A 57,671-nucleotide genomic window follows, 5' to 3' on the forward strand; every position below is an offset into this window, starting at 1 on the left:
ATATCAATTAATACAAAATTAAGTTAGATATGCGTGTTGGAAAATATTTTTTTGACACTCAAAAATGGCGTGAGCCATTGATATATCAACATTTATAGAGGGAGAAATAAATATAAAATACAGATTTTAACTTTATTTCTTATAAGAAAAATTAACTCCATTATTTACTAATAGAATAAAAAAACTGAGCTTGGCTAAGACCAAGCTCAGTTTTTCGTCGTTATAAATGTTTTTTCGCTTTATTCACCGCAAGTAAAAACTGCGGGATTTTCAGCATACGCTTTGCGCGTGTGGGCTGTGTAATTAAGCGGTGGAACCATTCAAGGTTTAGCTTGATAAAAATGTCTGGGGCGCGGTCGACAGTGCCTGATAGCACGTCAAAGCTGCCTCCAACGCCCATCATAACGGTATGCGGAAATTTCTTTTTATGAAGGGCAATCCATTCCTCTTGTTTTGGGGCGCCGGTTGCGACAAAGATAAAATCGGGCTCTGATACCGCAGCTTTTGCGGCAACCTCATCACCGTCTCCATCATTGCCATAGCCGTCGCATACACCGACAACGTCGATTTGTGGATACAGTTCTTTTGCTTTCATTGCGGCTTCCTGTGCGACGCCTGGTTTTGCACCATAAAAGAAGAAGCGATTATGGCCAGGTGCAGCTGTGTTCATAAATTCATGTACAAGCTCATAACCAGGAATGCGTTCAGCGATTGGTGTGCCGAGCATTTTTGCGCCGATTACAACACCAATACCATCTGCCACCACATAGCTTGATGCCTTTAGTAAACGTTCGTAGTTATGATTTTCTTTCGCTAGCATAATAATTTCTGGATTTGCGGTTACGATTGTAATCGCATGCTCCGTATGAAGCAGTTCATTCAGCACATGCGGCACAAATTCGCTTTTCGTCGTTTGCGCCACGGGTATGCCGAGAATTGGTACAGTGTTCATTACATAACCTCACTTATCTCATGTTTCTTCTATTATACATGAGAAATGTGTCAGTTATTTTACGATTACTTTATCGCCCATTATCTCTTGTACCCAGTGAAGATTTGTATAAGGTGCTGGTGTTTTGCCCTCTACTTTCGCAAGAGGGAATACTTTATACATGCCACCATCTTGAAGTACAGCGGATGCTTTAAAGATTGGTTTATCAACCGTTACATCATCGCCTTGCTTCGTAATACGGAAGCTCGCAGCACCGCCGACCATTGTCTCTACGCCACTTGTGATCGTTGCGTAGAAGTTACCAATTGAATAAAAGACGCTTGTTTTATGACCGTCTTTACCGACAATTTCATCATAAGGTTGGATAACATGTGGGTGTCCACCGAAAATAATATCCCCACCGGCTTTATTGATCACCTTCGCTAAACGGCGTTGCTCGTCATTTTCCTGTGTCACATATTCACTACCCCAGTGCATATTGACAACGACGACATCTGATAATTTTTTGATGTCACGAATTTCGCGTTTAATCTTCGCCTCATCAATATAATTTACTAAGTATTCTTTGTCCTGTGGCACATTGTAGCCAGGATTTGTGCCGTATGTGTAGCCAAGTACACCGACTTTAATGCCATCGATATCAACGACGCGTGGCTTGTTGGCATCCTTTTCAGATTGGTAAGCACCGACATAAGGAAGGTCGTATTTTTCGATATTTTTAAACTGTGTACGCATACCAGGTTCGCCATAATCCATGACATGGTTGTTTGCAAGATTGACCATATCTGTACCGGCTTCTTTAATATCGCGTAAAATAAATTCGGGACTTGAGAACTTAGGATAGCCAGATAGCGCGAAATCATTGCCAATTGCGAGTGATTCTTGGTTTGCAATTAAATAGTCATAGTTTTGTAATGTTTTTTCCATAGGTTGTAGTGCCGGGCTGTAATCTTTGTAGTATAGAATTTGAGTATGGAGTAATACATCTCCGATCATTGCTAAGCGTACCGTTGTTTTCTTTTCTTCCTTTGGCTCTGTTTTTTTGTCCTCAGCAGGAGCAGTTACTTTCTTTTCTTCCGTTACTGTTTTTGCAGATTCATCTGCCCCGTTTGAACATGCGGCAAGAAGGGAAGAAGCCAATAGAATCGATAAAAATTTTTTCAAAAAATCTCAACCTTTCGTCAAATATTGTTAATAAAATATGCTATGATAGTACGTGTAAATTTCCAGTAAATAAAAGATTTTTTCCGCATAATTTAGGAAATTTTACTCATTAACTATTATTCATGAAACTTGCGCATTAATCAATGCGTCATTAGAACTTAGTATGAATTTTAGAAGTAAATAGGGAGCGTGGATGTCGTGACAAATAATAAACGGTATAAACCCAAAAAAGCATCCATTAAGCGAATTGTCATTTCTCTTATTTTGATTTTCGCAGTATTCGTCGGCATTTATGCATTAGTTACAAACGATAAAACAGCCAACGATGATAATCAAAGTATTCACGATGTACAAAAAGCGGACAAGGATAACACCAGTGACAAAGATAAAACAAAAGACGAAAACAAGGACCAGACAGAGCAATCAACATCTGGGACAGTATCTGCTGATGACATTACGGATAAAGGGAATAGTGAAGAGGGCGCTAGCAGTACAGTAACGACTGATAGTGATGAAATCGGACCTACGACAACCGAATCTTCTCCGGAGACAACAAATGAAGCGGAAACAAATGTTGTTATGCCGAAAGAAGATAAAGAAACAATTGTAGCAAACGCAATCACAAAAACGTATACAATTTATGCGACAGGGGAGCAAGGCTCTGGATTCTTAATTAATACGAAAGGTGATATCGTCACAAATGCGCATGTTACAGAATTAACAGGTACCGGCAACACAGCGGATGTCGTTGTAGAAAATTCACAAGGACAAGAGTTTAATGGTCGTGTAATCGGTATTGATGACACAACGGATGTTTCGGTAATTCGTGTACCAGATTTAGCGGGTAAAAACCCAATGGTTATCGATACAGCACAAGCGGTTGTAGGAACTGAAGTTGTTGCAATTGGTAGTCCCAATATGCATAGCAACACAACAACAACAGGTAAAATTACAAGTGTAGGCGCCAACTTTACAGATGGCTATGCTTATCGCAATTTGTATGAAATCACAGCTAAATTAGAAGCGGGTTCAAGTGGTGGCCCATTAATTAATAAAGCAACAGGGAATGTAATTGGCATCAACTCTATCATTTTAACAGACCATCCAGAAATTGGCTATTCAATTCCGATGGCGAATGTGATGGATTTAGTGAATAAATGGACAGCATATAGCGATGAAATCGTCTTTGGTCAACATGATCCTGAAGATGAAATCACACCAGAAGGCTCGATTGCATTAGATGAAGAAAATGGCTTTAGCGTACTTGAAAGCTATGTCGATTCACTGTACTTGTACATTAATCAAGAGATCGCTTATCCAGGACAACGCACCTATTTAAGCATCATGCAAATCGATAGCGCTGGCGACCAAAAAGCCATCGATACGTTTGGTGAATATTCAACAGAGGATAAATCAAACCAAAAATTAACGTATAAAATGATTGGTAAACCGAAATCAGATGGCGACAAAGTATATGTAACCGTCGAATCTGTCCTCAACTATACAAAAGACGGTAAAGAACAAACCTTAACACAAAATATTACGTACGAATGGGTATTTGAATATGACCAGTACTACGTATCAGATATTATCGTTAATAGCTCTACAGATACAGCGGATAAAGTCATTGAGCCGAGCGGTGAATCAACAGAGGATCCAAATACGGCTGAACCAGAAGAGGACCAAACGCAAACACCTTCAACAGATGAACCAACTGAAGAAGAAGAGCCGATTACACCAAGTGGCGTAGAGGATGAATCAACAGACACTGAAGAAGGCGATTCTGAAGCTTCTAATGGTGAGCAAGATACAGAACAACAACCAGCAACAGATGATGCAGAAACAGACGCAGAAACATCTGATACGGCACAATAACAACGAAGGGGCTCATTGTAGCCTCTTTTTTGTATAAGAAAAGCGCTTGTCCTTCAAAAAATTGAGGGATAAGCGCTTTTCTCTTCTATACATTGTTAGTGTTTTTTTAGAAATTTATAGATAAAAATTAACGGAAAGTACCGAAGCCTACGATACGTTTATTCCAGTAACCATCGTAAAGGTTAGAGTATTTCACTTGTTTGCCAGCTGCGTGTAATAGACGGTTGTTACCAGCGTAGATTGCTACGTGTGTAATTGAACGGCCATTACCTGAGAAGAATACTAAATCGCCAGGTTGTGCAGCGTCTTTAGAAATCTTTTTAGAAGCTGAATACTGAGCACCAGAAGTACGAGGTAAAGATTTACCTAAAGTATTTTCGTAAACGTAGCCAGTGAAACCTGAGCAGTCAAAGCCGCCTGGTCGTGTACCGCCCCATACGTATGGCGTGCCTAAGAAGCGTTCGCCGTATGAGATAACGTTAGATGTATCAGCAGATACTTTTTTCGTTTTTGTTAAGTAAGAAGCATTCATCCAGCCGCTTTTACCATTTGCCGTACCGTATACCCAAGTCGTGTTGCCGATTACTTTTTTGGCTGTAAGGCGAACTTTTTTACCGTTTTTTAATGTTTGAACTTTTGCTGATTTTACGTTTGCTGCTTTACGTACGTTCAGTGAACCGTCATAAGAATAAACGAATTTTGTAGCAGAATAGGCTTCTTGTTGTTCAGAAGCTTGTGCCTCGATTGGTTCATTTACTGGGTTTACTGATGTGAATGCTAGTGATAAAGCAAGTGCGCTTGCAGTGAATGCTGTCGTTAGTCCTTTAAAATTCATGTAATAATTCCTCCAAATAGTTAACAATGTTTTTTTATGTATATAATGCGTTGCGTTTACGTTCTGTAATTAAAATTCCTGACACTAACTTTATAGAATTTGAGAATCACTCGCAACCGCATTTTAGTTACAGTTGTATTACAATTATGTAACAAAAGTTAGCTTATTGAAAAAATAACATTAAAATAGTATTTATTTTTCATTACAAATAAATAACAGCATAAATATATCATTTCGTTTTTTGTAAAAAGAAAGGGATAAATGACAGAAAACATCATTTATCCCGATTTTTTTTATAAACGGCCGTAACGAACGAATGAATCCTGCCAATAGTTCAGGTCTGAAATACCGATTCCCTTACTTAAAGCAGAAATAAATTTACCATTTCCTAAATAAATTCCGACGTGACTAATGCGGCCTTGCATACCGGAGTAGGTTCCTTGGAAGAATACAAGATCGCCTATTTGAGGAGAAGATACAGAAGATGCCATACTCGCATAACCAGCTGCTGTTTTACGTCCGCCTAAATTCAGCCCAGCTTCTTTATAGACATAATAGATATAACCCGAGCAGTCAAATCCATTCGGTGTAGAACCACCAAAAACATATGGCACGCCTGTATATTTTTTAGCAATATTTAAAATGCGTTGTGTAGAATACGAAACTTTTTCAACGGATTGGTTTGTTGTCGTTATTTTTCCGGGTGTTTTTGAAGCAGTTGTCGTTGTTGTGGAGCCTTTAACTTTTAACTTTTGCCCAACGAAAATTAAATCTGATTTTAAATTATTTAACTCCTTTAATGAAGAAACAGACATATTATACTTTGATGCGATGACACCGAGCGAGTCACCGCTTGCGACACTATACGTTTTTGTTTTAGTAGAAGAAACAGGTTTTTTAGAAGCTGGTTCCTTCTTAGGTGTTGTAGGTTTTTTTGAAGTTGTTGGTTTTTTATCTTGTGTGACATCTTTACCTGTTACTTTTAATTTTTGGCTAACATATATAAAGTCAGAGGACAGCTTGTTTAGCTTTTTCAACTTCGCAACGCTCATATTATATTTCACTGCAATAAGACCAAGCGAATCGCCGCTTTTTACGGTATAAGTTGACGTGGTTGTCGTTTTTTTAGTCGTCGTCATTTTACTAGCGGCTTTTTTAGTTGCAGGTACTTTTAATTTTTGGCTTACATAGATGCGATCGCTCGTTAAATTATTAAGCTTCTGTAGTTTTGTGATAGATGTATCATACTTTAGTGCAATAAGACCAAGCGAATCTCCTTGCTGCACCGTATAAGTTGTTGTTGCTGCTTGGGCAGTTTGTCCGAACGTCATCGTTGCGGCACCAATTGCGAAAGCTGAATATAAGCCTCTTTTCATAGGGACTGTCCTCCTTGATAAATGTAAATTAATGGTTTTAAATATATCGTATTGCTTAATTAAATTTATTCTAGTGAAAAAAACATTTTTCGACAAGAGGTTTAAGTTAAAAGAGGAGGAATGAACGTACTTTGATTTTAGTCCTATAAGTAACGAGGGCATTAACAGTCTTTTTACCTATATGGTAAATAAGTAAAAAAGAACAAAATAATGATATATTTATTTAAACGTTATTTATTTTTAGAATAGGTATAAAATCTCTATTTTTTAATTTAAATGACTATATTTTTATCATTTTTTAATATAAATAAACGTTTAACCTTAAAAAATGCCTAAAAAAATAAAAGAATCTTGAAGTGTGATTCAAAAAATAAATGATTTAATATACCTTATTTTAATAATGATTAAGCTGCCATTTTAAGTTAACATTAGCTATATAGTAAATACGACATGTATTTGTAACAATGCACATTTTTCTATAGTATTTTTTTGATATAACGTTTATACATGCTAAAAATTAAATATGTCAGAAAATATAGATTATTATGAATAATAATGGCTAAATGATGCAAAAGCCGTTTACTTTTAAGTGCAGTAGTAATAGAATGAAAAACTAAGCTGAGAATGCTTATGGAAGCTGAATTTTTGGAGGGACAACATATGGTGGGACAGAATATTATGCGTAATCTAATCGTTCATACGCCGTCAAAGCCGGGGAATCTCGGGAAAGTGACAACGGTAATTGGGGCGCATGGTGGCGATATTGGTGATATTAAAACATTAAAGGTAGGGACGCTGACGACGATTCGTGATATTACGTGTACGGTCGAGGATGCGACGGTACTTGATACGATTGTCAAAAGCATTAATGCGCTTGGCAATGGCATCGAAGTACGTGCCATTTCAGATGATGTATTAAAAGCGCATGAAGGCGGTAAAATTCATATGACAAGTCGTATGGATTTACATTCGATTGAAGATTTACGCCGCGTTTATACACCGGGGGTAGCGAGTGTATGTGAGGAAATCCAGCGTTCACCTGAGAAGGCATCTTATTATACAAGTATCGGGAATACGGTAGCTATCGTGACAGATGGTACGGCGATTTTAGGCTTAGGTAATATCGGGCCGGTTGCCGGGATGCCTGTAATGGAAGGGAAGGCTGTGTTATTTGATCAGCTTGCTGGTATTAGCGGCGTACCGATTTTATTAGATACGAGTGACCCAGATGAAGTCGTTGAAACGGTGAAGCATATTTCACAGGGCTACGGCGGTATTTTATTAGAAGATATTGGCTCACCACACTGCTTTGAAATTGAGGAGCGCTTAAAAGAAGATTTATCGATTCCGGTGATGCATGATGACCAGCATGGGACAGCGGTTGTGACACTTGCGGCGACACTATCTGCTTGTCGCTATGCGGGCGTTGATATTAAGGATGCGGTTGTCGGTCAAATTGGCTTAGGTGCAGCGGGACTAGCGATTTGTCGAATGCTGATGGCGTATGGGGTGAGTGAAGTATACGGTACGGATCCACAGGAGAGTGCGGTCATGCGTCTTCGCCAATACGGCGGGAATGTGCTAAATTCTATAGAAGAAGTAATGGCGCATTGTGATATCGTCATTGCTACGACAGGTGTGAAGGGCTTAATTGACCCATCACTTGTACGCGAGGGACAAATCATTTTAGCGCTATCAAATCCTTATCCTGAAATTTCTCCAGAGGATGCAATTGCGGCAGGGGCAGCCTATGCGGCAGATGGTCGTTTAGTGAATAATATTTTAGGGTTCCCAGGTATTTTTAGAGGGGCACTAAATGCGAATGCAAAAGATATTACGTATCCGATGCTCGTTGCGGCAGCGGAGGCGCTAGTGGAGTGTACACGTCATGGGGATCTTGTACCACCACCACTTGATCATAACGTGCATAAAATCGTTGCGAAGGCGGTAGAGCGTATTGCATTAAAAGAAATAGTACATGAAGGATAACATAAAAAAGAGGCTTTGATAGACGTGTAAAAACAACCGCTCTTATGAATATAAGAAAAACCGGAATCGCGCTGTGGCGCGGTTCCGGTTTTTTGTTGCGAACGCTAAAAAAGGAACAGGACATATTTGTCTTCGTCTCTTTTAGTAGGCATTATTTTGCTTTTAAGTTTTCAACAGAATATACGCGACCTTCGCCGTCTTTAAAGACGATATGGTCATCTGTAAATTTCGTTGGCGAGTCAATACCAGCAGCCGCAGCTACACGGAATAACCCTTCACGTAAGTTGATAATATAGTTTGTAACACGGAATTTTTTCTCTTCGATGACAAGCCCATTTTGAAGTTTTGGATCTGTCGTTGCGACACCTGCAGGACATTCATTTGAACTACATTTTTGTGCCATAATACAGCCTACAGAAATCATAAAGCCACGTGCGATATTAATTAAGTCAGCACCAAGCGCAAGCACAACGGCTGCTTTATCGGCCGTAATTAATTTACCAGAGGCGATGATTTTCACACGGTCACGCACACCGTATTTATTGAGTGCATCATGTAATAAAACGATTGCTGAGTGAAGTGGTAGACCAACAGAGTCTGCAAGGTCTTGGAAGGTCGCACCTGTACCACCTTCACCACCATCGATTGTAATAAAGTCTGGACCCTTACCAGTTTCTTTCATATAGCGTGCTAAATCGTCTGCATCCTCAGGAGCCCCTAAAACGATTTTGATGCCGACTGGTAGGCCAGCTTCAGCGCGCATTTTTTCAATGAAGTTAAATAAAGATTCAAGGTCATGGAACTGGTGGAAGCGGTTTGGTGAGTTGATCGTTTTACCAACTTCTACACCACGGATTTCAGCGATTTCAGGTGTTACTTTATCACCTTCAACGTGACCGCCACGTGTTTTCGCACCTTGTGCTAGTTTTAATTCAAATGCTTTTACTTGTGGGATTGCTGCTTTTTCTTTTAATTTTTCAAAGCTAAATTCGCCCTGTGCATCACGATAGCCGAATAAGCCAGAACCGATTTGTGCGATTAAGTCTGTGCCACCTGCTAAATGGTGAGGAGACACGCCACCTTCACCTGTGTTCATCCAAGAGCCTTCTGCCATACGAATCCCTTTAGATAGAGCTGTAATCGCGTTTTTACCAAGCGCACCATAACTCATGGCAGATTGACCGACCATTGAGCGTACGCGGAATGGCTCGCGGCAGTTAGGGCCTAATACGACCGCATCTTCTTCAGGTAATAGCCATGGTTTCACTTTGACTGTTTCTGCATGTTCTTTACGACCAAATAATGTATCTTGGTCCATAATGTATTTTTGAGATTCAATAACTTTACTATTGTCTACGCGCATTTCATGGACTTGCTTTGTAAACATCGCATTGCGAATGTAGAAGCCCTTGTCTTCGAAATCGCGTTTTGAGCCGAATGAAATAACGCTGCCTAAATACTTACCTGGTAATACGATGTGAAGGAAATCCTCACGAGAAAATGGCTTCCCTTTATTATCATCGTCGAATAAGTACTGACGAAGCTCAGGGCCAATTTTTTCAGTTAAATAACGAATGCGTCCTAAAACGGGGAAGTTACGTAAGATTGCATGTTGGTTTTGTTTGCGGTCAGTAAGGAAGAAGATTCCAAGTAAAATGACCGGCACTAAGATGACCAATGCGATAATAACAAGCAGTACGATTGCTAAAATCGATGTCCAACTCATATATGTCACGTCCTTTAATTTATTGTCGAAAATGTGAATTCATATCATAACGGAATCAAATATATCACAATAAGAGATTAATTCAAGCATTTTAGAATAGACAGAATGTTCGGACGGCGCTTCTTTTGAAAGCGTTTGCAAGAGAATCTAATTAAAGCTGTAATTTTCTAAGCTAACCCAGCTTTTGCTCAATAAAAAAAGACGAGGAATTTTCCTCGTCTTAAAAAAGTTTTAAGCGTGTTTTTTTTCGTTTACGAATAGTGAAATGACATAGCCGATAATTGCGCCGATGATACCTGGGATTAACCAACCAAGACCCATTTCAAATAATGGCATGCCACTAACGATATTTTCATACCATGCTGGAGCAATTCCTGCAGCAGCTAAGCCATCGTATAATGACCAGATTGCTGTAAATAGCATACCGAATAAGTAAACGTACTTGCTATCACCGAACCATTTAGATGCTAATGTTAGAAGCATTAGGATGATTGCTGGTGGATAGATGAAGAATAATACTGGTAATGAGAACGTAATTAATTGAGCTAAACCGATGTTTGCGATAAATGTAGTGAAGATCGCGAAAATCCAAACCCATTTTTTATATGATAGTGCAGGGATGATTTTGTTGAAATACTCAGATGCCGCTGTTAATAAACCGATTGATGTTGTTAAACATGCTAGAACGATTACTGCTGTTAATAGGATATTCCCGAATTGACCGTATAATGCATTTGCAGAGTTTGTAATGATGTCTGAGCCTTGCTCAAATGCACCGATTGTTTGGAAACTTGAAGAACCAATGTAGCCAAGTGATAAGTACACAAGTGCTAAGCCAATTGCTGCGACGAACGCTGCAAATACCGTTGTTTTGATGACTGTTGCTTTTTCGGTTACGTTTTTCCCTTTTAATGCTTGGATAATCACGATACCGAAAATTAATGCGGCAAGGAAGTCCATTGTTAAGTAACCTTGTTTGAAGCCTTCACCGAATGCATTGTCGATATAAGAACCTGTCGCTGTGCCAGGACCATCCATTGGTGTCACGATTGCTTTGATTGCAAGCGCTGCAATGACTAATAGAAGAATTGGCGTTAAAATTTTACCAACGCGGTCAATTAGCTTGCTTGGATTCAATGCAAAGAATGTAGTTAATAAGAAGAAAATTACCGTAAAGATAGCAAGTGGCCAAGAAGCGGCTGCTGCTGTCTCTGAAAGGAATGGCTTCACACCTAATTCGTACGATACCGTACCTGTACGAGGTAGGGCGAATAGCGGCCCGATTGTTAAGTAAACAACGGCTGTGAAAAAAATACCGAATGCCGGGCTAATTTTACCCGCCATATCTTCAAGTTCGCCGCCTGATTTTGCGACGGTAATAACGCCTAGTAATGGAAGCCCTACACCTGTAATTAAAAAGGCAAAGATTGCTACCCAGAAATGTTCACCTGCTTGTTGGCCAAGTTGTGGTGGGAAAATAATATTACCTGCACCAAGGAACAAGGCGAACAACATGAACCCTACGGAGATTTTTTCTCCAAATGAAAGTTTTGTCATATGTACAACTCCTCTTATGATGCAATCTTCGAAATGTTCTGATAAATAAGTCCGAAATTCAAGAAGATTGAAAAACTTAAAAAATTTGTTTTGTCTGAAAATTTAGATTAAATTGTAAATAAAATCACTTCAATATACTAACATGAATAAATGAATAATGAAACGTTAAATTGTGTGATAAATCGAAAAAAGGTGTTAATGACTAAGTTTTATTTCTTTATATAGCATATTTAGACATAATTGAGTAAGGCGATTTTACTGTCTTGTGATTTTTACTATCTTAAAAGCCACCTATATATTGCATTTTTAATTTTAAATTGTTGAAAAGGGGCTTTCCATAAGTCATTCGTTCCAAAAAAAAACGGGTGATTCGTACAAGCTGTAAAAAAAATAAGGACTATTGATAAGTAGACGGAAAATAACCTGTAGACAGCAACCAAAAGACGTCAAAAACGTTCTCACCTATGTTGACAACATTTTGAGAAGTGTTCTACGGACGTGAATCGTGCTATAATACAAGATGATTTATGAAAAAATTTGCATAACCTACTATTTAACATAGATAACAATATAAATTTATATAGAAGGAAAGGAGATAAGGCATGTTTTACCTGTCATTGGCGGCGGCTTTCATCGCATCCATCATTTTCACACCTCTTGTGAAAAAACTGGCCTTCCGAATAGGTGCAGTTGACAAGCCTAATCATCGAAAAGTGCATGCGAAAATAATGCCGCGTATAGGTGGTTTAGCTATCTTCTTAGCCTTCCTCGTAGCTGTACTTATTTTAAAACCGACAAATCCAGCGATGATTCCCATTTTAATCGGTGCGTTTATCATTATTATTACGGGTGTTGTCGATGATATGCTGGAGCTATCTGCAAAGGCGAAATTTTTAGGACAAACAGTAGCGGCAGCAATCGTTATTTACTTTGGCGGCATTCAGATTGATTTTATTAACTTACCATTCGGCGGTATTTTAGACTTTGGTTACCTGAGTGTGCCACTGACATTGATTTGGATCGTCGGTATTACAAACGCTATTAATTTAATTGATGGCTTAGACGGTTTAGCAGCAGGGGTATCAACGATTGCACTTGTGACACTGGCAGCAATGGCCTTCGTTATGGGCAACACGTTCGTACTCGTTATGGCACTTGTACTGGCGGTAAGCTGTATTGGCTTTTTATTTTACAATTTCAATCCTGCAAAGATTTTCATGGGGGATACAGGCGCATTGTTCCTTGGCTTCATGATTTCGGTGCTCGCATTACTGGGCTTTAAAAACGTGACATTTGTGTCGCTTGTTATTCCCATTGTGATGCTAGGAGTACCGATTTCGGATACGTTTTTCGCCATCGTACGTCGCTTACTGAATAAACAGCCACCCTTCCAACCAGACAAATCGCATTTGCATCACCGTTTACTAAGTATCGGCTTTACGCATCGTCAAACCGTTATTATTATTTATGGGATTGCGGCGATGTTTGGTTTAGCAGCGGTCATCTTCTCGATGGCAAAGCTGTGGGGCGCTATTTTACTTATCCTCGTGCTACTCATTGCACTGGAGATTTTTGTTGAGGTCATTGGCTTAGCTGGCAATCGCTACAAGCCATTATTAAAACTTGTAAGAAAAAAGTAGAGAAGAAGGATGACGAAGAATAAATTCGTCATCCTTCTTTTTTTCGTTCATTTGAAATCGCCCATAACCTCAAGGAGCGTCTTTTGGCTACAACATATTTTAAAATATGTGCCAAAGCAGGCGTATTTATATAGGATAAAATCATTGTTTATCACGCATCTTGCATAAAGCTGTCAACGAAAATTTTTATTTACGATTTTTTAGCAGATTCCTAGCATGATTCAGAAAGAAAGGGGGCCTGTTTTTGCCCGAAAACGACAAAAACAGGTCTATTTTGACGCACTGCGGGGTAATTTTAGCAGTGAATGATTAGTGGAATGAGAAAAAGCTGTCATTTATTTTCATCATTAGAAAATGCGCCATTTCACAGATCTATTGCAAGCTGCAGCCTTCGAATAAAGCCTGAAATTATCTAAAACGGACCCCGAAAACAACTGAAACAGGGCGAAAATCGAGCGCTACGGGGTGATTTTTGCCGATATTTTCAAAAAGATTGTGCAAAGTTATCATAACTATCGCCACTCGATGCGTAATTATTTGATTGAATGCAAGCTTTGCGCAAATAGTTAGCCTTTTTCTAGCCCTATTCACTTACAGATGACGCTTATTGAAAAATATGTCGTATGTAAAAGACGCTTTCTGAGGAAATCACGAAATTGCGAAGCCGTGTTGAAAAAAACGTATTCATACGAAATAAAAATGAAAGTCATTTGAGATGAAGTTAGCTAGTGTACTAGTGAATCAAATGATGAAGACATGTGGGGTTAAAAATAATACGCAAATTTATCCATGGATGAAATGGTATCAAGACTGAGAGAGGAAGCGTTCTACGCCAGTCTAAAGTGCGAACCGTTCAAGCATACATCAACTACGATAATCATACGTGGATTTTGGCAAAATTAAACCACCTTTCTCCAGGTGAATATCGGAAAAAGGTGGTTTAATAAGAATTTGACGGTGATTCCTAGGAAAGCGTCCGTCCAATTCAGATGAAAGATAGTATCTTTTTGTTTAGCGTTAATTACCAGAGCCAGAGCTATTATAGTTGCTTTGGAATCCAGTATTTTGTTTAGTTGTAGGCTCTTCTATTACTTCTTCATCTTCTGAAAGATTAAGCTTTGTATCTATCGTTAAGCCTAAATGCTTTTGTAATGTTTGACGTGTTTCGAGCAAGCTATCATCTTGTAGTAGATAGTAATAAATGCCGCTCGACATATCATCACTGCCTTTGAGTGATAGGGAATCGATGTCTGGCATGCCGTTTTGTAGGTATGCGAATAATGATTTCATTTCATCAAATGTCATATCTGTTTGCATATTATTGCCGACAGCTGCTAATACTTTATCGTATTTTGTAAATGATGTGACAGATGTTGCTTTTGACGCAATAGCTTCTAAAATCATTTGCTGACGCTTGCCGCGCTCGACATCGCTATCTTGGTGACGGGTACGTGCAAGTGCTAAAGCTTCGCGGCCATTCACTTCTTGTGTACCTGGCATTAAGTGAACTGTGCGCTTATCGTTTTCGTCGAGCTCATTAATTTCATAAGGGACATCGACTGTCACGCCACCAAGTGCATCAACGATTTCAATGAAGGCATCAAAGTTTACACGGAAATAGTAGTCAATCGGCACATTCAGTAGGCCTTCAACGGTTTCACGTGTTGCATCAATGCCACCGTATGCATGGGCATGTGTGATTTTATCTTTGTAACCAACAGTTGGAATGTACACGTAAGAATCACGCGGAATACTTACTAGTTTGATAGATTTATCTTTATTATTCAGTGTTGCGACAAGGAGAGCATCTGAGCGTGAGTTGCCTTCGCCTTGGCTGCGTTTTTCACTATCGTCAATGCCGACGATCATGATGGAAATATTGTCTGTTAGTGGCTGAACGCTTTCATCACGTAACTCCGATTTTGTACGAGAATTCTCGACGTACGCATTCTCAGCAGCTTTTTTACCTGAATGAAATAAGTAGTAAATATAGCCGCCGCCAAATGCCAACAGTAAAATTAAGACAACAAGCAAGATTTTCCAAAGACAGCCACCTGATTCTTTCTCTTTCTTCTTTTTTTTACGCTCTTGGCTTTTCGTTGTGCGAGATTTCGCATGCGATTTTGCCTTTGGTGTAGAAGTAGATGAGCTGCTTGGGGCTTGTTGTCTAGTACCTTTCTTCTTCTCTGGCATATAGTCAAGCTCCTTTGTAAGGGGAAATGGTTGAAAATTCTAAAAATATTCGTATTATACAACGCATATTATTATACTATGCAATAAGAAATCCGTAAAACGAATTTTAAGTCCGGTCAAACTCTAAAAATATGGACTTTACATAATCGATTTGCGTTTGTCCATTCGAAAGGTCGGTCATCCAAGACTGGAAAAGCTCGTCCTGTTCTTTAGGAACAAGTACCGTCAGTTCGACGTTTTCAGCATAATCAATGTGGTCTAGTATATAGGTAGAATTGCGAAGTTCATTTTCTAACTTTCCGAGCAATGTGTAATCAGCAATTACTTTTAGCTCATGGTGTAATTTACGTTCTACAACACCGGAGGCATCAATACCTACAGTTGTTGCTTTTCCGTATGCGCGCACTAATCCACCTGCGCCAAGTTTAATACCCCCAAAGTAACGGGTAACAACTACTACAATATCTTTTAAGTGCTGTTTCTTTAAAACTTCAAGCATTGGGACACCAGCTGTACCACTTGGCTCACCGTCGTCGCTTGCTTTTTGGATTTGGTCATGCTCGCCGATTAGGTAGGCAGAGCAGTTGTGATTGGCGCTACGATGCTCTTTTTTAATACGCTCAATAAATGCTTGCGCTTGTTCTTCTGTTTCCACACGAGCACAGTGGGCAATGAAACGTGATTTTGAAATGATGATTTCGTCGCTTGCAGAGGATTTTAATGTTAGGTAATTTTCTCTCATTTGATTCTCCTAGTAGAAATTTAATGTAAATGATACAATTGTCATCTTTTTAACGCAGGATTTTTATGTGCTTATATCACAATAATGGTATAATTATTGTAAAGAATTTTAGATTTTTGATGTCAGTACTACAAAATACATGCTATTCTATAAAGTATGCATTGTGAGGAGTATTTAGTATGGTTAAAGGAAATAAGATTGACATTCAAGTATTAGATAAGATTTTCAATAGTATGGTCGAAACGATTGATTCGTCAAAGAACGATATTTTTACGATCAGCGAGCAATCACGTCAATCTTTTGAAGAAATGAAATTAGAGCTCGGTATTGTACGTACCAAATTGCAGGACATTATACAAGAAAATGATATGCTAGAAGTTCAGGTAAAGCAAGCTAGAGCTAGACTTGCGGAAGTTTCTCAAAACTTCCGTATTTATTCTGAGAAACAGGTGCACCAAGCGTATAATGCAGCAAATACATTTCAAATTCGTCAGTCTGTTATTCAATCAGAAGAAAAATTGTTACGCGGACGCCGGGATGACTTAGAAAGAAATATGCGAGGCTTACTTGATACAATTGAAAAAGCCGACCAGCTTGTAAACCAAGTCAATGTAGTACTGAACTACTTAAGCGAGGATTTAAAAGATGTTGGTCCTGCTCTTAAGAATGCAAAAATGAAAGAGGATTTTGCGATTCGAGTAATCGAGGCGCAAGAGGAAGAGCGCAAGCGTATTTCGCGTGAGGTACATGATGGACCGGCGCAAATGCTTGCGAATGTGTTACTTCGCACAGATTTAATCACACGTTCATATGATGAAAAAGGCGTAGAACGTGCGATTCAAGAACTACGTGATTTAAAAGGGATGGTGCGCGATACGCTACATGAGGTTCGTCGCATTATTTATGACTTACGCCCAATGGCACTAGACGATTTAGGAATTGTGCCGACGCTGAAGAAATATTTAAATTCCGTGCAAGATTATAATAAAGGAACGTATATTGAATTTAGCTCACGTGGTGAAGATCGCCGTATGCCAATGAATTATGAAACAGCCATTTTTAGACTTGTACAAGAAAGCGTGAATAACGCCATTAAACATGGCTCTGCAAAAGAAATTCGTGTGAACTTTGAATGGCTTAAAGAAAATGTTAATATTTCTATAAAGGATAATGGTACAGGGTTTGATATGGCGCTAACGAAACAAAATTCATTCGGTATCGTTGGAATGAAAGAGCGCATAGATTTATTAGATGGTACTATAGATATACAGTCCGAAATCGGACAAGGTACGAGAATTATGTTTATAATCCCCATAAAAAAGGAAACATAACCTTTTGTAGAGGTACTTGAGGAGGAAATTTATTATGACAAAAATTATTATTATTGACGATCACCAATTATTCCGTGAAGGCGTAAAACGTATTTTAGATTTTGAAGATACATTTGAAGTAGTAGCAGAAGGTGATGATGGTATCGATACATTACCTCTATATGAAGAATTCCAACCAGACGTTGTGTTAATGGACATTAACATGCCGCAAAAAAATGGTGTGGAAGCAACTTCAGAGTTAATCGAAAAATATCCTGATGCGAAAGTAATCATTCTTTCAATTCATGATGATGAATCATACGTATCTCACGCATTAAAATCTGGTGCACTAGGTTATATGCTAAAAGAAATGGATGCGGATGAAATCGTAGACGCAATTAAAATTGTTGCAGCTGGCGGCTCATACTTACATCCTAAAATCACAAAAAATCTTGTAGCTGAATATCGTCGCTTAAGCGAACGTGAAAATAAAGGCTCATTCCACCAAACGGAAATCCGTCGTCCATTCCACTTATTAACAAAACGTGAATGTGAAGTCCTGCAATTATTAACAGACGGCCAATCAAACCGTGCAATTGGTGAAACATTATACATCTCAGAAAAAACAGTTAAAAACCATGTTTCAAGCATTCTTCAAAAAATGAATGTAAATGACCGTACACAAGCTGTTGTAACAGCGATTAAAAACGGTTGGGTAGAAGTACGCTAATACCACTTCAAACAGTGGGTAATAGGCGTTAACCTACTTTGAAAAGGAATCGTGCTTAGCGCGATTCCTTTTTATATGCCAATCAGTACATAGTTAAAAAGATTTGAAAAGTTATAAATGTCATATGTTATTTGCCTTTTCATATATATTTTTATAAAATGAACAGTATATGTAGAGGAGTGAAAGAATGGCAACTGCAATCGTAACAGACAGCACGGCCTATATTCCAAAGGACGAGCTTGAAAAATATAATATTCATATGGTGCCACTAAGCGTTGTTATTAACGGCGAAACCTATGAAGAAGAAGTAAATTTATCAGCAGACGAGTTTTATGAGAAAATTCGTGGCGGAAAAGAATTACCAACATCTACACAGCCACCAATCGGCAAATTTGTCGCTTTATTTGAAGAGCTTGCAAAAGACTATGATGAAATCGTTACAATCCATCTTTCAAGCGGTATTAGTGGCACATACCAGGGTGCACTTGCAGCCGCGGATATGGTCGATCATGTAAAAGTGTATGGTTTCGATACAGAGGTCGCTTGTTATATGCAAGGTATGTATGCGATTCATGCAGCGCGTTTAGCGAAAACAGGTGCCTCAGCGAAAGAAATTTTAGAGCACTTAGAAGAAATGAAGAAAACCGAAAAAGAATTCATTTTAGTAGATGACTTATCTCATTTACAACGTGGTGGACGTCTATCAGCAGCTTCAGCTTTAATCGGTAGCTTACTACAAGTGAAGCCAATTCTTCATTTCAGCGATAAAGTCATCGTACCATTTGAAAAAATTCGTACGAAGAAAAAAGCATTAAAACGTATTGAAGACCTGTTAGCTGAAGATGTAGCAAAATATGGTGCCATTGAAGCAACCGTTATTCACGCAAATTGCGAGCAAGAGCGTGATGAATGGCTAAATCATTTACGCGCTGAATTCCCAACAGTCGATTTTTATCCATCTTATTTTGGCGCAGTTGTCGGAACGCATCTTGGTGAAGGTGCGCTAGCGATGGGCTGGTTTGCCAAAAAATAGTCGAAAATTAATTTTTGATAAATTTTTTAGCGAAATTCGTAAAAAATGAGTGACAATATAAGCATAAACGGCTAAACTATTTATAATACTAAACAATATCTCAAAGGGGCGTTTCTAGTTTTAACTAGAGATGCTTTTTTTTTGCGCAAAAATCGCTAAAATGGACAAAAATGACAAATGAGGGATGTCCAATGCATGACGAGTTAGCGCGGCTACAGCAGTTTTTAAGCGGGCGTATTTGGCCAGCAGGAAAGCTACCATTTGATGAATCCGTAATCACAAAAGCAAAAGAGCAACAATTAATTGACGATGTTCAAGCCATTGAGTTCTTAAAAGGAAGGCCGAGCTGCCGTCGCTGTCGTTGTACATCTTTTGACACCTATATTCGCTATTATTGCGCAAAATGTGATAAAATCTGCGTCTACTGCCGGAATTGCATTCAAATGGGCAGGCTCGCGTCTTGTGATACACTTGTGCGCTGGATTGGCGCTACAGCTACGACGGATGTAAAGCCAAAGCTACAGTGGCAGGGACAGTTTACGGCGGCGCAGGCACGCGTGTCACAAGAGCTTATCGACAGTGTGAGGGCAAAGCGCTCGCATCTAGTACATGCCGTATGCGGTGCCGGCAAAACCGAGATTTTATTTGCGGCAATTGAAGTAGCACTATCGATGAACTGGCGCGTCTGTGTCGCAACGCCGCGTACAGATGTCGTGCTCGAGCTTGCGCCGCGCTTTCAGCAAGTTTTCCCAGATGTTACTGTACAGGCACTCTATGGCGGTGCCCCGTTAGCTACGAGCTATTCACCATTTATTGTGGCGACGACGCATCAGCTTTTTCGCTTTGAAGGTGCCTTTGACATTATTTTTGTCGACGAGGCAGATGCCTTTCCGTATACATTTGACGTCGCGCTGCAGCAGGCAGTTGTGAAGGCAAGAAAACAGGACGGTGTCACGATGCTTGTGACAGCGACCCCATCTATAAATATGCAGGCGCAGTTTCAAAAGACTGGAGCCTATTCGTTTATTCCAAGACGCTTTCACGGGGCTGACTTGCCAGTGCCTCGCTTTGCGTCCCTATGGTTTTATGACAAGCAGCTACAGATGAATCGTTTACCAAAAAAAATCGCACGTTGGATTAAGAACTGTGAAGACAAGGGCCAACCTTATTTGCTATTCTTCCCAACGATTGCGCTCATGAAACAGGCAGCGCATTTATTTTCAGTGCCGGCTGTCTATGCTGAAGATGCGGAGCGCAAGGAGAAGGTTCTAGCACTGCGAAATGGCGAGGTCGCCGGTCTCCTAACGACGACCATTTTAGAGCGCGGCATTACGATTCCGAGAGTACAGGTCGCAGTTATCGGTGCAGAGTCGGCGATTTTTACAGCGAGTGCCCTTATTCAAATTAGTGGGCGCGTTGGTCGAGCGCAGCATGAGCCGACGGGGGATATTGTATTTTTCCATCACGGGGTGACGCGCGAGATGGACGCGGCAAGACGTGAAATTTTACGCCTCAATGCGGAGGTGAACTAAATGCGCTGCTTACTATGTGATCGTGTGGTTGAAAAGATCGAGACGTGGACAGGGTTATTTAGTCGCCGGCAAAAGTGGACGACCTGCGCTAGCTGTATGGCGAAGTTTGAACGTGTAAGTGAGCAAAGCTATGAGGGCATTCGCACAATTTATGTCTATAATGAGGCGATGAGGGACTGGTTACATCGTCTCAAATTTTCACAGGACGCTATTATTGCGCATGTTTTTGCCGATGAAATAAAAAAGCTATGTAGTCACTATAAAAAGGCCGTGATGGTGCCAATTCCGATGCACCCTGCAAAAAAGCGGGCGCGTACATTTGCACATGTGGATGTGCTATTAGAAGCGGCAGGTGTGCGCTATACGCATTTATTAGAAAAAACGACGACGGACACACAAAGTCAGAAGTCACAGCTAGAACGTGAAAATAGTGCTACTTTGTTCACAAGAAATACTATACAATTAAGGAAAGACACGCATCTTGTTCTTGTAGATGATATTGTGACGACAGGAACGACGATACGCCATGCGCTGGAAGTTTTAAAGCGAGATGGTTTTACGCATATAGAGGTGCTCGTGTTCATTTCAGCGAGAATGTGAAAGGGGGCCTATGACAACATGGGCGAAATTAAGAGCTGTCCAACATGTGGACAACTATTTAACTACAACGGAATTCGTGAAGTATGTGCAAACTGCGCGGCGGAAGAGGAAAAGAAATACGAAGAAGTGTATCGCTTTTTACGTCGTCGTGAAAATCGTGCGGCAACGGTTGAGCGAATTGTGGAAGCAACGGGCTGCACAGAGGAATTATTATATGGATGGGTACGTCGCGGACGCTTGCAGACAGCGCTATTCCCGAACTTAGGCTATCCATGTGATAATTGTGGTCATTTAACGACGACAGGGAAATTATGCGATAATTGCACCAATAAATTGCAACGAGATTTGAATCAATTTGAGGCGAGTAAGGAATTCCGCGAGTCAATTGAAAAAAAAGAGCGCGGTACGTACCTATCAGAAAAACGGACACGCTAGACTTAGCACTATTTTAATAGTTTTTGAATTTGTAACAGAAAATAGTACTACGTAATCATGCATTGTATAGTAACATCAACTCTTTTATCGGAAAATCACTTAACATACCCTCCCCACATCCGAAATAATGGGTAAAGATAGTGAAGAATGATAAAGGAGGTTCTAGTTATGAAAGTTCAAGGATACGGTGTTAATGCAGTGAACCCATATAAAAATCAACAAGTAAAAACGAATGAAGTGAAAAAATCGAGTCTATCTTTTCAGGATCAACTTGAAATTTCGTCGCAAGCGAAAGATTTACAAGGCGTAAAATCGTATGAAAGTGAGCGCGCGGACCGTTTATCAGAGTTGAAATCACAAATTCAAAACGGCACGTACAAAGTTGATTCAGAGAAGCTTGCAAGAGATTTATTAAATCACTTCCGTAGATAGCGAGGAAATCAAATGTCTATCGAACAAATCAATACGATTATGGCAAAACTAAATGTCATGCATAAAAGTTTAGTGAAGCTCGCAGACCATAAAACCGAGCTGATTACGAACGGGGACATGGAAGGCATTAAGAAAATGATCAATGACGAGCAATCGCATATTTCTGCTATCTCTCAGCTAGAGGGACAACGCCAGCAAGCGGTGCTACGTTATTTTAATGGGCAACAACTAGCGCCCGGGACGCAGCCGACCATTGAACAGCTGATTGCACTTGTGCCGACGACACAGGAGAAGACGCAGTTACAACAAACACGTGACGAGCTATTGCAGACGGTTGAGCATTTACAAAAAACGAATGAATTGAATCAAAAATTATTATTCAATTCACTGCAGGTTATTAATATGACCGTCGATATGATGCGCCCACAGCAGGATAACTTTAACTACGGTGAATCACAAGGTCGCCGCAGCAATGCATCGACAATTGGTCGCTTTAATTCACAAGCATAGAAAATGTTGCCTCACCGAGAAGCGGAGAGGCCTTTTTTTATGCCCCAAAAATAATTTTACACTTGAAATCTCGCATCCGATGCCGATGAAAAATACAGAACATAAACGTAGCGAAACACTTTTTTAGGAGGATGAAACATGGCAATTTCAACATTTATGGGCCTTGAAACAAATAAACGTGGCCTAACCGCACAGCAAACAGCCCTTTACACAGTCGGGCATAATATCTCAAACGCCAATACCGTCGGCTACACACGCCAGCGCGTAAACCTAGAAGCAACACATGGCTTCCCGGGTGTAGGGATGAATGCACCAATGCTTGCAGGACACTTAGGCACAGGGGTGACAAGCCAGTCCATTACACGTGTACGTAATGAGTTTGTCGATAAGCAGTACCGCCAGGAGACGAATAATTTAGGCTACTGGTCACAGCGTACAGATGCGATTAGTCAACTAGAGGATATCGTATCAGAGCCATCTGAATATGGCTTGAATGCATCGTATAATGATTTTTATTCGGCATGGCAGGAGTTGGCGAATAACCCTAGTTCTGCGGCAGCGCGTCAGGTTGTGTATACCAAAGCAGCGCACTTGGCGTCTTCATTTAATTATATGAACAAACAGATGACACAAGTACAAGCCAATCTAAAATCAGAAGCGATTAATACAGTAGATAAAATCAACTCGATTTTAGAGCAGATTACAGCACTGAATAATCAGATTAAGCAGGTTGAGCCGAATGGCTATATTCCAAATGATATTTATGATGCACGTGATGTGTTGATTGATGAATTATCAAATTATATTCCAGTGACAACGGAGCGTACGTATTCAGGTGGTCTAGCGACAGATGATTCGGAAGGTGCTTTACAGATCTATATGGTGCTAGAAGATGGTAGCAAACAGGCGTTAGTATCAGCTGAAAAAAGTGGGACCGTTCAAAATTACAATGGTCAGCAAAGAGAGCTTTACGGTAATTTTGTAGCGACAAAATTAACCTTAACAACTGTGCAGCAAAATGCAGATGGAACAGTGGCGACAGATGCGAATGGCAATCCTGTTACGAAAGCATTGACATCATCTGAGCAATTTGAAGCAATCTATGGGATTACATTTGAAAAATCAGCGGCAACGGAAAGCCTAACAGCTACTGAAACAACGGATGCCAATGGGGTTGTTACTGTAACCTATAAAAAAGGTGAAAATGAAATTGCCTCTGTCACAGGTGGTGTTCTAACCGTTAAGTTAGCGGATGCGAATGGTACACCTTATCCAGGAACACTAGACCCAGTTACGAACAAAATTACCCTTGCACTTGATGCAGGTACGAAAATGGAAATTACACCTACGTATGATACGAGCACACCTCCTAAATTAATTGGAGCGACTGCACAGACATTAACTGCCCCAAAAAATATTGAAGCATCTAAACTTCAAGATAATAAAGGGAAACTAGAATCATATTTTGATTTATACGGTACAACAAATGGCACAACAACTTTAGAAGTACCACTGAAATATGATGTAGATGCGAATGGTAACTATATTTATGTAAATGTTGAGCGTCAAACGGTCGCTGATACTGCAAATCAAAAGAATGTTTTACATGTTTCAGGATATTTTTCAGATAAGCTTTCAGATTTAGATAAGCTAGCGAATGAATTTGCGAATGCCTTCAATGCCATTCACTCACAAAGCTATGGCTTATCAACAGATGGTATTTCTAATTCACCGACAAATTTAGATTTCTTTAATTATGCATCGAATACCGATGCGAGTGGCGCAGTTTTAGGAAAGAATTTTATCACCGCTGCTAATATTAGTGTGAATGATAAAATGAAAGATTTTAATAATATTGCAGCCTCGGATCAAAATAACGAAGAAGGTAACGGTAATGTTGCATTAAAATTATCGAATTTAAAAACGACAGCTATTTCAGGTTTAAATAGCGCATCTGCTGGTAAATTCTATGAATCAATGCTTGCAGATATTGGTACAGAGGGCGAAAAAGCTGTGAAGAATGCCTATAATTCAGGCACCCTTCAATTAGCAATAGAAAATCGCCGTGCATCAGAAAATTCAGTGTCATTAGATGAAGAAATGACGAATATGATTATGTTCCAGCAAGCATATAATGCATCAGCACGTATGATGACAGCCATCGACGAAATTTTAGATAAAGTAATTAATGGAATGGGCCGAGTAGGGCTGTAGGAGGTAAAAATTAAATGCGCGTAACACAATCAATGCTTTCGAATAATATGCTTCGAAATTTAAACACAAGCTATAGCAAAATGGGCGTTTGGCAACAACAGCTTTCGACAGGCTCTAAATTACTGCGCCCATCAGATGATCCAGTAGGTGTGACAAAGGCGATGAGCTATCGTACACAACTAGCTCAAAATGCACAGTATGATGAAAATTTAGATACAGCAACGAAATGGTTGGATACAACAGATACAGCATTAGGCTCAGTAGGAAGCGCCATGCAGCGTGTACAGGAGTTAATTACTCAAGCGGCAAATGATACGAATCAAACGGTTGACCGTCAGCAAATGCTAAAGGAAATTGAACAAATTTATGAGCAAATAAAAGATATTGGCAATACAAAAATTGGTGATACGTATATCTTTAGTGGAACAAGAACAAATCAGCCACTGTATGGTAATAGTGTAAAAATTGATCAAGTGTTGTATCGAGATGCTAATAGTAATATCGTTGCTGATGTACAAACGACGACACAAACAGACGGCACATCTCTATCGATTGTTCGTGATGCAGCTGGTAATGTCGCATCAAAAATTACTAATGCTAAGGATGCTAACGGTAATATGATAACGACGATTACAGATGGTAATAATAATGTGATTCAGCCACCAGCTACGGGGAAATACATCGATGGCTCAGGTAATATTATTGAAACAGCACAGGATGGTACAGTAGACGTAACACATGCAAAAGATGGTAGTAACACAAGCTCTGTTGATTACAAAACAACACGTACGACGACAACGACAACATACGGTGCTGTCGCAACGGAAAAACGAGTTGAAAATGCAGATGGTACCTCTGTTACCTCTATTTTAGATAAGGATAATAAGGTAGTCGCTAAAATTTCAATTACTAAAGACGGAGCGGGAAATCCTGTAACGACCGTAACAGATGGAGCGGGGGACCCAATTACCAATCGTCTATTGGCAATAGATGATGTTGGCGGTGTAATTGAAGTTTATGCAGATGGTACGAAAAAGGTTGGCACACTAGAGCCAACAACAATTTCTACAAATTCAACGACATCTGGGAATGTCACAACTTCAGTGGACGCGTATAGTATTCAACCAACAGGGGCAATAATAGCAACTGTTTCAAAGGAAACTCCTATATTAGCAGACGGTACATTTACGACATCTGTTCGTGATAGTACAGGTAGTCTTGTCGCCACAATTACTGGTCAAAAGGATAGCTTTGGAGCGATTGTTGTCACAGTGAAGGATGCGAATAATCAACCAATTCAAGAGCCTGCAAATGTTTTACGTGCTTCGGATGGACATGGGAATATTATTGAGGTGGATGCACTTGGTAATGTTGGGGTGAAAGCTTTAAAACCGGAAACATCTCCTGTTTCTGTACCAGCGCCACCTGCAAATGTTAATGTCAATGAATTTACGTTCAAAAATGCTTCTGGTGATACGGTCGCAACATCTGAAACAGTAATTGATAATCCTGCTGGAACATATACAACGACTGTACGAGATAGTATCGGGAATTTAGTATCTACAACTACTGGTCCCTCACCAATTTCCATTACAGATTATCGTAATCTCCCTGCTACAAATGGTGTTGCGATAGAAAGCAATGGTTCTATTATTAAAACAGATCCGACAACAGGTGTAACAACTGTTACAAGCTCGAAGGATAATTTAAGTACGACACATACAACAACGATGAGTGGGGCACAGATGACTGGTACAACTGAATACAAAAATTCAGTTGGGGATTTAATTGCAACTGCCGTTAAAACGACGAATACAACAACTGGTGAATCAGTGACGGTATTTACAGATAAGGACGGCAATACGGTTTCAACAACAGAGGTTACGAAAGACCAAGCAGGACGCAACGTCATTACTGTAACTGATGCAGCAGGAAATACGGTTATTGCACCTGACAAATTATCTGTTCAAGATGCTGATGGAAACTATATTATTACAAATCCTTTAACAGGTGAGACATCTGTTTCGACAACTATCTCGGCGATTGAAGGTCCGGTTACATCATTAAATACCGTGAATGACAAACGAATTCAAACATTATCAGGTATGAATGCTGCAGTAAATATTGAAATTTATAATGATATTAAGCTGCAAGTGAATACAACGGATGCACAGAAAATGTTTGAAAAAATGGATACGGTGTTTGCTAAGGTTTTTGCAGCATTAAAGGGAACAGCTGGTACAACATCAGGTAAAGAGATTGGTGATTTACTAGGTGGAACAAACTCTGCAGCAGACCGTGATTTTACAACAATTCAAGGCGTACAGGATTTATTTTCGATGCAGCGCTCGACAGTCGGTGCGAAGCAAAACCGCGTCGATATGATGTCTGACAGACTAGCATTACAAAAAGAAACCTTAACAAAACAAAAATCGAATGTAGAAGATGTGGAATACGAGGAAGCGATTACGAACTTAATTACGCAAGAATCAATTCACCGTGCTTCTTTATCGGTTGGTGGACGTATCATCCAGCAAACGTTAGTCGATTTCATTCGTTAATTTAAACGCTCGCTGTGTGCGGGCGTTTTTTGGAAGGTGAAGGATTATGAAACTAGATCGTGTGGATATTCGAACGACAGACCAAAAAGTAGAAATTCACTCAACACAGCCAAAGCTTCAAATGCGTACGACAAATGCGAAAGTGAATATTGAGCAGCCAGCAGCCATTCTTGAAATGAGCTCTAAAGCGGCGAAGTTATTAATTGACCAATCACAAGCATGGCGCGATATGGGCTTACTGACACCAATGGAGGCAGGGGACCAGGCTGCACAAAAGGGACTGCAAGACGCTGCGGCGGGCACAGCAAGACGAGCGCGTGAGGGAGATCAGATGATGAATATTGCCGGGGGACAAAACCAATTGCAGGCGATTGCTGAACGGGTAGCCCAACCACCGCAGCCAGGCATCGGCATTAAATGGATTCCGTCGGTGAATGCAGTTAAAACGACTTATGTCCCTGGGAAATTAGACATAAATATTACACCACAAAAGCCACGTTTTGATGTTAAAATAGGAGATGTAAGCGGCCAGTACACGCCAGGGGATGTGACGGGTACGGCCGTACAGCGAGCATCCGTTGAAACGACGGTTATTAAGGGAGGGTAAAAGATGATTATTCAAACGAAATTTTTAGGTGCAGTAGAAATAAAAGAGGACGCAATCATTACGTTTCCAGAAGGTATTCCAGGATTCCACGACGAAACACAATTTGCGCTCATTCCGTTAAATGAAACATCACCATTTTTAGTGCTACAATCTGTAAAAAACGAGCAAGTTGGCTTTATGGTTGCGACACCATATGCGTTTAAAGCGGACTATGCGTTTGATTTAGTGCCGGAAGATGTGGCGCAGCTCGCAATTGAAAAACCAGAAGATGTGTTTGTATACGGCATCTTAACGTTAAAAGATACATTAGAGCAATCGACAATTAACTTATTAGCACCGATTGTCATCAATGAACAAACAAAACTTGCAAAGCAAATCGTCTTGCCAGGCGAGGACGAGGCGCTCCTTAGATATCCATTAAAGAAAGTAGCAGAAGGAAGTGCGAAGTAAATGTTAGTATTGACGCGAAAGCCCGGTGAAACATTGATGCTTGGTGAGGACATTCAAGTGAAAATCGTGTCAGTCGATGGCGATCAAGTCAAAATTGGCATCGAAGCACCACGCGCAATGAAAATTTATCGCCGTGAAGTGTATGAGGCAATTCAGCAAGAAAACGAAGCGGCCCTTGAAGCATGTGACTTACGTGTGCTTGATAACTGGAAATAACCTATACAAAAAGAGACTGGGACAAAACATTTCATTTTCCTTCTTATGCTCATCTGAGAGGGTGTTTTTACACGTATGTCCCAGCCTCTTTTTTTATAAATTTTCAAAAAAAGGTTAAACATTTCAAATTGCTTACGATATATATAGTGTAAGGCAGAACATCTGCTAAACAACTCCACAGGGACGTGGAAAATAAACATATTCAGGGAGGAATCTCACAATGAGAATTCAACACAACATCGCTGCATTAAACACACACCGTAACTTAGGTGCAAACAACGCTGCAGCTTCTAAAAACTTAGAAAAATTAGCTTCAGGTTACAAAATCAACCGCGCTGGCGATGACGCAGCAGGTTTAGCAATCTCAGAAAAAATGCGCGGACAAATCAACGGTTTAAACATGGCATCTAAAAATGCGAATGATGGTATCTCTTTAATCCAAACAGCTGAGGGTGCACTTAATGAAACACACGCAATTTTACAACGTATGCGTGAACTAGCAGTACAATCTGCCAACGATACAAACGTTACATCGGACCGTAAAGATTTACAAAAAGAAGTCAATGCTTTATCAGAAGAAATTACACGTATTGCTAATGATACAGAGTTTAATACTCAAAAATTATTAAATGGTTCGTTTAAATCTAAAGTATTCCATATCGGTGCAAATAAAGGTCAAAAAATCGATTTAACTATTGCATCGATGTCAGCTGGAAAACTTAGTGTATCTAAAATCTCTATTTCTTCACAAGCTAATGCTAATAACGCAATCGAGACTATTAATAACGCTATTGCAACAGTATCTGGTCAGCGTTCAGATTTAGGTGCTGTTCAAAACCGTTTAGAGCACACAATCAACAACCTTGGTGCTACTTCTGAAAACTTAACAGCTGCAGAATCTCGTATCCGTGATACAGATATGGCTGCTGAAATGATGGCGTTTACTAAAAATAACATCTTAACGCAAGCTGCACAATCTATGTTAGCGCAAGCTAACCAACAACCACAGGGAGTTTTATCTTTACTTCAATAAAGATAAGATTAACTTTGATTAAACGATAATCGAAAAAGGCTTATACTTTTAAAAGTATAGGTCTTTTTATATTCTTGATAAGAATTAATAAATATTTTCAATATTTTTTAAAAAGATTTTACACTTAATTTGACAATTAAAGAATGAATAGTCGGGAAAATTAAATGAGACTATTATTAATAGTATTTAAAATCTTTTAATTTTTTCTAATTATATTTAAAGTACATCGTCTAATTGTATTTATTTTAAGTGAAATAAACCGATAAATATATTAGAGGTGTTTATTTTGAGCAAATATAAAAATATACAGTATTTAGAAACTAAAGAAGAAAATAAAACCGTGGAAGTAAATGGATATTTATTGCATAGTAAATATAAGCCTGTAAAAGAAGCTACCGACCATTTTAAAAGATCTTTTAAAGCAGGACAAGTATATGTGTTATTTGGAATTGGATTAGGTTATATAGTGGAGGTTTTAGAAAGTAACCAAGTTAAAAAAGAAAATATTATTATAATCGATCCTCTATTTCAAGAGTTGCGCAGTATGATGCAAATAGATATTTCAAATATAGATGTTTTAAGTGAAGTTAGTTCATTAAAGATAGAAAATGTTTTATCAAGTAAAATTAAAAACTATGAAAGAAATATTCAAGTGATTTGTTCACCGAATTATGACAAGTTGTTTCCTCATGAGTATAAAAGTGTTTTAGAGAATGTTAGGAATTTTCAAAAAAATAATCAAGTTTTAGAAAATACCACATATAATTTTTCTGAAATATGGCAAAAGAACTATATGTATAATTTGATGGAATTAGATAAAAGTACAAGTTTTGAAAATTTGAAAGGAAAATATACAGTCCCTATAATTGTAGCGTCTGGAGGCCCTTCTCTTAGTAAAAATTTACCTATAGTAAGAGAGTATAGAAATAAAATGATACTAGTAGCTTCTGGCTCTACTATAAATACATTGTTAACAGCAGGTATACCACCAGATTATGTAGTTAGTGTAGATGGAGGAGAAGCAAACTATGTACATTTCAAGAATATAAATCAAAAAGAAATCAAATTAATTTATAATCTTAGTAGTAACTATAAAATACAAGAAGACTGGAAAAATGAAAAATATGCTATTTTAGATTCTGGAGATTTGGAAGTACAAAAGTATATAAAAAAAGTATTTGATATAACAATTCCTTGTATTCCGGGGGGAGCTTCTGTTGCTAATTTTGCTTTCTCTTGTGCTTTAAATATGACAACAGGTCCTGTAGCTTTGATTGGTCAAGATTTAGCCTATACAAATTATGAAACTCATGCTCATAATAATAAACATTATAAAAAAATAGATGAAGAATATATGCAAGAGAGAGGCATGTTTGAAGTTGAGGGGTTTTATGGAGATAAAGTACTTACTGATAGAGCCCTTTTTTTAATGAAACAAGACTTTGAAAGATTATATACATATTTTAATGATGGGAGAGTAATTTATAATTGTACTGAAGGTGGAGCAAGAATCAAAAATATGCCACAACAATCATTTAAAAATTTTTGTGAAAAATATATGTTAGAAGAAAAAAGTATATATTTAACCGAAGAAAAAAATATAATTGATAGAAAAAAAGTCTGTAAATCTTTAGAAAAAGAATTAGAATTATTTGATAATGTTGAGAAAAATTTAAAAAAAATAGAAAAATTAATTAAAGAAAATATGACAACTTTTCTTAATAAACCAGCTATTGTTGCTAAACTAAATAGTGTGGACCAAGATATAATTAAATTAAAGCAGTCATCTATGATAAATTACATATTGGATCCTATTATTTTAAATATAATGACTAAATTTAAAGAAAAAGACAATGAAACCTGGGAAGAGAAAAACAATAGAATATATAAACAAAATAAATTTTTATATGCCAATTTATTGATAGTAATAGTAGAAACTAAAGGGTACTTACAGAAAATATTGGAGGAATTTGAGAATGAATGAATTAATTACATCATATAATAATTATATACTTAAATTATCTAAAGGATGTTTAGTTATTAGTGAATTATTAAGAGAAGAGAAATATGTTCAAGCTTTAGAAAATATTGCTAATTTTTCAGAGGGCATAAATTGGATCATCCAAGTTCGTAAGGAGTTAAAAAATGAAATAGGTATTTTTCAACTCAATTTAAAAGAAATAGAGGGTTTTCTAAACGAGATAAATGAAGGTTTAGAGATTCAAGATTATGTATTAGTAGCAGATTTGTTTGAATATGAACTTGCAGAGTATTTTAAAAACCCTGCATTAATTGAAGGGTGAGTTTAATGTTAGAAGAAAAAGTAGTACTCGTAACCGGAGGAACAGGCTCTTTCGGTAAAAAATTTGTGCGTAAAGCATTAACATTAGGTGTTAAAAAAATTATCGTCTTTAGTCGTGATGAATTAAAGCAATATGAAATGAAACAGGAATTTACCGATGAGCGCATCCGTTTCTTTATTGGTGATGTACGCGATAAAGAACGTTTATATCGCGCTTTCGATGGTGTCGATATTGTTATTCATGCTGCAGCTATGAAGCATGTGGATGCATGTGAATACAACCCATTTGAAGCGGTGAAAACGAATATTCACGGGGCACAAAATATTATTGATGCGGCGATTGATAAAGGTGTCGAAAAGGTTATTGCGCTTTCTACAGATAAAGCGTGTAGCCCAATCAATTTATATGGTGCAACGAAATTAGCATCTGATAAATTATTTATCGCAGCAAACGCTTATGTCGGTGAAAAACATACGAAGTTTGCTGTTGTACGTTACGGCAATGTAGTCGGTAGCCGCGGCAGCGTCGTACCATTCTTCAAAAAAGTACGTGAAACGGGCGTCCTTCCTGTAACGGATGACCGCATGACACGCTTCTGGATTACGTTAGATAAAGGCGTACAGTTTGTTATTGATAACTTAGACCGTATGCATGGCGGCGAATTGTTCGTACCGAAAATTCCAAGTATGAATATTTTAGATTTAGCAAAAGCAATTGGACCGGAATGCGACATTAAAATTGTTGGGATTCGCCCAGGAGAAAAATTGCATGAGGCGATGATTACGGAAGATGATGCGCGTCATACAATCGAATTTGATGATTATTATGTCATTCAACCAGAATTCAGCTGGTGGTCTGAAGAATTTAAACAAGGTTCAAAACCATTACCAGATGATTTCCATTATGTAAGTAATGAAAATACTCAGTGGCTTACAATTGAAGAACTACGAGAATTAGTTGAAGAACTATAGGAGATGGAATTGTGGATTTTAATTACTTAGAAAAATATATTTTAACAAATGAATCTTATAACCAAGATGATTTAATAGAAATTATAAATAAAAAAGATAAAATTTATTTATACGGTGCTGGTTCAGGTGGAGCAACAACCTTGAAATGGTTAGAACAAAACAGCAAATGTGAAATTATGGGGTTTATTGATTCTGATATAAAAAAACAAGGGGAATTTCTTTCTAATAAAAGAATATTTTCTCCACAAGAAATATTAAAAGATAGTGATATTTTAATTGCTAGCACTTATCATACTGAAATTAGCAAATATTTGGAAGAAAACGGATTTTTAAATTACATTTCATTACCAATAGATTTAATTATTTGGGATAAATTTAAAACTATAAAATATTTGAATGATATAAAAGAAATCAATAAACTAAGGGAAGTATATGAAATTTTAGAAGATAGTACATCGAAAGAATTTTTTATTAGAACATTGTTATATCGTTGGTCATGGGATTCTAGTTTTATAAAACAATCAAAGTATTCTCAGTATTGTATAGAAAATATTCAAAAAAGTAATATTCATACAATAGTTGATGCTGGAGCTTTTGATGGAGATACAATCAAAGTTTTTTCTGGATTTTTCCCTTCTCTAAAAAATATATTTGCATTTGAACCTACAAAAAAGAATATATTAAAAATAATTGAATATTCATTAAATAAAAAGGATAATCTGAAAATTTTTCCTGTTGAAAAAGGTCTTTGGGATAGTGAAGAACAGTTAAGCTTTTTTGAAACAGATTCTATAGGTGGCAATAATAAAATTATTGAAGATAGTTCAAAAGAAAATGGATTAAATAAAATAAATGTCATCGATTTAGATAGTTTTTTAAAAAATAATTCTAGTTTAAAAATAGATTTAATTAAAATGGATATTGAAGGGGCAGAATATAAAGCTTTATTAGGCTCAAAAAAAACTATTTTTAAAAATAATCCTATTTTGGAAATTTGTATATACCATGATATTGACCATTACTATGATATTATATCTTTCTTAGAAAATAATTATCAGGGTGTTTATGTTTATCAAATTGGGCATCATAGTGATTGGATGATGGAGACAGTTCTATATGCAATTCCTAAAGAAAAGATTGAAAGATAATTTGAAAACTATCCTCATAACTGGGTCCACAAAAGGCATTGGAAGAGCAACGGCCATCGCTGCTGCAAAACAAGGATGGACTGTTATTCTTCATGGTCGCAATGAAGAGTGTTTGCAACAATTACAGCAGGAATTACAAATTGATTATTCCGCATCGACTTATTATGTTATGTATGACGTAAGAGATACAGCTGAGATAAAAAAGGCTTTCCTATGGATTAAAAAAAATGTAGGTCCCTTAGATGCACTTGTTAATAATGCAGGGATAATGGATGATGCGTTGTTAGGTATGCTTAAACCAGAGCAAGTAACGCAAACTTTTGATGTGAATACATATGCAGCTATCTATCATATGCAGTACGCAAGTCGTCTTATGACGAAGAATAAAAAAGGTGCCATTATTAATGTTAGTTCAATTATGGGGCGTTTTGGAAATGCCGGGCAGGTTGCATACAGTGCGAGTAAGGCTGCGTTAATCGGAGCAACTCAATCAGCCGCAAAAGAATTGGCACCATTGAATATTCGTGTCAATGCAGTAGCTCCTGGTTTTATAGAAACGGACTTAACGAATAATTTGCCTGAAGAGATTATCGAAGAAAAACTAGCAACAATTAAAATGAAACGTGCTGGAAAAGCGGAAGAAGTTGCTAATGTTATTTTATTTTTAGCATCAGATGCAGCTTCTTACGTGACAGGACAAATCATTGGAGTAGATGGCGGTATGGTTATTTAATTATATTTTCTATGATTACATCAATCATCTATAATAAGAGTTATTGAAAGTTTTAGAAAGAGGTTAAATACATGAATAATGAACAAAAGCTACGCCAAGTGTTTGCGGAAGCGTTAGAAATTAATGAGTCTCAAGTAACAAATGATTTAACATACAATACAATTCCTGAATGGGATTCGATTGCACACATGGCATTGATTGCAGAAATTGATGATCAATTTGATACGATGTTAGACACAGATGATGTATTAGATATGAGTAGTTTTGCGAAGGCAAAAGAAATTTTAGCAAAATACGATGTAATATTTTAAGTGGAGGGGTGTGGCATTGTGCTGCACTTCTTTTTTTAGGAAGGGGACTATAAATGAGCTTTTTTAATGTGACAAGTGGGGAAGTGGCTGTAATTACAGCTGAACGCACATATTCGTATAAAGAATTATTGTGTGCACCTTTTGACAATCAGCAAAAACAATTAATTTTAATTTTATGTGATGGTACATTTGAGTCCTTGTCTGCTTATGTAACAGCGATGAATAGTCAGCATGCAGTAATGTTACTAGCTTCGGACATTAATGAAGAGTTATTATCCTCTATTATTACGCAATATAAACCTGAGTGGATTGTAGGACTTCAGGGGTGGGTAGGTTATAGCAAAGAAGGGCAACGTCTAATTCGCATAGAAAAAATAAATGCAGTGATTCATGAAGATTTGGCGCTACTTTTAAGTACATCTGGCACGACAGGAAGCCAGAAGTTTGTACGTTTGTCCTATGCCAATTTACGAGCTAATGCGCAATCAATTCAGCAATATTTAGATATTGATGCACAAGAGAGAGCGATTTTAAATTTACCATTGTCCTACTCATACGGGATGTCGATTGTGAATAGCCATTTATTAGCCGGTGCTACACTTGTACTAACTAATGACAGTGTGTTACAAAAATCTTTCTGGTCGTTTATTAAGGAAGTAAAAGCTACATCACTTGCGGGTGTACCATTTACGTATCAAATGTTGCAGCGTGTCGGTTTTATCAAAATGGATTTACCTGATTTACGCGTATTGACGCAGGCTGGTGGACGCTTAAATGAAAAGTTCGTGCGCTATTTTGCAAGCTATGCTCATGAAATGAATAAACGTTTTTATGTTATGTATGGGCAAACAGAAGCCTCGCCGCGTATGTCTTATATTCCATATAATCGTGTATTAGATAAAGCAGGCTCGATTGGGATTGCAGTGCCAGATGGAAAACTTGAAGTAATAGATGATGAACTTGTTTATACAGGTGAGAATGTCATGCTTGGATATGCGGAAACGTTAGAAGATTTGGCAAAAGGTGATGAACTGCACGGTGTGCTTCATACAGGAGATACAGCTACCGTAGATGATGAGGGATACTTTACGATTACCGGACGTTTAAAACGTTTTATTAAGTTATTTGGTTTGCGTATCAATTTAGATGATGTCGAGAAAAAGCTAGAGCAGCGATTCCAGACGCCACTAGCTTGTACAGGAACAGATGATAAACTTATCATAGTAATTGAACAAGAGCAATTTAGCGATGATATTAAAAAAACAATTGAGGAATTGTATCACCTTCATAAATCAGCATATAAAGTGAAAGTATTAGATATTCCACATTTTTCAAATGGTAAAACAGATTATATGAAACTGAAGGAGTTGTGTATATGATAGAACCTTATCATCTCAAGCAGCAGGAAAAAGAACAGCAATTACTTCAGAAGTTGAATGAACTAACTTTTTGGCATACGGAACATTGCCAAGCTTATGCGCAAATGATGCATAAAAGTGAGCAGCAGTTAAAAGCAGCAACACTTGAGGATGTACCTTATTTGCCAGTTCAATTATTTAAATTGTTAGAGTTGAAATCAATTGCTGATGAAGAAGTAGTAAAAGTGTTGACATCAAGCGGTACAACAGGTCAGCAAGTATCGAAAATTTATTTAGATAAAGCAACAGCAATGGCCCAAACTAAAACGTTGGTTCAAGTGATGAAACCAATTTTAGGTGCCAAACGATTACCAATGATTATTTTAGATACAAAATCGGTGTTGAAAGATCGTCAATCATTTAGTGCGCGCGGAGCAGGTATTTTAGGTTTTGCTAATTTTGGACGTAAGCATTTTTATGCGCTAAATGACGATATGTCGCTTGATATCGAAGGTTTACAAGCTTATTTAAAAGAATATGCTGGGCAACGCATTTTATTGTTTGGTTTTACATTTATGATTTGGCAGTATGTTTTTAAAGAAGCACGTGATAAAGGTTTAGCATTAGACTTTGGTAATAGCGTTCTTATTCATGGTGGTGGCTGGAAAAAGTTAAAGGATGAAGCAGTAGATGCTCAAACATTTAACCAACTATTAAAACAGCAATTGGGCATTCAAGAAGTTCATAATTATTATGGAATGGTTGAGCAAGTGGGTTCGATTTTTGTAGAATGCAGTGAAGGACATTTACACGCACCAAGTTATGCGGATGTTATTATTCGTAATCCGATAACGTTTGAACCAGTATCAATCGGTGAACAAGGTCTTATTCAAGTAGTTAGTGAGTTACCAAAAAGTTATCCGGGGCATTCTTTATTAACCGAAGATCTAGGGACGATTCATGGTATAGATGATTGTACATGTGGTTGGAGTGGAAAATATTTCAGTGTTGCTGGCCGTATTCCTAAAGCAGAAATTCGTGGCTGCAGTGACACATTTCAAGGAGGGGTTAAAGCGTGAAGCTTTTTTGGCCTAAGCAATTAGCATTTGATCAAGCATTGCAGCAAGTAACTGCACAGCCTGTTAATCAGCCTTTTTCAAAGGATATTATCATTTTTACTCAAGCTTTGTCTAAACGTTTTTTAAAGCTACGCCATATGCCAGAAGTTGTAGCGCTTGGATATTGGTTACGACGAGCAAATGTGATGGCTATGCAAGAAGTCTTTGCTAAAGAACATGAAAAAATGATCGTGAAAGCGCGTGGTACAGTATTCCATATTGCGCCATCTAATGTTGATACAATTTTCGTCTATTCTTGGATGTTATCAATGATGGCAGGAAATCGTAATATTTTACGTATTTCCACAAAAGCAGAAGTAAACGACATGTTAAAGATTATTTTAGAGGAATTAGAAAAGCATGCTCAAATTGCAAAACAAACGTTAATTTGTACGTATGAGCATACAGAAAATGCAACAGCAGAAATTAGTGCGCAGTGCCATACACGCGTTATTTGGGGCGGAGATCAAACGATTCAAACGATTCGTCAAATACCACTATCCCCAATTGCTAATGAGCTGGCATTTGCAGATAGATTTTCATTGGCCGTACTTAATAGTGAGAGTATAGGGCAGTTAGATGAGGCATCCTTTGATCAATTACTAGAGCAGTTTTATAATGATTCTTTTTGGTTTAATCAAATGGCTTGTTCATCACCAAGATTAATTGTTTGGATAGGCAAAAAATCCGAACGTTTTTGGAAAGGCTTTGAACAAAAAATTAAGCAAAAGCAATATGAACTTATAGCTGCAACACAAGTAACTAAATATACAACAGCACTGCAACTCGCGACAGAGGACTATGTAGGAAAAGTTGTAACAGAGCCATATTTCGCGCGTGTTGCATTAGAGGAGCTACCAAATGGGGCGAGAGAACAACATTGTGGTAGTGGCTTATTTTATGAATGTGAAAGAACGACTTTAATGGATGTTGCACGGCTTGTGACGGATAAAGACCAAACATTAGCTTATTATGGATTTACATCACAACAGCTAGAACAATTAGTGCTACAAATTGATTCAAGAGGAATTGATCGGATTGTTCCTATTGGTCAGGCGCTCGATTTTGATGGTGTGTGGGATGGACAAAATTTTTTAACGTCGTTTACGAGGAAAGTAGTGGTTAAATGAAGTGGCTACAAATCAAAAAAGAACATTTACAGCAAATTTTAACGTGGCGTACTAGTGAATTTGTGACGCAATTTATGTATACAGATATTGATGATAATATGGAGAATCAATATCTGTGGTGGCAAAATATTTCAAACGATCCGAATGGACGATACTGGATTATGGAGCAAAAAGGTCAACTACTTGGTTTTGTATCCCTGACAAATATTGATTGGCATAATAAACGCGGGGAATGGAATTATTATATTGGAGAAGCTAAATATGGCATGTTAGGCGGATTCATCGGAGCGTATGTTTATAATTATGCCTTTGAGGTGTTAGGGCTTGAAAAAGTTCAAGGTGCAGTTATGGCTGAAAATGTAGGTGTTCGAAAAATTCATCAAAAATTAGGAGACCGAGAAGTAGGTTTTTATGAACAGCATGTGTTGAAAAATGATAATTGGCATGATGTTTATTTATATGAAATGACACATGAACGCTGGAATGAAGTAGGTATGAAATTCAAAAAATATAAGGCGGAGGTGGAAGAAAAGTAATGAAAACAATAGTAATTATCCAAGCTAGAATGGGTTCATCTCGTCTACCAGGGAAAATTTTAATGCCGCTAGGAAGTACAGATAATTTAACGTATGTGATAGAACGTTGTAAAAAAATTGATGGAGTTAGTAAAGTACTTGTTGCAACTTCCTCATTGTCCCAAGATGATGCAGTAGAAAAATGGTGCGAGGAGCATCAATTGTCATGCTATCGAGGCTCTGAAGAAGATGTATTAGATCGATTTATTCAGGCAGCAAAGCCATACGATCCAGACTATGTAATTCGTGTGACAGCGGATTGTCCATTTGTTGACTATGAAATGGCGAGTGATATGGTGGCATTAATGAAAAAAGAGCAAGTAGATATTATCGATTTAGAGGGCCAGCTTCCGCGAGGATTGGCAGTCGAAGTAATTTCATATAAAGCTTTGCAATATATTGATGAAAAAGGACATGAAAATCGTCACCGTGAGCATGTGACATACTATGCATATGAATTTAAAGAACAATTTACACGCGTGAGTTATGTTGCTGATGAAATGCGGAACGAACCACCATTACGTATTACATTGGATACAGTTGCAGATTATGAATTGTTATCAAAAGTTGCCAGTCATTTTGACGATGTTTTTGTATCAAGTATAGATGTGATTAAATATTTAATTGAACATCCTGAAGTAGCAAAAATTAATGCACATATTGAGCAAAAACCGGTGGTGTAGCAATGAAATTTATTATTCGAGCAGATGCTTCTAGAGAAATTGGTAGCGGTCATATTATGCGTTGTTTAACGATTGCAGACCAATTGAAAAAAAGCGGACATGATGTACAATTTTTTATGTTGCCATTACAAGGGAATCTCATAAATTATGTTCAGCAATGTGGTTATAACACAATTACGATGTGGCAAATGGCAGATGTTATTATTGTAGATCATTATCAAATTGATGCGTCAGTGGAACAAAAGTTATATGCGTATGCTAATAAAATTGTTGTAATTGATGATTTAGCGAATCGTCCACATATTTGTGATGTTTTGATTGACCAAAATATTATTGAAGATTATGCATATCGCTATGATACTCTTGTGCCAAAAACTTGTGTGAAATTACTTGGACCACAATATTTAATTATGCGTGATGAATTTGTCGAAGCTCGCCAACATCGTCGGAAACGTAATAATAACGTAAAACAATTATTAGTTTTTATGGGGGGAACAGACCCAACACACGAAACGATGAAAGTACTCGAAGCGCTTGAAAAATTTACGTTTGAAAAAGTACATGTTGTATGTGGCAATGGGAATGAACAAAAAGCGGCAATTCAATTAATTTGTGAACAACAAGGATACTGCTATCATCAACAAATTGACTATATGGCAAAATTAATGAACGAAGTCGACTTTTCAATTGGAGCAGGTGGGAGTACAACGTGGGAACGCTGTTATGTAGGTCTCCCTTCATCTAGTACAATTGTTGCCGATAATCAAACTGAGACAACTTATTTTACTGAAAAATTAGGTGCTGTTATTAATTTAGGATGGCATGAGCAAGTAACGAGCGAAACATATAAAGGTTTATTAGCATTTATTCAACAGCATCCTGAAAAATTAAGTATGCTTAGCAAGCAAGGACTACAGCTAACAGAAAGTAATGGTATATCAAATCCTTGGATAAAAGAATTATTGGAGATGAACACATGATTAAAATTGGAGACCGTTTAATCGGCAAAAACTACAGACCATTTATTATTGCGGAAATGTCAGGAAATCATAACCACTCATTAGAACGTGCCTTACATTTAGTAGAGCTTGCAGCACAAGCTGGTGCCGACGCTGTAAAATTACAAACGTATACACCAGATACGATTACATTAGATGTACATACGAATGAATTTTTTATTTCGAATGAAAAAGATTTATGGAAAGGGCAATCACTCTACAATTTGTACCAAAAAGCGTATACACCATGGGAATGGCATCAAGCCATTTTTGATAAATGTGAGGAGCTAGGATTGTTAGCATTTAGCTCTCCATTTGATGAGACAGCGGTAGATTTTTTAGAAACATTAAATGTACCAGCGTATAAAATTGCATCGTTTGAAAATGTTGATATTCCATTAATTAAAAAGGTCGCACGTACAGGAAAACCAATCATTATTTCAACAGGAATGGCAACAGCAGCAGAACTAGATGAAGCTGTACGAGCTGTTCGTGAAGAGGGTAATAATCAACTTGTGCTTTTAAAATGTACGAGCACGTACCCTGCGACACCGGAAAATTCAAACCTCGCAACGATTCCACATATGCGTGAATTGTTTGATGTAGAAATTGGTTTATCTGATCATACGATGGGAACGGGCGTATCAGTAGCAGCAGTAGCACTTGGCGCAACCGTCATTGAAAAGCATTTTACAACAGCGCGTGCTGACGGAGGCGTTGATTCAACCTTTTCAATGGAGCCACATGAGCTAAAGCAGCTTGTTGAAGATACAGAACGTGCGTGGCAAAGTATTGGACATATTCAATATGGGCCAACAGAAGCAGAGAAGCCATCGCTAAATGCTCGACGTTCATTATATGTAGGGGAAGATATGAAAGCAGGCGATGTTTTCACGAAAGAAAACTTACGCGATGTTCGCCCGGGTCTAGGATTACCTACAAAATACTATGATATTTTACTAGGGAAAACGATTAAAACAGATGCTATAAAAGGAACACCTGTTAGCTGGGAGTTAGTTTTATAATGGAAAAACGCAAAGAATTTCTACCTTACAGCACGCAATGGATTTCAGACGAGGACATCGAAGCGGTAATTGAAACGTTAAAATCACCATTTTTAACGACAGGGCCGAAAGTAAAAGAATTTGAAGAAGTAGTGGCACAGTATGTAGGAGCAAAATATGCAGTGTCATTTGCGAATGGTACAGCAGCACTTCATGGGGCCTGCTACGCAGCTGGTGTTAGCGAAGGTGATGAGGTTATTACAACGCCGATTACGTTTGCGGCAAGTGCAAACTGTGCGCGTTATATGGGAGCGAAGGTTGTCTTTGCAGATATTGACGAGCACACGTACAATATTGACCCACAGGAAATCGCACGCCATATTACACCGCAAACAAAGGCAATTATTCCGGTAGATTTCACCGGCCAGCCAGTTGATATTGATGCGATTATGGATATTGCACATGCCAATAATTTAGTCGTTATTGAGGACGGAGCGCATTCATTAGGGGCAGATTATAAGGACCGTAAAGTAGGCGCGACTGCTGATATGACAATGTTTAGCTTTCACCCAGTTAAGCCTGTAACAACAGGTGAGGGTGGTATTATTGTGACAAATAATAAGGAATTCTACGAGAAATTATTATTATTCCGTGGTCATGGGATTACACATACGCCTTATGCTGAAGAGCAAGGTGGCTGGTATTATGAGATGGTTGATTTAGGCTTTAATTATCGCATGACAGATATTCAAGCAGCCCTTGGCGTTTCGCAAATGAAAAAATTAGACAGCTTTATTAACAAACGTCAAGAACTAGCTGCATTATATACAGAGAAATTAACAATGATTGATGGTGTCACAGCACCACAACAATTAGCTAATACAAATTCTGGTTGGCATTTATATTCAGTACAGTTAAATCCTGAAACACTAGGAAAATCGCGTAAGCAAATTTTTGAAGAATTACGTGCCGCAAATATCGGCGTCCATGTCCATTATATTCCGGTGTATTGGCACCCTTATTATCAAGAGCTAGGTTATGCACGTGGCCTATGTCCGAAGGCAGAAAAATGGTATGACAATGCGTTGTCATTGCCTCTGCATCCGCAGATGAGTGAGGAAGATGTTGATATGGTGTTAAGCTATTTTAGCTAATTAAAAGAAAAGTTATAGCTTCTTCAAGCTATAGCTTTTTTTATAGAAGTGAGGAAAATGATGAATTGGCACATAGAAAAAGCTAAAAATGAGCAGAAAACAGTCAAATTAAATGACATATATCTTTACAGTAAATACAATCCACAAAGAGATGTTGAAAAGTTTATGACTACAGAAGTCGATACAACTAATAAAAAATTTATTTTAGTAGGGTTAGGACTTGGTTATCATTTAGATTATTTAGTGGAGCATTTAGAAAATATTGAAGTACAGTATATTTTATTGGATGAACAAGAAAAAGAAGTTTACTTAGAACATAATACAAAGAAATATTTACAATTGCCAAATGTTCATGCTTTTAAATCAGTTGAAGCATTTAATGAACAAGCTCAAATTATTATTCCACAATCTTTTTTACGTGCAATTGGTCATAATCACCCGTTGTTTGAATTTATTGAAGATATTAAGATTCGACAAGTATCTTATAGGCGTTTTAAAGAACAAATGATAGAAAATTTTAGTGAAAATATCAAATTATTTACGCCGCTTTTAAAAATAACTACATCTAAAAAAGCAGCACTCGTAGCGTCAGGACCTTCTTTAAATAACACAATTTCTTGGTTGCAAAAACATCAACAAGAATTCGATATTTATTGTGTTGGGTCAGCCTTAAAGGTGTTATTAGCGCATCAAATTATGCCAACTGCTGTTTTTATGACAGATGCACAACCTACGATGTTGGAACAAATCGATATGAGATATAACGGCATCCTCTATTTTTTAAGCACAGCAAATTACCAAGCTGTTAGTGAACACCCAGGAGAAAAACAAATACTATTTCAAAAAGGGTTTACTCGTGCCGAAAAATTTGCCAAACAGTACGAACAGCCTCTATTTGAAACAGGTGGCTCTGTTGCAACAACAACTTTTTCGTATATCGAATGGCTTGGCTATAAAGAATTATATTTATTTGGACAAGATTTAGGGTTTAGCGAAATGCAAACACATGCGATGGGTTCTACATCGGGAAAAGAAATTAAAAAATACAATCAATTGTTAGATGTAGTGGCAAATGATCATACCATTATTCGTACGACGCCTAATTTATTAAGTTATAAACGTTGGTTTGATCAGGCATTTAGCAAAACAACGATGAAAATATTCAATACTTCAGAAAAGGGTGCAAAATTAAAAAACACAACTTTTTTTGATACAACATTAAAATCGTAAAGAATTCTACATATTCATTTAATAAATCCGATATAAAAAGAAAGCTTTCAAAATAGAGGAGGTGCACAGATGAAAGTATCAACAACACCTAGTGAAGTCGTAAAACCTATAGAAAAAATGCGGGCTACATTAAATTTTACAACTTCTAAGCAAGATAACATCAGACAATCAGAAAAGAACATCTCTGAAATGACCGATGAAAATGGCAATCCAACAGAACAAGCGTATCAAACAGCGGTAAATAAAATGAATGAATTTATGGAGCATACGCAACGAAATTCTAAATTTATTTTTCACAGTGATTTAGAACGCTATTATGTTGAGTTAGTAGATGCAGAATCCCAAGAAGTTGTAAAAGAAATTCCACCAAAGGAATTATTAGATGCGTATTATGAAATGCAAAAACTAGCAGGAAAGATTTTTGATACACAAGCATAGTGAGGAGGAACAATAATGTCACCAGTAAATAATGCAACAAGTTCACAATTAGCGTATTCTTATTTACAATCAAAGAATAAAATTAGTGGTTTAGTATCTGGAATGGATATCGAATCTATTATGGAAAAATTAATGAAAGCTGAAAGTTCTCAAATGGAGAAGCTTCAGCAACAAAAACAAAAATATGAATGGCGTCGAGATGCATATAGAGAAGTAAATACAACTTTAGAAACTTTCAGAAGTAATACTTTTGACAATTTTGGCCTTTCAAAGAATTGGAATATAAGAAATGTTTCAAATAGTAGCCCTTCTAGTGTAAATATATCTGCTGGAAATGATGCTACGGGGAATTTAACAATTAGCAAAGCAGAAAAAGCGCAGGCTGCACAGAGTGTATCTAAAGAAAATACTAATATTTCAGGCTCTACTAAAATTAGCGATTTATTAGGTGTGGCTGAAGGTAGCTTTAATATGTCGTCAGTAGGAGAAAAAGGTACTTTATCTAATGTGGCAGAAGTAAAATATACATCCGAAGATACTGTAGATAGTTTGGTTGCCAAAATCAATTCTTCTAAAGCTGGAGTCACAGCCATTTTTGCAAATGGCAAATTTTCAATAACTGCAAATAACACCGGAAGAGCAACAGATTCAGCAGCAGATATAGCAGTAGTCGGAGATAACAATCAATTATTTGAAAAACTAGGATTTACAACAAATGGAGCAACAGATTTTGGTCTAGCACAGGGTAAAAACGCAACTGCAACTATTAATGGAGTTGATATATCTAGTAACACTAATAAATTTAATGTAGCAGGGTACAATTTAGAACTAACTGCTAATATTTCATCAGATGTCACAATTTCTTCAACAGCAGATACTGATGGAGCTGTTAAGAAAGTAAAGGATTTTATCACGACATATAATGATTTAATTAAAACATTAAATGAGAAAACTACAGAGAAAAAAAACATAGGGTATGAGCCTTTGACAGATGCACAAAAAGCTGAAATGTCAGAAAAAGAGATTGAAAAATGGGAAGAAACTGCAAAAAAAGGTCTTTTAAAAGGTGATTCAAATTTAAGGAATGTATTGTCTGACCTAAGATCCACTCTATATTCTACTGATAAAGATAAACTTACGCTTGCATCAATTGGAGTTTCTACTACTTCGACATATACGGATGGTGGACAATTACAATTAGATGAGGAAAAATTAAAAGCTGCATTAGAAAAAGATCCAGATATTTTATCTAAAGTATTTACAGGAGATACTGGTGTAATTTCTACTATGCGTGATTCATCTAAACAAGCTATTGATAATATTAAAAATGTAGCAGGGTCTACTTTATCTACCTCTGAAAAAACGTATTCAATTGGTAGGGATATTTCTAATTTGACAGACAAAATAGAAAATTGGAAAGATCGTCTTAAAGGTATCGAGGATCGTTACTGGAAACAGTTCTCTGCAATGGAAACTGCGATTCAAAAAGCCAATAGTCAATCGTCTATCTTTATGCAAGGCTAATAATTAAGTGTTATTTAAAAGGAGTTGTTTAGTTTGTCAGTACAAAATGCATACAATGCATATAAACAAAATAGTGTTACGACCGCGTCCCCAGGTGAACTGACACTAATGCTTTATAATGGATGTATTAAATTTATCCATCAAGCAAAGAAGGCGATTGAAGTAAAAGATATTGAAGCGCGCAATAAATATGTTCAAAAGGCACAAGCAATTTTGAATGAATTGATGTCTACATTAAATATGGATATTCCGATTTCAAAAGAAATGTTCAATTTATATGACTATATGTATCATCAATTAACACAGGCAAATATTAATAATGATGTCGCAATTTTAGACGAAGTAGAAGGTTTGGTAGTCGAGTTCCGCGATACATGGAAGCAAGTGATTCAAATGAATCGCCAAAAACAATATACAGGAAATCAAGTGTAATGGATTTGATGAAGCAGCTTCTTTTATTATCTGAAAAACTTTATTCGTTTTTAGGGAAAGAGCCAGAGGATAAAGAGGATAAGCGCGATGAATACATTGAATTCGTCGATAAACTGCTAGATGCGCGAGGTCAAACAATTGATCAGCTGAAGGCGATGCCAAATAATCCGATTATCGGGCATGAATATGAGGCGCAGCTACGAGCACTTGATAAAGGGATTATCGAGCGATTGGAAACCTTTAAGAAGCAAATTGCGACCGATATGCAAAATCTGCAGAAGTCTAAAAAATCAGAAGTGCAGTACCATAATCCATATGGTGCGGTAAGTACGATGGATGGTACGTATTACGATAAAAAGAAATAATACAAAAAATGAGAGATGGCCTTAAAGACCATCCCTCATTTTTAGTTTAAATACGAATCATCATCGTTATTTGTGATAGTATTGACGCGTGATTTTGTTGGAGAATATTTGAAATTATGGATTTATATGATGAGTTATGAGAAAGAGATTTATTATATTTTTGAATAATGTATATCGCATCTTCTAAGAGTGATTCGGAGTTTGATAGATAACCGCTAATAAATATACGCAGCATAGCAAAATCTACACAAATACTTGTAAAACCATCAATTATGTGTTGAGGGTTCGCTTGCTTTATTTTTTCAAAAACAGCATTGACTAGATAATTTTCTAAAATAAAAGCGTATTTAGATATGAACGGGATATAATTTTTACTTAATGCTAACTTGAATTCTTCAATAGATTCATTTAAAAAATTATTATCATTTAATTTTAAATTATTTTTGATAACCGTTGTCAAATCATTAAATTCTTTTGAGGATTTATAGTTTAAAATTGAAAGTGAAAATTGTAATTGTTTGTCATATTGTATATGAATGTTCTTGAAAAGCGATTGTAAATCATCCATTTTTAAATAAGTATTATATTTTTGAACTAATGGCTCGATAGTTTGAGCATTTAACGATTTTAATTCAATATATTTTTGTAAAAACATCGCTATAATTAATAATCTTGTTTCAAGTGAATGCTTTCGATTTTGCAATGTATCAATCATAAAGATACGAACTTTCCAAAATAACTCATTTTCTTCAATAGATTGAGTGAAATTTGTTAAAGAAGGAATGTGTTCGATACCTTCTTCTTCTATAAAATCCAATCCTTCGGGACGATTTAAAATAATACGAGCAGCTTCTGGGCAAGATAATGTTAACGTTTTTTCAAAAATATTGTTAATTGTTGCGATTTCACGCGGATAGACAGTACAAGTATGACAAAGCGCTTCTGCACCTAATATATTTTGAATGCTACATAATCCATCTTTGGTTAACATAGTGCAAGCGTTGTTATCATCCATTTTAAATTGGCCGTAATTAAATTCATTGACGTCTGCAGAACGGTTACGTTTAATATTTTTTTGTAGTTCTTTTTTTATGTTTAGATTACTTTCTTTTTTATATTTTTTAAATGTTTTTTGATCAATATCAATCCGCCAGCCAGCACAGCATGTATCTTCACAGGCACCGCCAATGCACTGGAATTCATTAAAGTAAGTAGGAATTAACCGTCTTTGTAATTGTTCTTTCATAGAGAAGCTCCTTATAAAATATATTTCTGTTTATATCGACATAGATGTAAGAGGCTTTAGCTTGTGAGCTAGGGTCTCTTTTTCCTTCTCTCCCTTTATTTCTCGCAAATCTTACCGATACAAACCATATACCAAGAAAACGAATACTCAAAGAATAGAACAAGCGAGAGAACGAAAGGGAGGATTTCCGAGTGCATAAGAAAATTTTAACGGCGAGTCTTGCGGTTGCGCTGACAGTGCCAGTTTGGCTAACATCGGCTTTTCCAAACGGAAGTCAGGTCGCACAGGCGGCAACGAAGAAACCAACAAAAAAAGCGAAAGCGGTCATTGATAAGATTAAGGCGATTGATTCGAAAAAGACAAATTATATCGCAAAAACGCGTGCGGCGAACAATGCGTATAAAAAATTATCGACAGCAGATAAAAAGTTAGTCAGTAATTATAGTACGCTGAAAAAACATGTGGCTAAAATTGCGCCACTTGAGAAAAAAATCAAGGCTTTAACAGCACAAGTCAATTCGATTACGACGAAAAACTATTTGACGCAAGCGCCGAAAGCACAAAAAACGTATGATGCGATGACGAGCATTACAAAGGCAGCAGTTCCTACAACAACATTGAAGAGATTGCAAAAGTATTCAAATCCAGCGCAAGCGAAAGCATCGTATAAAAATGTTGTTAACTTATTATCGACAATTACAACGGATCCAGATGGCGAATCGATTGTCGTAGATATTAGCAAAGACGGCATGATTTTAGATGCGAATGGTGAGTTGGATAAAACCTATACATCGAATAAAACATTGGCAGCAAAGCAGTTGCAGTCATTTTTAGCGGACTATAAAAAAATGGATGATTTCCAAAAGAGTTTATTTGATGCGGACGAAATTGCGAAAATCAACGAGTATTTAAAAGATGAAGACAAAATCAATCAATCAGTGGAATTGGCGAAATTATATGAGGCGTTAAATCCGACGAATAAAAATTTTGATAGTAAATCATTTGAATTAATGATGGCCTATCATGATTTTAGTGTGCTTTATCCGAAAGAAACGATTGACGGAAAACTGACACAACGCTATATCGATCCGTATTATGTCGAGGCAATGGATATCATTTACGAAAAGTATCGCGATACGCATGCGAAGCTCACGGCCTATAATCAAGCGCTTGAAGTATTAGAAGATACACCAAATGTGAGACTTGCGACGATTAAAGCGGCAGAGGACGCGTATAAAGCATCGACTAAGTTAAGCCAAGGAATTCAACTCTCGAAATACCTTGAGAAGGATTTTGTGAAGCTTTACGAAGCCTACGCGGAAATACCTGAACTACTGCGCACATTAAATCGTGCGGAAGCCTATGATTCAATTAATTGGGATCCGAATGAAAAGGTAGCTGCGAACCAAAAAAATATTCAGCTTGAAAAGCATCGCGAGACAATCGCTGAAGCACAAAAGCAATATAAAAAATTAGGTGAGGATCAACAAAAATTTGTCGATGCCCTAACCGCTGGAACAATCGAACAGTCATCGGTATTGCCAAGCCCGGTAACATTAGTGAACCCGTACGGCTTTACAAAAGCAGAGTCGGAAAAAATCGCGTTAAACCGTAGCTTTTTCCCAGAAGAAACCCAAATTAAAGATGCCGAAAAGCTTGATAAAACATATGTCAAAGCAGTTGATAAAAATGACTTACAAGCATTAATTGATTCATCGGTCGATTTCGGGAAAGCACTTCCTGAAGTGAAGAAATATACGATTTTCGGCAAAGAGATGGCCTCTGTACAAGAAACGTATAAAGACCAAATTGCCGATATTAATAAGTTTAAAGAGCAAGTGGCGTTACTGAATCAGGGGAAAACTGCGACAATTACAGTGCCTGATGCGAATAAACCGAATGAATTAAAAATTGATAATAAAAAAGATATTATAACGGCGGCGGATGTTGATGCAGCGCTTGAAGCACTGCGAAGCGCATATAAGGCACTTGAGGCGAAAAAGGCCGCGAATCCTGGTAAGCCAGCAGCTATGGATATGCTGCCAAAAGAGCTTGTGAAGGATTATGAGCTGTATATGACGATGCCACAGCTGATTCGTGAGGGTCAAACGTTATCGGATGAATTAGTGAAGAAGCCATATCAACCAGGTACAGCAGAGTTGAAGGTAGAAGAGAAGGATTTCAAATACAATACAGGTGATGAGGAGCGTATTGTGGCGTTTGGTAAGGCATACAATGCGTTAACTGAGCCACAGCGTCTACTTGTCGATAAAGCAGTTATCATGGATCAAGCGAATCGAAATGATAATGAAAAGACGCCAATCGCCCGTATATGGGGAACGGAATATACGCTTGTAGCGAATGCAATTAAAATTGATGCGGCGATTTTGAAGTTGGATACGGGAAGTAAGTCGTTCGCTGCAGATGTGAAAAAGGTGTACAACCAATACAAATCTGCCTCACCAAAAGTGAAAAAGTATGTTATTAACCAGGAGCGCTTGCATTGGTTTAATGGGCTTGTGTCCAAAACATCGGGCAATTATCCACAGGCAATCGCGAATAAATTTACAGAGTTAGTTGGTAAGTTAAATACGAAGAGTGCGGTTGATACAGCGACAAATGGAGCGACACCGGTCATTACGGCGGTGGATTATTATCATACGATGATTGAGCATGATACGAGCACCCAAAGTATTATCGAAAAATCGGTCATGAAGAAATACGAATCCTATGTAGAGGCGTATGAGGTTGTAAATTTACTAGCGGCAACTGATATTGAGCATCCGACAACACAGGATATTAAAAATATTCAGGACGCCATTAAAATTTACGATAAGATGTCGGTTGGACCGAAAAATGCAGTGATGAATTCATTCAAACCAGTAGGAGGCGCTGAAACACCACAGGCGAAAGTGCTTGGGAAAGTGGATGAAATCAAAACAGCTACAGAAATCGATAAGGCCTATCAAAAATTAAAGCCATCTTCCGCTACGTACCAAGTGGATATGATTAAACTGTATACGACGTTTATCAATGCATCGCCAACCGTGCGTAAATATGTGGCGGCGGCAGAAGATTTAAAAGCGATTGAAACGACGTATAAAAAAGAATACGAGGCAGCACTCGCATTTATTGCAGAAATCGATAAAATCACAGGCGCAAGCAATATTGGCGAAGTGAATGATTTAAAAGATTATTATGAGAAAAATGTTCAAAAATCAGAGATCATTCAAGCGTTTGTGCCAAAGGGAAAAATGACAGAGTACAATAAATTAATGGTGCTAATTCAAATCCAGGATGTCGCGCGCTATCAGCATTTCTATAAATACTGGTGTAGCACAGACGATATTTTATCGTATGACTACTTATATGTGGATTTATCCCATGAGGATTTATTGAAGGTGTTAAAAGCATATAACACACTCGATACGGAACAAAAAGGAATCCTTACTTCAAGTAAGCATCGTGCAGACAGTGAAACAACAACGTCTTGCTATCTGCCAAACAAGCAAGAAGAGCGAGAAGTAATACGTGATGTATCCTTCTTAGCGAGTGCAGCATTTTTAGATGAAGCATCAAAAATTGATAAGATGTATGAGGCATTAAAGCCGAGCAGCAAGGATTATTTAGAAAAAGTAATGGAATTGATTAAGACGTATGATGAAGCGGAGCCGGCAACGAAAGCATTCGTGAAGCATGCAGATGACATCGAAGCCTTAAAGGAGAAATATAAAACGGAGATTCAAGATTTAGCGAACTTTGAAAAAGCCGTTAAAGACTTATCCGTTGATAGCACAATTATGAACACAGGCGGCGCAACAGTGTATGCGGAGCAAACGGTACAAAGCGTCTATAATCGCTATAATCGTTTATCGGATTACGTTCAAAGTGTGGTCGCAGATGACATTATGAAGAAATATGAGCAGTTTGTATTGTTGCTTGATTTTTCTGTGCCAACACTGCGTGATGCAAATGATGTCGCAGTGATTGAACGTACGGTAACGACTTCTGCGGTGACGACGAAAAAGGTTACGTATACGTTGAAGGCAGAACGATTAAATCAACAAACTGTGCCACAGGATAAAGTGTTTGCTTTAGGTGTGGCAAATGATGTTTTAACGGTTGTGGCGCCTGCTAAGCCGACTGGTGCGATTATCGGTACACCGTACACATTAGCTGAAATGGAAGATTTGAAAAATGCAGTGACCGCGTACGGCAAGCTTGGGAATGTTCAAAAAACGATGGTGAAAAATTTAGAAACAACAGCAACAACTGATTTTGAAAAATCACTGAAAATCTTACCGTTTTATGTGGATCAAAAGAAATATATCGATGAAGCACAGAAGATGGAAGATTTATATGCGAAGTTTGTGACGCAATATACGGACATTCCTTACGGCGATGATCCGTCAGACCCGCGTCCACCACTTGTAGATAAAGAAGCGAAGAAATATGCAGAGGCATTAAAGGCATTAGTATTCGCCTATGATGGCTTATCGAACAATGCGCGCTGGTATTTACGCAGTGCAGATAAGATGATGGAGCAAAAACGTTATTTTGAGAAGCTGTATAGTGGGACGAAGCTAAGCGGCGACGCACTAACGCCAGCCACTGCTGCCAATGTACAAGAATTTGAAAAGGCAGTAGCGGCGCTAAGTTCGAAATCAACATTAGCTGTTGTCAATCCAATTGGTGTCAATTTAAACGATATTGCAGATGATATTTCAAACGTAGTGGCGATGTATAATAAATTATCAGATTATCAAAAAGCATGGTTAGATAGTAAAGTACTGGCACGTTATAATGAATTCTTGCCACTAATAGCGATTCGAGAAAATCTTTATAAATTACCACTCTTTGATGGCACGAAAGAATTAACAGCGCTAGATGATGAGGAGGCAGCAATTTTATCGGAAACGTTGAAGCTGCATAAAGCGTTAAAGGGCGATGCTAAGACAATTTTTGATAATACGAGCCTACCGAATAAAGAATATTTATCTGATGAGTACAATATTGCACAGGCTGAGGCAGTAGATAAGGTGATTGACTCAGTCAAAGAAGGTAGCTCATTTTTCAAACAATTTGTAAAAGCACAAAAAGCGTATGATGCTTTAACGAAGCAACAGCAAGAATATGTGAAAAATCGTAAAATGCTTACGAAGTATTATAAAAAAGTAGATAAGGTGCAGTATAAGTATGATTTCAACGGTAAGGCACCAAGATCCTTTGAAAATAAATCGAATTCGCCTAATAAACTGAGCACGTATAATCCATACGAAATGATTATCATGCTAGAAGAATTGGTGCTATATTTAGATGAAAATCAAGCGAGTATAAAAGAAGACTATTTAAAAGACGCCATCGACATGGCGAACATCCGTAACGGCCTAAATAAAATGGTTAAAATTAATGGTGTTTCGTTAAAACCATTAAACGCAGCGGATACGAAGGCGCAAACACGCTACCATTATTACTACAAGGTATTTGATATGAAAAACCAATTGAAAAACTTCAAAAAGGTTTTCCCTAAATAAAGAAAAGGCAGTTCCATTTTTTGTGGAACTGTTTTTTTAATATATTTTATTAGTTATAAATGACAAAAAACGAACAGAAAGTTTTATGTTATTTAATTCATATATTATAAAAGGTATAATAAAGGGTATGAAAAAGGGACTATAAACTTACTGAATTGATGAGTGAAGGGAGGCGTAGTGTTGCAGATAGAGGGTTTTTGCAACGCGTCTACTATGGAATATAAACGTAAGGAATCATTTCGACATAAATTGGTTTATCCAATTCAATTGGTGTGCCTTGTGAAGCACCCAGACCGTGATGCGGCATTAGAGGCGCACGGGGAAATTATTGATATTAGTCCGCGTGGCTTGCGCATTGGCTTTGAGTGCGCTTTACCGAAGGATGTGGATGAATGCACGCTAATCCTGCGTTTCGTCATTCATGAGCGCACGTTTGATGTGTCAGGCGAGACGGTCTGGAACCGTCCTAATAGTGTCGGGGCGTATACATATGGCGTACGTCTAACTATTGATGATCGGATGCAAGAAAGCATTATTGAAGATTTGAAACTGCGTCGTAAGCAGGAAGTCGCAAACAATAAAGAGAAGAAAAAAGCCTAATTACGATTGTGAAAAATCGCGTATTTTGACACGAAAAGCGTTCTTTTTCCTATATTTAAAAAATATTTTGAAAAATATTTTAAATATTTTAACGTTTAAGAAGGACTTTGCAGGGGAACTGTAGAATATAGCATTATAACAACCGTAAATAGTACGGGGGCTACGTCTACCCAACATTGATTTGTATGATAAAGTCACAGGTAGACATCCATCAATTATTCTACATGATGGAGTTCAAAAAGGAGGAGTTTACATGCTAACATTTAACATTCGTGGTGAAAACATTGAGGTAACTCCAGCAATTCGCGAGTACGTTGAGAGTAAAATTTCTAAATTAGAACGCTACTTTAACAACGATATGGACGCAACAGCTAACGTTAACTTAAAAATCTACAACGACAAACGTACAAAAGTCGAAGTGACGATTCCTATGAAGCGCTTAACATTACGTGCTGAGGAACGTAACGATGATTTATATGCCGGTGTCGATGCAATCGTAGATAAGTTAGAGCGTCAAATTCGCAAACACAAAACGAAAGTCAATCGTAAGTTCCGTGATCGCGAGGGTGTTGGTCTATACTTCGCCACTGCACCAGCAACAGAAACAGGCGCACCTGCTGTAGAAGAGGCTGAGGACGAATTACAAATTGTCCGCACGAAACAATTCTCATTAAAACCAATGGATGATGAGGAAGCAATCCTTCAAATGAACCTACTAGGTCATGACTTCTACATCTTCACAGATGCAGAGACAGACGAAACAAATATCGTCTACCGTCGTAAAGATGGAAAATACGGTCTAATCGAAACTAACTAACTTTAACCTTTCAAAATAGCCTGAAGCTTTTGCTTTAGGCTATTTTTTATGTGTTTTTTTATCGGATTCGGGAATTTAGTAGAAAAAGGGGGTTGGTGTGATGGATTATATTTTAATTGGTAATAGTGGGCATGCGCGTGTGATTCGTGATTGTATCGAAGCGAGTGGTGACCGAATTTTTGCAATTCTTGATGATAAGGATGCGATTCCGTCAATGGATGGTGATATTTTTAGAGGGCCGCTTAGCGAGGTAGGACGACTGTTAGAAATTGATCATCGGCGCGTCATTTTAGCTTATAGCGATAATGGTGTGCGCAAGCAACTCGTCGATTATTTGAAGCTTCCTGATGAGAAGTATGGCATTGTCATTCATCCGAAGGCAGTTGTCAGCCATTATAGTGAGATTGGCGCGGGCTCGGTCGTGCTGCCTGGAGCAGTCGTAAACTCGGGCGCGGTCATTGGCAAGCATTGTATTTTGAACTCGCAGTCGGTTGTTGAGCATGAGAGTTTGTTACAAGATTATGTCCATGTGTCAACGGGCGCATCGATTACACGCGAGGTCGTTGTCGAAACAGGTGCTAGCCTTGGGGCAAATAGTACCATTATTCCAAATCGTAAAATTGGTGAGTGGTCGATTGTTGGTGCGGGCTCTGCGGTGATTGCGGATCTGCCACCGGGGTGTACAGCAGTCGGTTGTCCGGCGAAAATCTTAGAAAAAGAAGGTTAAATGAAGCTGATTCTTCCAAAGTTCGTAATTTTTTGGAAGAATCAGCTCTTTTCATTGCTACAATTCCATTTTTTCATTACAATAAAATATGGCGATGTATAATGATTTATACAATTTAGAGGGAATTCAGGATGATAATAATTCAATAAATCTGTTACTTTTGTATCGAGTAGCAGAATGAGGATTAAGACTATATAGGATGTGAACATAAATGCTTGGCATTTTAAATAAAATTTTTGATCCGAATAAACGTGAACTAAAACACTTAAACAAAGTGGCGGATCAGGTAGAGGCACTTGCTGACAAATTTGCAGCAATGTCGGATGATCAATTAAAACAAAACTCAGAAGACTATAAACAACGTATTGCAAATGGGGAGGACTTAGATAAAATTCGTCCAGAAGCATTTGCGAATATTCGCGAAGCGGCGAAACGCGTATTAGGCTTATATCCATACCGCGTACAAATCATGGGTGGTTCTACACTTCATGAGGGGAATATCGCAGAAATGAAAACCGGTGAAGGTAAAACGTTAACGGGGACATTACCTGTGTATTTAAACGCGCTTACTGGGAAAGGCGTACACGTTGTAACGGTCAATGAATACTTAGCAGAACGTGATGCGGAAACAATGCGTCCACTGTATGAGTTCCTTGGCTTAACAGTCGGCTTGAACCTAAGCAGCATGTCAAAAGATGAAAAGCGCGAGGCGTATGCATGTGATATCACATACAGCACAAATAATGAGCTGGGCTTTGACTATTTACGTGACAATATGGTGCTTTATAAAGAAGAGCGCGTACAGCGTCCACTTTACTATGCCGTAATCGATGAAACCGATTCAGCGTTAATCGATGAAGCGCGTACACCACTTATCATCTCTGGACAAGCGAACAAATCAGCAGCACTTTACAAGCAATCGAATGCGTTTGTGCGCACGTTAAAACAAGCAAAAGGTACAAAAAATAAAGAAGGCAAAATGGAGTACGGTGAAGGCGACTACACATACGACATTGAAACAAAGGCGACAGCTCTTACTGAAGCAGGTATGGAGAAAGCAGAACGTGCCTTCAATATCGATAACTTATTCGATTTATCACATGTCCAGTTATTACATGCGATTAACCAATCATTAAAAGCGCATGCAGCAATGCACTTAGATGTGGATTATGTTGTACAAGACGGCGAAATCATGATCGTTGATGGTTTCACGGGTCGTATTATGAATGGACGTCGTTACTCTGATGGCTTACACCAAGCAATCGAGGCAAAAGAGGGCGTTGATATTCAAAATGAATCAATGACAATGGCGACAATTACTTTCCAAAACTTCTTCCGTATGTATGAAAAACTGTCTGGTATGACAGGTACAGCGAAAACAGAAGAAGAGGAATTCCGTAACATTTACAATATGAATGTTGTCGTTATTCCAACAAATAAACCAATTGCGCGTGATGACCGTCCGGACTTAATCTACGCAACAATGCAAGGGAAATTCGTTTCGGTGGCGAATGAAATCGCAGAGCGTCATCACAAAGGCCAACCTGTGCTTGTTGGTAC

Annotated in this window: 50 protein-coding genes (1 of these 50 running past the window's edge); 41 read left to right on the forward strand and 9 right to left on the reverse strand. The window is 37.8% G+C overall.

All coding sequences use genetic code 11. The features are described from left to right. Positions 1 to 220: 220 nt before the first annotated feature. The gene (locus ACFSY7_RS19140; protein ID WP_380149210.1) at positions 221 to 952 is read right to left on the reverse strand and encodes a WecB/TagA/CpsF family glycosyltransferase; all 732 of its coding nucleotides are present in this window, start codon (positions 950 to 952) and stop codon (positions 221 to 223) included. A 54-nt stretch (positions 953 to 1,006) separates the two neighbouring features. Then, entirely contained in the window at positions 1,007 to 2,116 is a 1,110-nt protein-coding gene (locus ACFSY7_RS19145) for a CapA family protein (RefSeq protein ID WP_380149211.1), read from the reverse strand. Between the two features lie 198 nt (positions 2,117 to 2,314). On the opposite strand from ACFSY7_RS19145, the gene ACFSY7_RS19150 reads away from it, so the two are divergent. Beyond that, complete coding sequence (locus ACFSY7_RS19150; protein ID WP_380149212.1) at positions 2,315 to 3,991, forward strand: S1C family serine protease; 1,677 nt, start codon at positions 2,315 to 2,317, stop codon at positions 3,989 to 3,991. 127 nt (positions 3,992 to 4,118) lie between these two features. Here the strand turns inward: ACFSY7_RS19150 and ACFSY7_RS19155 are convergent, their stop codons facing one another. Continuing rightward, complete coding sequence (locus tag ACFSY7_RS19155; protein WP_380149213.1) at positions 4,119 to 4,826, reverse strand: C40 family peptidase; 708 nt, start codon at positions 4,824 to 4,826, stop codon at positions 4,119 to 4,121. 293 nt (positions 4,827 to 5,119) lie between these two features. Then, positions 5,120 to 6,202: a C40 family peptidase gene (locus tag ACFSY7_RS19160; RefSeq protein ID WP_380149215.1), complete on the reverse strand. Its 1,083-nt coding sequence runs from the start codon at positions 6,200 to 6,202 to the stop codon at positions 5,120 to 5,122. Positions 6,203 to 6,862: 660 nt separating this feature from the next. Here ACFSY7_RS19160 and ACFSY7_RS19165 point away from each other — a divergent pair. Then, complete coding sequence (locus tag ACFSY7_RS19165) at positions 6,863 to 8,191, forward strand: NAD-dependent malic enzyme (protein ID WP_380149216.1); 1,329 nt, start codon at positions 6,863 to 6,865, stop codon at positions 8,189 to 8,191. A gap of 151 nt (positions 8,192 to 8,342) precedes the next feature. On the opposite strand, the gene ACFSY7_RS19170 is transcribed toward ACFSY7_RS19165, so the two are convergent. Together ACFSY7_RS19170 and brnQ are read right to left on the reverse strand one after the other, a co-directional pair. Next, a complete protein-coding gene (locus ACFSY7_RS19170; RefSeq protein WP_380149218.1) occupies positions 8,343 to 9,917 on the reverse strand; it encodes an FMN-binding glutamate synthase family protein in 1,575 nt (524 codons plus the stop codon). Positions 9,918 to 10,148: 231 nt separating this feature from the next. Beyond that, positions 10,149 to 11,474 (reverse strand): branched-chain amino acid transport system II carrier protein, encoded by a 1,326-nt coding sequence (gene brnQ / locus ACFSY7_RS19175; RefSeq protein ID WP_380149220.1) that lies wholly within the window; start codon positions 11,472 to 11,474, stop codon positions 10,149 to 10,151. Positions 11,475 to 12,076: 602 nt separating this feature from the next. Between brnQ and ACFSY7_RS19180 the strand changes: the two genes are divergently transcribed. Beyond that, the gene (locus ACFSY7_RS19180) at positions 12,077 to 13,114 is read left to right on the forward strand and encodes a glycosyltransferase family 4 protein (RefSeq protein WP_020189174.1); all 1,038 of its coding nucleotides are present in this window, start codon (positions 12,077 to 12,079) and stop codon (positions 13,112 to 13,114) included. Between the two features lie 1,017 nt (positions 13,115 to 14,131). On the opposite strand, the gene ACFSY7_RS19185 is transcribed toward ACFSY7_RS19180, so the two are convergent. Both ACFSY7_RS19185 and ACFSY7_RS19190 read right to left on the reverse strand, forming a co-directional pair. Beyond that, positions 14,132 to 15,307 carry an LCP family protein gene (locus ACFSY7_RS19185; protein ID WP_380149222.1) on the reverse strand — a complete coding sequence of 392 codons (1,176 nt, stop codon included), beginning with the start codon at positions 15,305 to 15,307 and terminating at the stop codon, positions 14,132 to 14,134. Between the two features lie 106 nt (positions 15,308 to 15,413). Then, a complete protein-coding gene (locus ACFSY7_RS19190) occupies positions 15,414 to 16,049 on the reverse strand; it encodes a YigZ family protein (RefSeq protein ID WP_380149224.1) in 636 nt (211 codons plus the stop codon). 179 nt (positions 16,050 to 16,228) lie between these two features. Between ACFSY7_RS19190 and ACFSY7_RS19195 the strand changes: the two genes are divergently transcribed. From ACFSY7_RS19195 to ACFSY7_RS19355, 33 genes are all read left to right on the forward strand, one after another. Then, the gene (locus ACFSY7_RS19195) at positions 16,229 to 17,380 is read left to right on the forward strand and encodes a sensor histidine kinase (RefSeq protein ID WP_380149226.1); all 1,152 of its coding nucleotides are present in this window, start codon (positions 16,229 to 16,231) and stop codon (positions 17,378 to 17,380) included. Between the two features lie 34 nt (positions 17,381 to 17,414). Continuing rightward, on the forward strand, positions 17,415 to 18,089 hold the full coding sequence (locus ACFSY7_RS19200; protein ID WP_020189178.1) for a response regulator: 675 nt from the start codon (positions 17,415 to 17,417) through the stop codon (positions 18,087 to 18,089). Between the two features lie 187 nt (positions 18,090 to 18,276). Continuing rightward, complete coding sequence (locus ACFSY7_RS19205) at positions 18,277 to 19,122, forward strand: DegV family protein (RefSeq protein ID WP_380149228.1); 846 nt, start codon at positions 18,277 to 18,279, stop codon at positions 19,120 to 19,122. A 191-nt stretch (positions 19,123 to 19,313) separates the two neighbouring features. Then, complete coding sequence (locus ACFSY7_RS19210) at positions 19,314 to 20,654, forward strand: DEAD/DEAH box helicase (protein WP_380149230.1); 1,341 nt, start codon at positions 19,314 to 19,316, stop codon at positions 20,652 to 20,654. Next, positions 20,655 to 21,254, forward strand: coding sequence for a ComF family protein (locus ACFSY7_RS19215; RefSeq protein ID WP_380149232.1), 600 nt, complete (start codon positions 20,655 to 20,657; stop codon positions 21,252 to 21,254). It begins immediately after the preceding gene. An 18-nt stretch (positions 21,255 to 21,272) separates the two neighbouring features. Further along, positions 21,273 to 21,689: a TIGR03826 family flagellar region protein gene (locus ACFSY7_RS19220; protein WP_380149234.1), complete on the forward strand. Its 417-nt coding sequence runs from the start codon at positions 21,273 to 21,275 to the stop codon at positions 21,687 to 21,689. A 168-nt stretch (positions 21,690 to 21,857) separates the two neighbouring features. After that, positions 21,858 to 22,121: a flagellar biosynthesis anti-sigma factor FlgM gene (gene flgM, locus ACFSY7_RS19225; protein ID WP_380149236.1), complete on the forward strand. Its 264-nt coding sequence runs from the start codon at positions 21,858 to 21,860 to the stop codon at positions 22,119 to 22,121. 12 nt (positions 22,122 to 22,133) lie between these two features. Beyond that, a complete protein-coding gene (locus tag ACFSY7_RS19230; RefSeq protein WP_020189184.1) occupies positions 22,134 to 22,631 on the forward strand; it encodes a flagellar protein FlgN in 498 nt (165 codons plus the stop codon). A gap of 138 nt (positions 22,632 to 22,769) precedes the next feature. Then, positions 22,770 to 24,845 carry a flagellar hook-associated protein FlgK gene (gene flgK, locus ACFSY7_RS19235; RefSeq protein WP_380149238.1) on the forward strand — a complete coding sequence of 692 codons (2,076 nt, stop codon included), beginning with the start codon at positions 22,770 to 22,772 and terminating at the stop codon, positions 24,843 to 24,845. Between the two features lie 14 nt (positions 24,846 to 24,859). Beyond that, positions 24,860 to 27,406 carry a flagellar hook-associated protein FlgL gene (flgL, locus tag ACFSY7_RS19240; RefSeq protein WP_380149240.1) on the forward strand — a complete coding sequence of 849 codons (2,547 nt, stop codon included), beginning with the start codon at positions 24,860 to 24,862 and terminating at the stop codon, positions 27,404 to 27,406. 46 nt (positions 27,407 to 27,452) lie between these two features. Continuing rightward, positions 27,453 to 28,013, forward strand: coding sequence for a DUF6470 family protein (locus ACFSY7_RS19245; protein ID WP_380149242.1), 561 nt, complete (start codon positions 27,453 to 27,455; stop codon positions 28,011 to 28,013). Positions 28,014 to 28,016: 3 nt separating this feature from the next. After that, positions 28,017 to 28,463 (forward strand): flagellar assembly protein FliW, encoded by a 447-nt coding sequence (gene fliW / locus ACFSY7_RS19250; protein ID WP_380149244.1) that lies wholly within the window; start codon positions 28,017 to 28,019, stop codon positions 28,461 to 28,463. Further along, positions 28,464 to 28,679, forward strand: coding sequence for a carbon storage regulator CsrA (gene csrA, locus ACFSY7_RS19255; protein ID WP_380149246.1), 216 nt, complete (start codon positions 28,464 to 28,466; stop codon positions 28,677 to 28,679). Positions 28,680 to 28,899: 220 nt separating this feature from the next. Next, the gene (hag, locus tag ACFSY7_RS19260) at positions 28,900 to 29,712 is read left to right on the forward strand and encodes a flagellin Hag (protein WP_380149248.1); all 813 of its coding nucleotides are present in this window, start codon (positions 28,900 to 28,902) and stop codon (positions 29,710 to 29,712) included. A gap of 286 nt (positions 29,713 to 29,998) precedes the next feature. Beyond that, positions 29,999 to 31,696 (forward strand): motility associated factor glycosyltransferase family protein, encoded by a 1,698-nt coding sequence (locus ACFSY7_RS19265; protein ID WP_380149250.1) that lies wholly within the window; start codon positions 29,999 to 30,001, stop codon positions 31,694 to 31,696. Next, positions 31,689 to 32,015 (forward strand): hypothetical protein, encoded by a 327-nt coding sequence (locus ACFSY7_RS19270; RefSeq protein ID WP_380149252.1) that lies wholly within the window; start codon positions 31,689 to 31,691, stop codon positions 32,013 to 32,015. The genes ACFSY7_RS19265 and ACFSY7_RS19270 overlap by 8 nt, the downstream gene beginning before the upstream one ends. 5 nt (positions 32,016 to 32,020) lie before the next feature. Next, a complete protein-coding gene (pseB, locus tag ACFSY7_RS19275; RefSeq protein ID WP_380149253.1) occupies positions 32,021 to 32,986 on the forward strand; it encodes a UDP-N-acetylglucosamine 4,6-dehydratase (inverting) in 966 nt (321 codons plus the stop codon). A gap of 11 nt (positions 32,987 to 32,997) precedes the next feature. After that, the gene (locus tag ACFSY7_RS19280; protein WP_380149254.1) at positions 32,998 to 34,134 is read left to right on the forward strand and encodes an FkbM family methyltransferase; all 1,137 of its coding nucleotides are present in this window, start codon (positions 32,998 to 33,000) and stop codon (positions 34,132 to 34,134) included. Between the two features lies 1 nt (position 34,135). After that, positions 34,136 to 34,867 carry an SDR family oxidoreductase gene (locus ACFSY7_RS19285; protein WP_380149255.1) on the forward strand — a complete coding sequence of 244 codons (732 nt, stop codon included), beginning with the start codon at positions 34,136 to 34,138 and terminating at the stop codon, positions 34,865 to 34,867. Positions 34,868 to 34,938: 71 nt separating this feature from the next. Next, complete coding sequence (locus tag ACFSY7_RS19290; RefSeq protein ID WP_380149256.1) at positions 34,939 to 35,178, forward strand: acyl carrier protein; 240 nt, start codon at positions 34,939 to 34,941, stop codon at positions 35,176 to 35,178. Between the two features lie 53 nt (positions 35,179 to 35,231). Beyond that, on the forward strand, positions 35,232 to 36,557 hold the full coding sequence (locus ACFSY7_RS19295) for an AMP-binding protein (protein WP_380149257.1): 1,326 nt from the start codon (positions 35,232 to 35,234) through the stop codon (positions 36,555 to 36,557). Beyond that, positions 36,554 to 37,615: a LuxE/PaaK family acyltransferase gene (locus tag ACFSY7_RS19300; RefSeq protein ID WP_380149258.1), complete on the forward strand. Its 1,062-nt coding sequence runs from the start codon at positions 36,554 to 36,556 to the stop codon at positions 37,613 to 37,615. Before ACFSY7_RS19295 ends, ACFSY7_RS19300 begins: the two co-directional genes overlap by 4 nt. Next, the gene (locus ACFSY7_RS19305; protein ID WP_380149259.1) at positions 37,612 to 38,784 is read left to right on the forward strand and encodes an acyl-CoA reductase; all 1,173 of its coding nucleotides are present in this window, start codon (positions 37,612 to 37,614) and stop codon (positions 38,782 to 38,784) included. The genes ACFSY7_RS19300 and ACFSY7_RS19305 overlap by 4 nt, the downstream gene beginning before the upstream one ends. Then, entirely contained in the window at positions 38,781 to 39,320 is a 540-nt protein-coding gene (gene pseH, locus ACFSY7_RS19310; RefSeq protein ID WP_380149261.1) for a UDP-4-amino-4,6-dideoxy-N-acetyl-beta-L-altrosamine N-acetyltransferase, read from the forward strand. The genes ACFSY7_RS19305 and pseH overlap by 4 nt, the downstream gene beginning before the upstream one ends. Then, a complete protein-coding gene (locus ACFSY7_RS19315) occupies positions 39,320 to 40,042 on the forward strand; it encodes a cytidylyltransferase domain-containing protein (protein ID WP_380149263.1) in 723 nt (240 codons plus the stop codon). Before pseH ends, ACFSY7_RS19315 begins: the two co-directional genes overlap by 1 nt. 2 nt (positions 40,043 to 40,044) lie before the next feature. Then, positions 40,045 to 41,022, forward strand: coding sequence for a UDP-2,4-diacetamido-2,4,6-trideoxy-beta-L-altropyranose hydrolase (gene pseG / locus ACFSY7_RS19320; protein ID WP_380149264.1), 978 nt, complete (start codon positions 40,045 to 40,047; stop codon positions 41,020 to 41,022). After that, on the forward strand, positions 41,019 to 42,065 hold the full coding sequence (gene pseI, locus ACFSY7_RS19325; protein WP_380149266.1) for a pseudaminic acid synthase: 1,047 nt from the start codon (positions 41,019 to 41,021) through the stop codon (positions 42,063 to 42,065). Before pseG ends, pseI begins: the two co-directional genes overlap by 4 nt. Continuing rightward, the gene (gene pseC / locus ACFSY7_RS19330; protein ID WP_380149267.1) at positions 42,065 to 43,198 is read left to right on the forward strand and encodes a UDP-4-amino-4,6-dideoxy-N-acetyl-beta-L-altrosamine transaminase; all 1,134 of its coding nucleotides are present in this window, start codon (positions 42,065 to 42,067) and stop codon (positions 43,196 to 43,198) included. The genes pseI and pseC overlap by 1 nt, the downstream gene beginning before the upstream one ends. A 57-nt stretch (positions 43,199 to 43,255) precedes the next feature. Then, entirely contained in the window at positions 43,256 to 44,428 is a 1,173-nt protein-coding gene (locus ACFSY7_RS19335; protein WP_380149268.1) for a motility associated factor glycosyltransferase family protein, read from the forward strand. A gap of 69 nt (positions 44,429 to 44,497) precedes the next feature. After that, complete coding sequence (locus ACFSY7_RS19340; RefSeq protein WP_380149269.1) at positions 44,498 to 44,866, forward strand: flagellar protein FlaG; 369 nt, start codon at positions 44,498 to 44,500, stop codon at positions 44,864 to 44,866. A gap of 15 nt (positions 44,867 to 44,881) precedes the next feature. Continuing rightward, positions 44,882 to 46,390, forward strand: a complete 1,509-nt coding sequence (gene fliD / locus ACFSY7_RS19345) for a flagellar filament capping protein FliD (RefSeq protein WP_380149270.1) — start codon at positions 44,882 to 44,884, stop codon at positions 46,388 to 46,390. Between the two features lie 33 nt (positions 46,391 to 46,423). Then, positions 46,424 to 46,822 (forward strand): flagellar export chaperone FliS, encoded by a 399-nt coding sequence (fliS, locus tag ACFSY7_RS19350; protein ID WP_380149271.1) that lies wholly within the window; start codon positions 46,424 to 46,426, stop codon positions 46,820 to 46,822. Next, on the forward strand, positions 46,822 to 47,187 hold the full coding sequence (locus tag ACFSY7_RS19355; RefSeq protein WP_380149273.1) for a flagellar protein FliT: 366 nt from the start codon (positions 46,822 to 46,824) through the stop codon (positions 47,185 to 47,187). The genes fliS and ACFSY7_RS19355 overlap by 1 nt, the downstream gene beginning before the upstream one ends. Positions 47,188 to 47,233: 46 nt before the next feature. Here ACFSY7_RS19355 and fliB read toward each other — a convergent pair whose 3' ends face one another. Further along, positions 47,234 to 48,433, reverse strand: a complete 1,200-nt coding sequence (fliB, locus tag ACFSY7_RS19360; RefSeq protein ID WP_380149275.1) for a flagellin lysine-N-methylase — start codon at positions 48,431 to 48,433, stop codon at positions 47,234 to 47,236. Positions 48,434 to 48,624: 191 nt separating this feature from the next. Here fliB and ACFSY7_RS19365 point away from each other — a divergent pair, with 191 nt between their 5' ends. The 5 genes from ACFSY7_RS19365 to secA all read left to right on the forward strand — a co-directional run. Continuing rightward, positions 48,625 to 53,967, forward strand: a complete 5,343-nt coding sequence (locus ACFSY7_RS19365) for a hypothetical protein (protein WP_380149276.1) — start codon at positions 48,625 to 48,627, stop codon at positions 53,965 to 53,967. Positions 53,968 to 54,180: 213 nt separating this feature from the next. Beyond that, entirely contained in the window at positions 54,181 to 54,567 is a 387-nt protein-coding gene (locus ACFSY7_RS19370) for a PilZ domain-containing protein (protein ID WP_380149278.1), read from the forward strand. 253 nt (positions 54,568 to 54,820) lie between these two features. Next, on the forward strand, positions 54,821 to 55,384 hold the full coding sequence (gene hpf, locus ACFSY7_RS19375) for a ribosome hibernation-promoting factor, HPF/YfiA family (RefSeq protein WP_020189212.1): 564 nt from the start codon (positions 54,821 to 54,823) through the stop codon (positions 55,382 to 55,384). Positions 55,385 to 55,484: 100 nt separating this feature from the next. Next, positions 55,485 to 56,111 carry an acetyltransferase gene (locus tag ACFSY7_RS19380; RefSeq protein ID WP_380149280.1) on the forward strand — a complete coding sequence of 209 codons (627 nt, stop codon included), beginning with the start codon at positions 55,485 to 55,487 and terminating at the stop codon, positions 56,109 to 56,111. A 211-nt stretch (positions 56,112 to 56,322) separates the two neighbouring features. Next, positions 56,323 to 57,671: the 5' portion of a preprotein translocase subunit SecA gene (secA, locus tag ACFSY7_RS19385; RefSeq protein ID WP_380149281.1), read on the forward strand. It continues 1,213 nt past the right edge of the window; only the first 1,349 of its 2,562 coding nucleotides appear in the window; it begins with the start codon at positions 56,323 to 56,325; its stop codon lies beyond the right edge, outside the window.

It is taken from the genome of Kurthia populi, from assembly GCF_042686175.1.
GTDB lineage: Bacteria > Bacillota > Bacilli > Bacillales_A > Planococcaceae > Kurthia > Kurthia populi.

Bases quoted from the DNA above. Each gene is read 5' to 3' on its own strand.
- ACFSY7_RS19140 (WP_380149210.1), bottom strand. From the start codon at position 952: ATGAACACTGTACCAATTCTCGGCATACCCGTGGCGCAAACGACGAAA.
- ACFSY7_RS19155 (WP_380149213.1), bottom strand. From the start codon at position 4,826: ATGAATTTTAAAGGACTAACGACAGCATTCACTGCAAGCGCACTTGCT.
- ACFSY7_RS19160 (WP_380149215.1), bottom strand. From the start codon at position 6,202: ATGAAAAGAGGCTTATATTCAGCTTTCGCAATTGGTGCCGCAACGATG.
- ACFSY7_RS19165 (WP_380149216.1), top strand. From the start codon at position 6,863: ATGGTGGGACAGAATATTATGCGTAATCTAATCGTTCATACGCCGTCA.
- ACFSY7_RS19170 (WP_380149218.1), bottom strand. From the start codon at position 9,917: ATGAGTTGGACATCGATTTTAGCAATCGTACTGCTTGTTATTATCGCA.
- brnQ (WP_380149220.1), bottom strand. From the start codon at position 11,474: ATGACAAAACTTTCATTTGGAGAAAAAATCTCCGTAGGGTTCATGTTG.
- ACFSY7_RS19180 (WP_020189174.1), top strand. From the start codon at position 12,077: ATGTTTTACCTGTCATTGGCGGCGGCTTTCATCGCATCCATCATTTTC.
- ACFSY7_RS19185 (WP_380149222.1), bottom strand. From the start codon at position 15,307: ATGCCAGAGAAGAAGAAAGGTACTAGACAACAAGCCCCAAGCAGCTCA.
- ACFSY7_RS19190 (WP_380149224.1), bottom strand. From the start codon at position 16,049: ATGAGAGAAAATTACCTAACATTAAAATCCTCTGCAAGCGACGAAATC.
- ACFSY7_RS19195 (WP_380149226.1), top strand. From the start codon at position 16,229: ATGGTTAAAGGAAATAAGATTGACATTCAAGTATTAGATAAGATTTTC.
- ACFSY7_RS19200 (WP_020189178.1), top strand. From the start codon at position 17,415: ATGACAAAAATTATTATTATTGACGATCACCAATTATTCCGTGAAGGC.
- ACFSY7_RS19205 (WP_380149228.1), top strand. From the start codon at position 18,277: ATGGCAACTGCAATCGTAACAGACAGCACGGCCTATATTCCAAAGGAC.
- ACFSY7_RS19210 (WP_380149230.1), top strand. From the start codon at position 19,314: ATGCATGACGAGTTAGCGCGGCTACAGCAGTTTTTAAGCGGGCGTATT.
- ACFSY7_RS19215 (WP_380149232.1), top strand. From the start codon at position 20,655: ATGCGCTGCTTACTATGTGATCGTGTGGTTGAAAAGATCGAGACGTGG.
- ACFSY7_RS19220 (WP_380149234.1), top strand. From the start codon at position 21,273: ATGGGCGAAATTAAGAGCTGTCCAACATGTGGACAACTATTTAACTAC.
- flgM (WP_380149236.1), top strand. From the start codon at position 21,858: ATGAAAGTTCAAGGATACGGTGTTAATGCAGTGAACCCATATAAAAAT.
- ACFSY7_RS19230 (WP_020189184.1), top strand. From the start codon at position 22,134: ATGTCTATCGAACAAATCAATACGATTATGGCAAAACTAAATGTCATG.
- flgK (WP_380149238.1), top strand. From the start codon at position 22,770: ATGGCAATTTCAACATTTATGGGCCTTGAAACAAATAAACGTGGCCTA.
- flgL (WP_380149240.1), top strand. From the start codon at position 24,860: ATGCGCGTAACACAATCAATGCTTTCGAATAATATGCTTCGAAATTTA.
- ACFSY7_RS19245 (WP_380149242.1), top strand. From the start codon at position 27,453: ATGAAACTAGATCGTGTGGATATTCGAACGACAGACCAAAAAGTAGAA.
- fliW (WP_380149244.1), top strand. From the start codon at position 28,017: ATGATTATTCAAACGAAATTTTTAGGTGCAGTAGAAATAAAAGAGGAC.
- csrA (WP_380149246.1), top strand. From the start codon at position 28,464: ATGTTAGTATTGACGCGAAAGCCCGGTGAAACATTGATGCTTGGTGAG.
- hag (WP_380149248.1), top strand. From the start codon at position 28,900: ATGAGAATTCAACACAACATCGCTGCATTAAACACACACCGTAACTTA.
- ACFSY7_RS19270 (WP_380149252.1), top strand. From the start codon at position 31,689: ATGAATGAATTAATTACATCATATAATAATTATATACTTAAATTATCT.
- pseB (WP_380149253.1), top strand. From the start codon at position 32,021: ATGTTAGAAGAAAAAGTAGTACTCGTAACCGGAGGAACAGGCTCTTTC.
- ACFSY7_RS19290 (WP_380149256.1), top strand. From the start codon at position 34,939: ATGAATAATGAACAAAAGCTACGCCAAGTGTTTGCGGAAGCGTTAGAA.
- ACFSY7_RS19295 (WP_380149257.1), top strand. From the start codon at position 35,232: ATGAGCTTTTTTAATGTGACAAGTGGGGAAGTGGCTGTAATTACAGCT.
- ACFSY7_RS19300 (WP_380149258.1), top strand. From the start codon at position 36,554: ATGATAGAACCTTATCATCTCAAGCAGCAGGAAAAAGAACAGCAATTA.
- pseH (WP_380149261.1), top strand. From the start codon at position 38,781: ATGAAGTGGCTACAAATCAAAAAAGAACATTTACAGCAAATTTTAACG.
- ACFSY7_RS19315 (WP_380149263.1), top strand. From the start codon at position 39,320: ATGAAAACAATAGTAATTATCCAAGCTAGAATGGGTTCATCTCGTCTA.
- pseG (WP_380149264.1), top strand. From the start codon at position 40,045: ATGAAATTTATTATTCGAGCAGATGCTTCTAGAGAAATTGGTAGCGGT.
- pseI (WP_380149266.1), top strand. From the start codon at position 41,019: ATGATTAAAATTGGAGACCGTTTAATCGGCAAAAACTACAGACCATTT.
- pseC (WP_380149267.1), top strand. From the start codon at position 42,065: ATGGAAAAACGCAAAGAATTTCTACCTTACAGCACGCAATGGATTTCA.
- ACFSY7_RS19335 (WP_380149268.1), top strand. From the start codon at position 43,256: ATGATGAATTGGCACATAGAAAAAGCTAAAAATGAGCAGAAAACAGTC.
- ACFSY7_RS19340 (WP_380149269.1), top strand. From the start codon at position 44,498: ATGAAAGTATCAACAACACCTAGTGAAGTCGTAAAACCTATAGAAAAA.
- fliD (WP_380149270.1), top strand. From the start codon at position 44,882: ATGTCACCAGTAAATAATGCAACAAGTTCACAATTAGCGTATTCTTAT.
- ACFSY7_RS19355 (WP_380149273.1), top strand. From the start codon at position 46,822: ATGGATTTGATGAAGCAGCTTCTTTTATTATCTGAAAAACTTTATTCG.
- fliB (WP_380149275.1), bottom strand. From the start codon at position 48,433: ATGAAAGAACAATTACAAAGACGGTTAATTCCTACTTACTTTAATGAA.
- ACFSY7_RS19370 (WP_380149278.1), top strand. From the start codon at position 54,181: ATGGAATATAAACGTAAGGAATCATTTCGACATAAATTGGTTTATCCA.
- hpf (WP_020189212.1), top strand. From the start codon at position 54,821: ATGCTAACATTTAACATTCGTGGTGAAAACATTGAGGTAACTCCAGCA.
- ACFSY7_RS19380 (WP_380149280.1), top strand. From the start codon at position 55,485: ATGGATTATATTTTAATTGGTAATAGTGGGCATGCGCGTGTGATTCGT.